The organism is Paenibacillus sp. FW101-FHT12H11 (assembly GCF_058790355.1).
This window is the reverse complement of sequence record NZ_JBYTCO010000004.1, coordinates 640,752-696,720: the sequence shown is the minus strand read 5'-3', so window position 1 is coordinate 696,720 and position 55,969 is coordinate 640,752. Positions and strand designations below refer to the sequence as shown.

Below are 55,969 nucleotides of genomic sequence, written 5' to 3'. Positions count from 1 at the left end.
GCGAGATTATTCATCTCATTTATAGTCGATTGCTCGACTGTGCTTACTCACTCGTTGTTCAGTTTTCAAAGATCAATGTCTTTCCCATTCCGTCCCGCTCTCGCGACCGGAATTACAATATAGCATATTCAACCAATCAGATGCAAGCTTTATTTTTACAATATTCGATAAAGTTTTCAGCTCGTCTTGGCCGGAATGACAATATACCATGGTGATTAAAATAATGCAACCCTATTCTACATTTTTTAGGAATGTCCATGATTGAGCATGTCTTCTACTAGTTCCTGTTCGAAACGCTCTTTTAGAGCATCGTTGCTAGGAGCTATGGATAAGCTGATCTCTTTAAACTGCCGGACGATATTCTGCACGCCTTCCAAGTTACCGCTCTGGGCAAAATGATCGGTTTGATCAATAACGTGATAAGCAATCGCCTGATAAGCGTCAGTGAAGCTCTGCTCCACATTGGCTGCAACTCGATAGTCCGCGTAAAATCTTTTAAATGTCTCCATCAATGTTTCGTTCATATTCATGCCACTCCTTTCAAGATAAAGAACAGTTTCCCACAAGGAATGCAAGTTTATACAGCATAAAAGCACAACAGCCCCCTGCTGTAAGAAGCAAGGAGCTGTTATGAATATTCAACCTTTTTATATCTCTATATGAATGCTCTATTATTTTACATCAATTGTAGTAACAACTTGGTTTTGTCCTTTAAGCTCAACAACATGGGTAGGTGTAAAGTTACCAAGGTTACCAGTCAACGCAACATTAGCTGCAACGTTATAAACCGTAGTTTGGCTTACACCATTGATCGTTTGCGCAATGGAAATGGAAGTGATTTTACCTTGTCCATCTACAGTAGTACTGTTTAATGTACCTACAACATCAAAGCTTTGGTTAGCATCAGCCAACTTAGTAACTTCTACGAAAACTACTTGATTGTTGAAAGAACGAACTTTCACTTCATCGCCAACTTGAATTGCGGAAGCAGCTACTTTCACACCGTTACGCAAAATGAATGCATCCGGGTGAAGAACATAGTTAGTTGTAACTCCCGCTTTCGTTACTGGAAGCACGTTGTTGTATACAGCTGCATTCACAGTTCCAGCAGTGGAGTTTTGGTCATCAGGCATTTGGTTGCCTGTACGATCCAGTAGTGCCGCTAATTGTGCACGAGTCACGCTTTGGTTCGGTTTGAATGTGTTGTCTTCGAAGCCATCAACAAGACCTTTTTCGATAGCTACAGCAACATAGCCTACAGATCCAGCAGGGATTTGTTTAGCATCTTTAAATGTAAGTTGAGTGTTCATTTTTGCTTTCGCTTCGGACTCTAGTTTCAGAGCTTTCACTAACAGCGTTGTTGCCCATAGGCGGTCCGCTTCTTTATTGGGTTGAACGGAGTCATCGCTTTCTGTGAATAAATCGTTTTCAAGCGCTACGGCTACGTATCCAACTGCCCATGCAGGGATTTTGTCCGCATCTTTGAAGTTTAGTTTCGTTGCCATTTCTGTAGCAGACTCGGCTTGCTCACGCAATCCCATCAATCTTACAGCAGCTGTAATCGCTTCAATGCGGGAAACGGATTTATCCGGTTTGAATGTACCATCTTCGTATCCTTCGAATACTTGTTTGGATGCCAAGCTAGCTATGTAACGCATTGCCCATTGAGCGCCTTTGAGGTCGTCAAAGTTAATGCGGATTTGAATGTTGCCGCTAATGTTACCTTTATTGTTGTTTTTACCATTATTAATAGAAGTAGTATAGCTATTGTTATTGTTTCCTTTACCACGATCATCATGGTCATTTCCTTTGGCAAACGCTGCAGAAGCGCCTCCCATTACCATTGTTAAAACAAGTCCTGTTGCTACAGCTTTCTTCATTAGGTTCTTTTTCATATCAAGTTCCCTCTCCCATATTCATATAGTTGGTATAAATAATGTGGAGCCTTCGCGAAGGGTTCCTGGTTATGCTACAACAATTCGCCATTGTAAATTTGTTTAGGGGGGTGGAGAAATAAATCTTTAAAACTAGAAAATTGTCGAGTCTATTAAATCCCCCCTGAAACTGCTAAACTTAACGATATAAAACACTACCGCAAAAGGAGCTCATGTATGCGTTTACGTAATCCCAGAGTTCAGCTCGTTATTGCTCTAGCCGTTATTTTAATTGCGTTATCAGTCTATTCTTATAGCAAAATCGGACTCAAGCAAGCAAATGTGGAACCTGCTGTTGTTACAGTGCCGACCAGCACGCATCAAGATTCTCCTCCTGCTAGTGCAGTCCCGCCAACACCACCCGTAGAAACAAAAAATACGTATCCATCCGAGCAATTTGACATTGTTGTCATCGGCAGCGAATTGGAGGGTCTCTATCTGGCGAGGGCGGCTGCAGACGAAGGTTTGAAAGTAAAAGTGCTCGATCCTCATAAAGCTTTTGGAGGCCAGATCCTTCAGAGTCAAATGTTGTTTTTGGATGAAACACGTGACGATCAAGGCCATTTATTAGTGCAGGGCCGGGCTAAAGAATTGTTCGATGGCTTCCGAAACGCCAAAATCCGTAAACTTTCCGAATTTTCAACGTATATGGATAAACTGGTCAAAAATATTCCTGTCGAATCCGGCGTTATCCTAAATGACATTGAGCAAATCAACACACCAGACAGCATGCACAAAGTCGCTTCTATCGTTTACACAACAGATAAAAATGAAAAGAAGAAGATTACGGCCGGCTACTGGGTCGATAATAGTGATTACGCCGCACTCATCTCTCGACTAGATGCCAAGAGGTTGCCAGGACTGGAGAAGTTTTATGGGCAAAAAGACATCGAATACATGAGCGCCGGTATGATGATGAAGTTCACGCATGTCGATTGGAAAAAGTTCAGCACAACTTTCAACGCGTTAAAACCTGAAGAGAAATCCAAACAATTTGGCGGCGGTTCTGTCAATGACAGCTATGCGATCGGGCTAAGCGGTATGACAAAGGCTTATCATCCTTCCAATGACCGCGTATTTCTAAGAGGTTTAAATGCTGTGAATCAAAGAGACGGGGAAGTGTTGATTAACGCCCTTCTGGTATACACCGTTGACCCATCCAAACCCGAATCCATCCAAGAAGCTGTTACACTGGGCAACAAAGAGACGGCATCTATTCTGGGGCATTTCCGTAAAACCTTACCGGGTTGGGAACATGCCGAACTTGGGGAACTGCCAACTTACCCTTACGTAAGGGAATATAATCACTACGAGATGGATTATGTTTTAAAGCCGTCCGACCTGCTTTCAGGCGCAATGTTCTGGGATAATGTCAGCATTGGCGGCTATCCGCTCGATTTACAGGGCACTAGCGCCAACAAATGGGGCATTGAGATGGGACGTCCCGACAAATACGGGATGCCGCTGCGCAGCTTTTTATTAAAAAATTACGACAATGTTATTGCCGCCGGGAAAAATGTGGGCTCTTCAGCCATCGCATACGGAAGCACAAGAATTCAACCGAATACGAGTTTGGCTGCTGAATCCATTGGCATCATACTGGGGCAGTTACACGGCAAACAAAAGATTAGAGAAATCACGCCTGAGGAGATGGCCAAGCTACAGCAGTACTTAGCTGCTCATTATCAAATCAAGCTAACCGGGGTAACCGGTACCAACAAAATCAGCGGTTGGAACGAAGATGAAATCAGAAAACTGGATAGCGGAGAAATTACTTATCCTAGCTACGTGAAAACTCGCAAAAAAACAGCTGTGAAATAACCAAATCCGTGCATTCGCTCCTTAAGCGAGTGTGCGGTTTTTTTACGAAAATTTAAGAAAAAAAGGGGTTGAAAAACCCAACTTCCAGACATATAATAAGCAATATACTTAAGTTCACTTATAAATACTTAAGCGAAAGGAGTGAGAAACCTTTGTTTCAAGAAGAAAGACTCATATCCATTATTGATTACTTAAAATCAAATAAGCGCATTACGGTTGACCTGATTTGCGAGCTGTATGATGTATCGCGAGATACCGCCCGCCGTGACATGGTAAAACTTGAAGAACAGGGCCGTATTGTGCGAACACGCGGCGGCGCCATCCTCCCTACACTTTCCAAAGAAGTCGGCAATTATGAACAACGCCTCCAATCAGAGTCTTCTTCCAAACTAACCATCGGCAAAACAGCCGCAGGACTCATTCAAGATGGCGACTATATCATGATGGATGCCTCCACGACAGTGCTGCATGCGGCAAGTGCACTATCTTCCAAACAGAACGTTGTGGTGACAAGTTCTATAGAAATTGCTGCTATTTTAACCCGCAAAGATGAAACTACGATCCACATTCTTGGTGGCGTGTTGGATAGCAAGCACCATAGCGTCTACGGCGCGAAAGCCATCGAGATGTTGAACGATTACCACGTCGATAAGCTGCTGATCGGAACCTGCGGAATTACGGAGGAAGGGCTGTCTGCCCCCAATGAAGAGGACAGCTATTTAGTTCGCGCCATGATCCAACATGCTGACCAAGTGATCGTTTTAGCGGATCACTCTAAGTTCGGCAAGCGGCTGTTCCATCGCGTGGTCGGTTTTGAAAGCATCGATATCCTGGTCACAGACCAAGACTTGAGCTCTGAAATGAGAGAGAAATTACTGGCAAGTGAAGTTGAAATCGTTTTGGCAAAAGGAGATGACTTAGATGATTAAGCTTATCGTAAGTGATTTGGACGGTACTTTGCTCGATCACAGCAAGAAAGTTAGTTCAAGAGAGCAAGATGCGCTGAAAAAAGTGAAAGAAGCCGACATCCTGCTTTGCCTGGCCTCAGGAAGAATGAATGTGGAAATGCAGCAGGTTCTAGAGGAAATTGGACATCGTGCTTACTCCGTCTCGCAGAATGGCGCATTTATTCATTTGGAGGATGGCTCGTTTCTGAAATCTCAGCTTTTTGAGCCTGAATTAGCGTATCGAGTGTATCAATTGCTGAAAGATTTTGACGTCGTGAAGATCGTTTGCTCAGGGGAAGCCAATTACATCACGCATTTGACGCCCGCTTCCGACGAGGTTCAGTCACGTACATTCCGGCCTTTTATTATAAAAGAGGACATTGAGCAGTCCCTGCAAGCCGAACTTCCAATTTGTAAGATTTCTACATTCGGGGATATTCAAATCCTTCTGGCACTTAAAGCATTAATAGAAGAAAAGCTGGGCGATCAAGTTGAGCTGTTCATCTCCGATAAAGATTGCTTGGACATCATGCCACGGCAAGTTTCAAAAGGTAACTCCCTCCTCGTCCTCATCGACCAATTGGGTCTAAAACCGGAGGAAATTGCCTGTGTCGGTGATTCCTTCAATGATGTATCCATGTTCGGGATCACGCCGCATAGCTTTGCCATGAAAGGTGCCCATCCGGAGGTCAAACAAAAAGCAAACTATCATGTCGAGTCTGTTGCTGAAGTCGTTGATCATGTATTTGCCTATAACGATAAATACATGCAAGAGCAAAAAGGAAGCACAATGGTATGAGAAGATTATTAATTATGGGGTGCCTGTCCTATCTATTAACAGGATGCACCCATGTTATTTTTGGAGCGGTATTACCCGAGCTGCTCACTCATTATGGACGCAGCTACAGCGACGGCGGCTTGCTAGTGTTCCTTGAATTCGGCGGATTCTTGCTTGGCGTGCTCAGCATGCCGGCGTTCAGCCGCCGATTCAGCCGCCGAAACACGATTACGACGGCTTTCGGGTTGCTTTTCCTGGCCATGATGACGATCGTCATGCTGCCGCCTTGGGCTTTGGCTGTGAGCCTCACCTTCGTAGCCGGCGTGGCTTTCGGACTCGTAGAAGCGAGCATTTCAACCTTCGTGTTAATGGCGGCAAAGGATAAACAAGCATCGGCCTTCAGCACGCTTGAAGTTTTCTTCGGACTTGGCGCACTATTCATGCCGATTGTATCCAGTATTTTGATTGCCAACGGGTTATGGAAATATGGATTTATGCTGTTGGGATTAAGTGCGCTTGCAACTGGACTCATCTGGTCAAAGCTGTCCTTGGGCGAGCATGACGAATTATTGGCTCACAAAGCCGACAAGTCACAGCAAGAGGTAAAACCTCCAGCTCTGACAAGGAGCTCGTTAACCTTCCTTATTCTGTTCATGCTTGTTTTCTTCATCTATGTAGGGATGGAAAATACGATCGTTAACTTCCTGCCTTCGATCTTTATCGATCAAATGCACACTTCAAGCTCTCTGTCCTCTTTGGCGGTAACAGCTTATTGGATTGCCATGGTGGCAGGTCGGCTATTTGCCGGTGTGCTTGCCGAGAAAATGACCTATTTCCGTTATTTGGCCGTCGCTTTTGGCGGCAGCTTGATTACCGTCTTTTTGTGGCTGTTCAGCACGCAGTTATGGAGCAGCTTCGCTATTGTTCTGCTGCTTGGGCTCTTCATGTCAGGGATGTTCGCTGTAGCTCTTATTTATGCCAATCAATTACTCCCTGGACGCACGGAGCAAACAACAAGCACGCTTATCGCTGCAGGTGGCTTGGGCGGATCCGTCATTCCGCTTGGCGTCGGATGGGGAATGGATAAGTTTCAAGTTGGCTTATCGATTTGGTTTGTGTTAGTTGGTATGTGTGTGGTTTTCGGCATTGTTCTCTACTCCCGCAGGTGGAAGGTTCAGGCTTCTAGTTGAAGGTGGCGGGAATGAGTCTGAGGGTTCACTTGGGGAACTAGAGTCCGCTATTTGGAGAAAAATGAGTTGTTTTCGTTCTGAACGGAACTACAGGCTCTTATTATCCCGAATTGTGCGTTTTCAGGTAAAATCGGGAGAATAACAGACCGTAGTTCCCCTCGCCTGTGAACAACACGCCTTTTCTTAGAATTAGTGGACTGTAGTTCCCTAAAAAACCAAAAAAGGACAACCCCTTTCGTCGGGTTGTCCTTTTTGTTGCTGCCGCGCTATTACCGCAGAGCCTTTAATTGAATAAGTACGGCTTTCTCCTCGAACTGTACATCCTTCACTCCTATTAAAAGCGGCAAGTGATCTTCGATCGAGAGCTCGATTGGCTCGAATTGAAGCCATTCCTTTGGAACTTGTATGCCCCTAACCATCGTACTCTGGTGCTGAATGACCACATTCGGAGGATCCCATGCCAAGGTAAAAAGCAATTGGGCACCAACAGGCAACTTGTCCTGCCATCTCACATTAACGTCAGCCACTAGGTTGCTTCCCTGCAAGGTGATCTTAGCTCCTTCGATTCGAATGCCATTGGGCAGATCTGGATGGGCTGACAGCTGTTTTTTGACCAGATTGTTTAAATCTTGCTCTGTGATCTGAACCTCGAGCTTCCGGTTCTTGACAATGTCCGCGATTTTACTGCCAACTGAAATTTCTTGATATTTCAGGTCTAGATCCTCGGTAGGTTGGATGTGCCGGATGAACAACACCGTGGCGGCCGCAAGGATAAGGACGACCACGATGAGAAAAATAAATCGTTTTTGCAGCACGTTTCAACACCCCGCAGAAGACAGATTTGGCAAGCCGTATAAGTCTGGATGTAAATTACGGCTACTCTTTGTTCTGCTGTTTTTCCTTCAGCCAGCGAGGAGCGCCCTTGCTCTTGCGATCTCGCTCGCGTTGGGCTTTGCTCACGGCCTTGCCGCCTGCGGCCGTGTGCTTCGGCGCTGCCGGCTTCGCCGGAGCAGCGCTGGATTCGCGCGCTTCCGTCGCCGGCGCGCTAGTGCGAACCGCGCCCGCAGGCGCGGCAGCATAGTGCGAGCCGGCGGAGCCGCTGCGCACAGGTGCTGCGCCCCGCGGGCGTGCAGCTTCACGGCGGCTGCGCATGGCAGCCGCACTGCGGTCCTGGGCCGGATCAACGAGCCGGCCCTCGTACATCGCCTTCGGCGCGATCGTGATACCGAGCTGCTTCTCGAATTTCTCGAGAATGAATTGCTCCTTCGGTGTCACGATGGAAATGGTCGTGCCCTCGCGGCCCATCCGACCGGTCCGACCTACGCGGTGAAGGTAATACTCCGCGTTGGTGGCAGGATCCAAGTGGAAGACGTGAGTTACGCCTTCAATGTCCAGCCCTCTTGCTGCAACATCCGTGGCCAGCAGCAGCTGGAATTTCCCATCCCGGAAATTCCCCATGACTTTGGCCCTATCCTGTTTGCTTGCTTCACCGTACAAAGCTTCAATAGATAACCCAACATACTGCAGCTTAGCCACAACTTGAGCGATATCGTCCGTGACATTGATAAAGACAATCGCAGACTTTGGTTTAATCAAACGAACCAGTCTCCGAAGCGTATCCACCTTCTCGCGCTCCTGGCAGAGCACATACATGTGCTCCAGCGTTTCCGCTGTGCGCTGGCTCGGGTTGATTTTAATAATAACAGGCTCCTTCAACCATCTACCGGCCGCTTGCTCGGTGCTTTGTGGAATGGTCGCAGACACGAACACCTTTTGACTGGATTTCAGCATGCCTTTTAGTACAGACTCGACATCCTGCATGGAACCAAGCTCGAATACTTGATCCACTTCATCGACTACACCAATTTTCACATGGTGCAGAGTCAATTTCTTGATTTTCATAAGCTCAAGTAAACGCCCAGGGGTCCCCACAACAATATGAGGGTGCAAGCGAAGCTTCTCAACTTGTCGAACCACAGCCGCTCCGCCAATCAAAGATTGCGAACGAATCGGACCGTCAGCCGTTAATTTTTCGATTTCTTGCATAATTTGCATACCCAGCTCCCTGGTAGGAACAACAACTAATACTTGCAGCTGTTTCTGCGTAGGATCAATTTGTTCCAGAGCGGGCAGTAAATAAGCTAACGTTTTGCCTGTGCCTGTTTGGGACTGAATGATCGCATCGCTGCCTTGTTTCAAAACCGGGATGGCTTCTGCCTGAATCGGCGTTGGCTCACCTATACCCAATTCTTTCAATTTATCTAAATAAGTTTGTGCAATTTGCAGCTGTTCAAAGCTTGTACTCAATGGACGTAAACCCCTTTTCTCATTCAACCTGATGATCTTATTATATGTCACGCTGTATATCGATACAAATCGATACTTTGAAAATGCTGCTCATAAACTTAGACGGCCCACTCTCTCCCTATAAGCAGAAATAAGAGTCCATCTGGACTCTTATTTTCCCGTTCCCCATTCTTCCAGCAGTTTCTGCTTGATGACATCTCTGGCCCGGAATAGCCGCTGCCGCACTACACCCTCAGTGACCCCTAATTCAATCGCCATATCTTTGTAAGATAAATTATGTATCCATTTCATTGCAATAATTTGACGGTAGGAGGGGGTTAGCTGATTAATGTAAGAGATGATGGCTTCCCGCATGAGCTTCAGCTCGACTTCTTGATCCAGGGAACCCAAATAATCCGAGGTAGGTGCCGTTTCCTTGATGCACAGCATCAGTTCCGTTTCTAGCTCATCGCGGTTACGTTTGTGCTTGCGAAGATGATTCAGCGTGACATTCCGGGTCAATTTCTTGACCCAACTTTCATATTTATCAATATCCTGAAGCAGCGGCGCCTTCCGCACAGCTCGAAGAAAAGACTCTTGAATAATATCCTCCACGGCCGCATGATCCCTAAGTATAAAATAAATCATCGGATAGACGAGTAGATAAAACTCTTGATATATCTGTTCCTGCACGCTCTTCTCTAAAGTGTAAAAATCACTGCTAAATAACAGTTTGAGAGACTTCGAAATAAACGCCCCCTAGCCAACCAGGTAAAAACATTCTCTGTTTCTTACCCTTATTTTAGGGCAAAGCAAGGGAGTAAACAACAATAAAAAGTTTGTAATATGGTAATAAAACCCACTTAGTGCTTATGTTGGTTTTTTTCGAGCTATGGACATGGGCCGCCCTATTTTGACAGCTGTCACATCATCAGATAAACTAAAAGTGTCTTACTATTTTCCATCCGAAGGGATGAAACTATGAATACAGATTTTGAGAAAGAATTCAACGCACTTGTGTTAAAAACCGCAGAACTCATTACGGGAGATACATCGCCTGAAATGCTTGAGAAAATAAAAGTATGGGCATTTTTTAATCATGTTCATAAATCGCTCCCGGCCCTGACTTCTCATTGGAATCAAACGCATCCCGAAAGCAAAGCGGAAGTGCGTCGAATTTTCGAAGAGATTCGTGATTTGAATCAAGCTCTGCAAGCTAACAAGCCTGAGTCGAAGTAATTCGCTCACCATGAAAAAAAGCGGATTCCCAGTCCATAGACCGGGACCCGCTTATTTTTTATTTAAAATCCCCGATGCCAAACGGTCGAATAGCCGAGGAAATAAGTGAAACAGCTTAATGCCAACGCCCGCTACAAAGGGAAGATTTTTCTCCGGTATTTTCTTCTCAATGGCATGGATCAGTTCTTTCACAACCTTCTCCGGTTTGAGCATAAACCATGCTACATTTTTAACGTAGTTCCCGCTCGGATCTGCTTTATCGAAAAAAGGTGTGGAGATCGGACCCGGATTAATCGCCGTCACAGAAACCCCTGTTCGCATTAACTCCTGGCGCAAGCTGTTCGTGAAACCAAGCACCGCATGTTTCGTTGCCGAGTAGCCCGTAGATTTGGCCGAACCGATTTTCCCCGCCATGGACGCTATGTTAACAATATGACCATTCCCCGCCTTCAACATATGAGGCAATACAGCTTGCGTGCAGCGGACAACCCCCATGTAGTTCACGTTCATCATATCCTCAAAATGTGCCAGGGGCGCACCGGCGAACGGCTCAAATATCCCGTAACCCGCATTATTGATTAAAATATCGATACGTCCGAACTTCGCAATAACCTGACTAACTACGTCCTGTACTTGCTGAGTATTCGTAACGTCAAGCGCGTAAACAGCATGCTGGCCCTGAATGCCTGCAGCTATCGACTCAAGCTTGTCTGTACTGCGGGCTGTCAAAATGGGAATCGCCCCCATCGCCGCAAATTGCTGTGCCATGACAGCGCCGATGCCGCTTGACGCTCCGGTGATCAAGACGATTTTGTTCGAAATGTTCAACGTCATTTCTCCCCATTCCAGTAAATTACAAAAAAAAGAGAACCGCTATTCGCAGTACTCCATTCATTCTAGCTTATGTATACAACATTTCATTCCATATTCATATTACGTAATTAACACTTGAATGTCCAGTTCCCCAATGCTATCCATAATCAAAGGGATCGTCAGCGCTCTCTTCGGCACAAAACCGGCAGCCGTCGCTGATTGAACCAGCTTCGGAGGCGTGATATCTACCCTTACGCCTTGATTAAACAACATGGTGCTTGCATTCCCGCTAATCATATTGCCTAGCTCCGATATAGCGCTCTTGCCCATTTCGTCCATCTCCGTAATTACAAACCCGCCCATCATCGCGGAAACCATCTTCAAAGCGACGTCCTCGGCCAAGCCGAATACAATATCGCCTTCCATTTGTCCGGTCATCCCGATTTGGATCCAAATATACTTTTCCACAAATTTGACGTCTTTGACGCCGAGCTGCCCTGTAGTTGGGCGAATGTTAGCAACCTGCTCGATGACAATTCTAGCCGACTCCAAAAAAGGATTAATGTACTCAGCCTTCATAGCTCCGCTCCGATCTCATTTGTGAATAAGTTCCACCAAAAACGACCTTTTTCAACATTATACCTAAAATACTAGGACAAGTATACTGTATTTTTTCATAAAATAGTTCCTTATACTCACATACAGACACTCTTCCTGCCTTCATACTAAAATTGTCGAATCTGGATTTATGGATCATTATCAGCAGGAAATACAGCAAGTAATCTGGAAGAATATATAAATATGTGTCGAATCCTGATAGGCTTGCAGGGTATTCGTCCTTTTAAAGGAGCGATGAAAGGCAACCATGATGAAACAGAAAACGACAATAAAACATTGCACGTTATATCAACTTACGCTTGTCTATCATATTATCGCTCTGCTGCTAATCGGTACGAACTTTTTCATCGTTCATCAGCTTCCATATGTAGTCGAGCACCGTCCCATTGGGCTGGCTATCGATATTGTCGTACTATGCGCGATGCTCGGAGTGGCCTTATACGGGCTCAGAAGAATCAAAAAAGGAGAAACTTCCATTCTGGAAACCGCTGAGCGGTACCAATCTCTATACGACAATCATCCGGACTCGATTATTTCTTTTAGCCTGGACGGTGAAGTGCTGTCAGCCAATCACGGGCTTGAGAGCCTCCTGGGTCTTGGGCGCGAGAACGCCACGACTTCTTTTATCCCAATGATCAGCCCGCCTGATTTGCTTAAAGCCTTGCATCATTTCCAAGTGGCGTCAGCCGGGATGCCGCAAAATTTCGAGGCTGCTTTTATCCATCAAAACGGGATTCCGATCCCTTCGAATGTAACGTTCGTTCCGACGAAAGTCGACGGTCAGGTGGTAGGGATTTACGCGATTCTCAAGGACCTGACAGAAGTAAAAGAACAGAAAAAAGTTATCGACAAACTCTATAAACAAAATCAGCTCATCCTCAATTCCGTCTCCGAAGGCATCTATGGGATTGATATGAGTGGGCGCACAATCTTCTGGAATCAAGCTGCTGAAACGATAACCGGCTGGAAAGTAGATGAAATGCTCGGCAGGCAAATACATAATCTAATTCGGCCTGAGAAGGCCGACGGCACTCCTTTTTCGCGTGAAGAAAGTCCTGTTTTGAACACGATTCTAAATCGGGATGCTCCTATTATGAAAGAGGACCTGTTCTGGAGAAAGGATGGCACTTCCTTCCCTGTCGAGTTCATGTCGAGTCCCATCCTGGAGGAGAAGGGGCACATTCTCGGTACCGTTATTACATTTAAAGATATTACCGCATTAAAAAAGACCCAGGAGCTGCTGATCAAATCGGATAAGCTATCAGCTGTAGGCCAACTGGCGGCTGGGGTGGCTCACGAAATCCGCAATCCATTAACAGCTTTGAAGGGGTTCCTGCAATTATTGAAAACAAACAGTACAAAAGAGCAATATTACATAGAAATTATGCAAAAAGAGCTGCAGCGCATTGAGTTTATCGTGAATGAGTTCCTGTTCGTCTCAAAACCGCAGGCTACTAATTTTGATACCCGAACCATTGACTCTATTGTGATTAGCACGATCGAGCTGCTGCAACCCCAAGCGATATTGGAAAATATTCAAATCGAAGCCGATATTGAGCCTAATCTGCCCCCTGTTTCTTGCGACGAAAGGCAAATTAAACAGGTTTTCATCAATATTTTGAAAAATGCCTTGGAGTCCATGGAAGAGGGCGGTTTAATGCGTATCGAAGCTGCAGCCGATGCCGCTAAGAAAAACATCACCATCCGTTTCATCGATCAAGGGTGCGGTATTGCACCAGAGCGGCTGCCCAAGCTGGGGGAACCTTTTTATAGCACCAAGGAAAAAGGCACCGGTCTTGGCCTCATGGTATGCTACCGTATTATTGAAGCACACGGGGGCATGATGGAAATTCAAAGTAAGTTGGAAGAAGGAACGACGGTTGAAATTACACTTCCTTCCACACAAGTTAAAATAACCGAAGGAGTGTCTGTAATATGAACGGTTTTCTCATAGATTTGGATGGTACGTTATATCGGGGGCATGAACCGATTCCACATGCAGCTGCTTTCATTCAGTGGCTGCAGCAGCACCAATTGCCCTACTTATTGGTGACGAACAATTCGTCCCGTACACCGGCGCAAGTCGCCGAACATCTGCTGGCATTCGGCATTGAAGTGCCGGCGGCGGCGGTCTATACGTCCTCTCAGGCCGCCGCCAAGTACTTGACTGAGCAGAGCCGGGGCCGCAGCGTGCATATGGTCGGCGAAGCCGGACTGCGGATCGCCCTGGAGGCGTCCGGCTTCGATATGGAGGGGACGACGCCTCCGGATTACGTCGTCCAAGGCATTGACCGCAGCTTCACTTATGCGAAGCTGACCGAAGCGGTCCGCCACCTGAAGGCCGGCGCGACCTATGTGTTAACCAATCCCGACCGCATGCTGCCGTCGGATGGAGGTCTTATGCCAGGGGCTGGCTCCCTGGCCGCTTCGATCACCGCCGCCTCCGGCGTGGAGCCGGTGGTGATCGGGAAACCTTCGCCGATCATCATGGCTTACGCCATCGAGCGGCTCGGTCTACCTGCCGCCGATGTCTGGGTCATCGGCGATAACGTGCATACCGACATTCGCGGAGGCGTGGTGTCGGGGTGCCGCACGGCGCTCGTGCTGACCGGCGTCGCAACGCCGGAGAACGTGCACGAGCAGATGGCGTCGGCGGGCGTGGCGCCGGACCTGGTTTGCGATGACTTGGCACATCTCATCGCGCAGTTTAGTAGGCTTGGCGGGATATAAGCCGCTGAGGTCGAGGGTTTCCACTCTACCATCACATTACACACCATGCCGCTATCTTCCACCTAACTGCCGCCAACAAATTTCAATAACCCTAGCGGGAATACCGCTAGGGTTTTTACTTACAAGAACTACAGGCCTCTATTAGCAGGACAAACACGTTGTTTCCTCTTGGAGCGGAACTACAGGGCTTTATTCGGCCTCTATCATCCGATTTTCAGGGCATTCCTGCAAAATAACGGACCACAGTTCCCCTCATGGGTGGAAAATGCGCCTTTTCTACGGAATAGCATACCGTAGTTCCCTTTGCATCTGGATGGACACTCGCAAAACAGAAAACCTCCAATCCACACTGCGTGTGGAATTGAAGGTTTTCGATTTAGCTGCAATTTGTGGCTAGCTGTATCTTCTGGTTAGCTACGGCTTGTGGCTTGCTATTTCTGCATGTTTCCGATTACGCACGATCAATCCAAATGGTCCCAGTCCACCTCGGGCGGGGAGCCCTTTTCCTGCAAGCGGCCTTCCCTTGCATCCTTTTGCAGCTGCTCCAGCCATTTTAACTCGCTGAACGAACGTTTATAGGTGCCAATCATCATCTGTAAAATAACGCGAGGAACTACGTTCCGATGTTCTTCATACAAGCTTTTCATTCGGTTCATGCTCATTTTCTGAGCCAATATTTTATTTTCCAAGATATCGGCTATTTTGGCTTGATCGCCATGCACGGAAAATGGCAGAGCGACGTAGAGCGGGTGATAGTGTTTGATTTCTTCATGAAACTGCTCGATCAACAGCTCTTGAAATTTAAGCTTCCCAGCCTCTGTAATTTGAAAGACGGTTTTCTCCGGTCGATTCGTATTGCGCACGACTTCAAGTGCTTCCACATGACCGTCTTTACGCAGTTGATCCATCGCATAATAAAGCGAGCCGTCTTGCAGCTTCATATAATTATGCATGCCTCTTTCTTTCATCGTTTGCCGAATTTCATACGTATGCCGGTTGGCTTCCATCAACAGACCAAGTATGACGAGCTTCATCGACATAGCGGTTACCTCCTAGTGACCTGCAGGTGCACTCCCTTTGACAGGAGCTTTCCCCACTTCCAGCTTCGCATTCCCCATGAGTAAGATAAACGCGAGTCCAATGACTGCTAAAACAATCGTTGTTTGAAAAACAACTGCAATGGAATCCGCAAGTGCGGTCAGCAGCTTGTGCAGCACATCGGCAGGAATGTTGGCACGAACCTGAGGCTGCAGCAAGGCGCGCGCATCATGAAACTTCTCAGCCATAGCCGGATCTTGTAGGGTTTGTGTAATGTTATCTCTAAGTGAGTTTACCTGAATACTACCAAATACCGCAACTCCAATGGCGGAACCTACGGAACGGAAGAAGCTAACAAGTGAAGTCACTGTACCTCTGCGCCGGAAGTCTACTTTATGCAAAGCGGACATAGAAGTAATCGGGAAGCATGCTCCGATGCTAAGTCCCATTAGAATCATAAAAGTCGTGATGACCCAACGCTTGGAATCGATCGAAATGCTACCCAAAAGCGATGTCGCCACAATCAACAATGCTACGGATACGAGCATCACGTTACGGTAAGAGAATTTTCCTATGAAACGTCCGCCTAGTGCGGAGCTGACAACAACACCCAGCATCATCGGCGTGAGTGTAGACCCCGCGCTTGTTGCAGAGCCTTCAAATACACCTTGAATAAACAAAGGAATATACGTCCCCCCTGAAATCAAAACAGCCCCGTAAGCGAAGCTGACACCCATGCTTGCGGTGAACAGGCGGTTTTTGAACAGGTCGAGCGGAACGATCGGTTCGGCTGCAAATTTTTCAACCGTCAGGAACACGGCCAACAGTACAGCAAACCCTGCGAAAAGACTAATAATTTGCCAGGAAGCCCATGCATAGTCTTTACCGCCAAGCTCTAGGGCAAACATCAGGGACACAATCGCTGCTGTCAGTAAAATGGTACCGCTCCAGTCGATTTTGGCTTTGCTGTGCTCCACAGACTCATGGTAGGAGAAAATAATAAGCAACAAGGACACAATGCCGAGCGGTAGATTAATGAAGAAAATCCATTCCCACGTGACATAGTCCGTGAAATAAGCGCCGATGATCGGACCGAGCACGCTCGATAAACCGAATACGGCCCCGAAAAGCCCTTGCATTTTACCCCGTTTCTCCGGTGGGAAAATATCAAAAATAATCGCAAAGGTAATCGGCATCAAGGCGCCGCCTCCGATACCTTGAATCGCGCGATACACGATGAGTTGAGTCATCGATGTGGCGGTTCCGCAAAGCGCAGAACCGATCATGAATACGATGATCCCAATGATAAAAAATAACTTACGGCCGTACATATCCGAGAGCTTTCCGAAAATCGGCATGGCTGCCACGTTAGCAATCAAATAAGCTGAGAAAACCCAGACATACTGGTTGAATCCCCCTAGTTTGGACACAATGGTTGGCATCGCTGTAGAAACAATTGTTTGATCCAGCGCAGCCAGCAAAAGTCCTAACATCAACCCGACGACTGTCCAGGTAGGGTTAGACTTGCGTGTTAACGACATGAAATAAATCTCCTTTACCATTCAATTTGATTATATACTAATTATTATAATCAAATTTGAGTATATGGCAATGAAATTCGACAGGCCGTTGTCCGAGTTTTCCGGGAGACATTGCCGACCCCCTCCTTCCTATCATATAATAAGCTTAGAAAAGGTTTTTATGCCCTTTACAATTTCGATAAATTTTATTTGTAATTACAATTTGAATAGCAGGAGGTAATCGCATGAATATGAACCAGTTGGAAACGTTGCTCACGATTTCCAAGACGATGAGCTTCCGCAAAGCTGGCGAAATTCTTAACTTGACCCAACCTGCCGTTTCCGCGCAAATCAAGAGCCTAGAAGACGAATTCGGCACGATTCTCATCGATCGCAACCAGCCTGTCACGTTAACCGATAGCGGAAAGCTATTTCTGGAGCATGCTGAGAAAATGCTGCGGATCGCCAGTGACCTCAAGCAGCGCTTGTCAGATTTACACCAAACACCCCAAGGCCATATCCACATCGGCACGACGACCTCCATTGCCATGCAAATTTTACCGCGGGTGCTTTCTTATTTCCAAGACCAATTCCCTTTGATCAAAACGACCATTCACTCCATGACCTCTTCGCAAATCATGACCTCCGTTGAGAATAGTCAAATCGATATCGGGATTACTTATTTATTTGAGAAAAATCAGGCCTTGGAAACTTCCGTGCTGTATTATGACAATTTCGAGCTCGTTGTATCGACGCAGCATCCACTCAGCCGATTCGCCCATTTATCCATTGAAAAACTGCGCAATATCCCATTCATCATGCTTTCTCCAGAGACCGCTGGGCGCCGCTTTGTCGATCAGGTTTTCAAAAACTATGATGTCGCGCCTCATATTGTCATGGAGTTGTCCAGCAGTGAAGAAGTGAAGCGCATGGTTGAGTTAAACCTCGGCGTCGCCATCATTTCCAAGCTGTCTGTAGCGGATGAACTGCGGCACGGCACTTTGAAAATTGTGAAAGTAAATGAGTTGGATATTACCCATCCTGTAGGTGTAGTATATAAGTCGGGACGTTACTTAAATTCTGCCATGCAGCAGTTCCTTCGAGATTTAAAAGGGATGCCGGAAACGCAATTTCTTGGCTCAGAATAAATAACAAGCTTAGGAGGTATTCTCGTATGAAATTCGACCTACATACCCATCATGACCGTTGCGGGCACGCCCAGGATAAAATTCGTGACTATATCGAAGCCGCTATTGCCGGCGGTTTGAAGGCGATTGGGATCTCTGACCACTCCCCTTATTTCGGAAGTCCGGAAGATCACGCACAACCTTTAATCGCCATGGCCAAAAGTGAATTCCCCCGCTATATCGAGGAAGTGCTTCAGCTGAAAAAAGAATACGAAGGTAAAATTGATGTCCTGTTAGGCGTAGAATCCGATTATTTCCCTGAGCATGTTGATGTCTACCGTCAGGAGTATGCCAAATACCCGTTTGACTACATCATCGGCTCGGTGCATTTGTCCGGCGGCGTCAGTATTTTTAATCGCAACAGATGGAAGGATTTGAATGACGCGCAGAAAATCGAGCAGAAGGAAGAGTACTATCGCCTTATTGCGGAATCCGCCCGCTCCGGCATGTTCAACATCCTTGGGCATATTGATGCTATGAAAGGCTTTTACCCAGCTTTCTCTGACATTCCGACGCCAGCCGTCAACGAAACATTAAAAGTCATCGGCGAATCCGGTGTAGCGATCGAAATCAATACGTCAGGCAAAACCAAAGACGTAGGCGGTTGGTACCCTTCGCACGCGATGCTAGAGCAAGCCCTTCACTACGGCGTCGAGGTAACGTTTGGCTCCGATGCTCATATTCCAAGCCGTGTTGGCGATGATTGGGATGAAGTAAGCAAAACGCTGAAAGAGATCGGCTTCAAACATTGGGTTTATTTCAAAAACAAACAAAAACAAGTTGTTCCTCTATAAAAACGAGGCTGCCCCGCAAGTAGATGATTCTACTCCGGTGCAGCCTCTTTTCATTTAAATAGCATTCATAAAGCTGAGCTTCGGTTTCATACTCATCTGCAAGATAACCTGCGTCTGATCGGCCGACATCGGTTGGAAGAAGTAATAGCCTTGAATTTGGCTGCAGCCATTCGCGACCAAAAATCTGGCCTGCTCTTCCGTTTCAACTCCTTCAGCAATAATTTGCAGTTGGAACGATTTGGCCACCGAAATGATCGCTTTGATCATAGCCCGGTCCTTGTCATCGGTGTGTACGCCGCGAACAAACGACTGGTCCAGCTTGATTTTGGTAACGGGAAACCTTTTTAAATAACTGAGCGAAGAATAATGCGTGCCGAAATCGTCAACGGATATCGCTATGCCCAACTTGCGCAAACGCCCGAGAGCCTCCAGCTGATCATCTCGCATCGCGACATTTTCGGTAATTTCAATTTCCAGATACTTGGCCTCCAGGCCTGTTTCCTCTAAAATTTGAATCACTTTATCGACAAAACGTTCATCATTCAGCTGTTTAACGGAGAGATTAACGGATACTGTCAATGGTTCTTGCAAAATGTTATGCCAAGCCTTCATCTGCATGCAGGCCCCCCGCATCACCCATTCGCCGATAGTGACAATAAAACCCATTTCTTCGGCAATTGGAATAAAATCTGAAGGGGGAATGTAGCCCTTCGTCGTGTGGTTCCAGCGCAGCAAGGCTTCAACACCTATGACTTTACCCAGATGGCAATCGATCTGCGGCTGATAGACAATCTCAAGTTCGTTCCGCTCAATGGCCTGACGAAGGTGGTTCCCCATTTCCAGCTTCGATAGGGAATTCATCGCCATTTGCTTATCGAAGAAGCTATAGGAGCTGCCGCTCTCCTTTTTGGCCATATACATGGCGATATCCGCATTTTTAAGCAGGGATTCCCATGTCAATCCGCCATAAGGATACTGCACGATCCCGATGCTTGCACTGATGAAAAAAGCACGGCTCGATAACAGGCACGACGGCTTCAAAATCTCAATCAGTTGCTCGCAAAAATGCCGGACGTCCTGATCATCTGCACAATCTTCGAGCAAGATCGCGAACTCGTCCCCGCCGAATCTGGCGAAGGTGTGAAAGGGGAGCTCGGATTGCTGAATCCGGTTGACAACCTCACGCAGCATCAGATCGCCCATATGATGGCCATGCGAATCATTGACCATTTTAAAGTTATCCAAGTCAAAAAACAGCACCGCCAGCGAGGTATGGCTGATTTCGTTATAGACGATCTGTTCCTTCAAAACCATTTGAAAATACCTACGATTATGAATCCCTGTCAGTACGTCATGATAGGCCAGATAGGAAAGCATTTGTTCGGACTCCATCAGTCTTTTGGTCGATTCTTGCAGCTCCTGCTGCCCGGCTAGCAGCTCCTCATTCACCGCCGTCAAATCTTCATTGGCGAGCTGCAATTCCTGCGTTCGCTCATTCACTGCTTTACTTAATGTATCCCGCTGTCTAAGCATATAAAGGAAAAAGAGCAGGCCGAGAACCAATATCGTAATGAATGAAGCTCGTGTCACTAAAATCTGCTGCTTGATGCTCTCAACCGCACTGTTCGGAGGAAGCGCACCCAGCTCCCAATGATGATCCGCAAGTTCTATGTTGGCCTTCGTATGCCTCTCTTGAAAGACCGAATCATCCCCGAAAAAGGCAGGTTGACCCGGATCGCGGATCGCAAGCCGATCATTTCTGGGGTCCCCGTTTTTTATGCCCGCTTCCGCAAGCAATTGATCCACATCGACTCCAACGGATACGAATCCCCAGAATTCCCCGTTTTGATAAATCGCTTTGCGCGCAACTAATCCGTCCATCCCTTGCAGCAGCTTAAACGGACCATCCATGGTCATCCTCTTCGTTGTTAGCGCGTTTACAATTTGCTGCTGTACGTTCGGACGAGGGTCGTTCAACAAATCCCAATTCATTATGCTTTCATTGCCCTTAAGCGGAAAAACGGCCTTTACAATCCCTTTGGGGGCGATAAGTAGATTAAGTGTAGAAGCTTGAGCGCCAAGATATAGAGAAGCAATGTAATTCAACACTTCTTGATCATCTTTGTTTTGCAAATAATTTGAATTGACATACGCTTCCAGACTGACCATTAAGTTAAAATTGCGGTCAATGACCGATTGCAATACCAATGCCCTTGAGGATAATTGCGACTGTTCGGTCATTCTAAGCTCATTCAATAAGGAGTTTCTGTACTTATCGAGAACAAACTCGGAAGATGAGACCAATATGACGAAAACTAGAGCTATAATCGTGTATTGCATCGTTTTCATGAGACTCTACTCCCGTCATCCTTAAACTTTAAACGTCATAATTCGACATCTCCTCTCTATTATTTCATCTGCGAACCGCTAGATCAATCTTTTTATATGAAATGGATGACTTCCAAAATCAGGACATAGAAAAGAGTTTACAGTCCGAATAGGTCTTGCACTTTTCACAGATAGTGTGAAACAATAGAGGCAAGTCACACCCTTGTGGGGGGATGTCCATGAAGACGCATCTCGGATCTCTCGGAAATCTGCGTCCTACGGTCAATTTCAGTAATTATTTTCAAGCTCCTGCAGGTACGTTCTGGGGGCCGCGCACCATTCCCGACTGCCAGCTCATCCTCTTGATCGCTGGTTCCGCCAGTTTTGAATTCGCAGGCAAATGCCTGAATTTGCTGCCTGGGAATTGCCTGTTCTATGGCTCAGACACACCGCATCGACTAACCATTTCTTCCGACGGTCCCTCGACGCTGGGGAGCATCCATTTTAGCTGGGACTCCGCCTCGACCGAAGCCATACACCCAGAACCGACAATCATTTTACATACGAGAGAGCATTTAGTAAAACCTGCCAAAACCTATACCGTTCATGTGGAAGGCCACGGGGATGTGGATATGTGGCATTTCTACGAGTTTACGCAGCTGGAAAGCCTGTTTGCGCGGATCGCCAAGGAATTCGTCCATCAGGAGCCTGGTTACGGTTCGATTGCCCGCGGTTACCTCATTCAAATCCTTACCACTTTGTTGCGTTATCAAATGGACAAACGTTTTCGCGCTGCAACCGAACATAGCAAAATTGCAGCATCCATTGAAGCGATTCAGCAGGATGCGTCCCGCAATTGGTCAACGCCCGAGCTTGCTGCTATAAGCGGCTATCATCCCACTTACTTCGCAGAGTTGTTCCGCGAAGCAACCGGCTATGCCCCCAAGCACTATTTGGTTCTGGAAAGAGTGAAGCAAGCGCAGCTGCTTTTGCTGCACGAATCCACCATTGAAGCCGTAGCCATGAAATTAGGGTATTCCAGCATTCATTATTTTTGCAGAAATTTCAAGGCGGTTACCGGATTGACCCCAACGGAGTTTAAACAACGCAATGTCGCGCTTTAGATGAATCTGAACGATTGGAGATATGTTATGGATATTATTGAAATTCCTATCGCATTAATTGATGAAGACTCGGACCAGCCCAGATATCAATTCGATGAAGAAGCCCTTCAAGAACTTATGAAAAGTATTGAGGAAATTGGTTTGCTGTCTCCCATTAAAGTAAGAACAACAGCAAACAATCGCTACAAAATCATCTATGGAAACCGCAGGTATAAAGCTAGTAAAATGCTTGGAAAGCCTACCATGTCCTGCATTGTATCTAATGTGACAGATGAGATGGAAATTTATTTGGAGCAAATTGCGGAGAATTTGACGCGGGAAGGCTTTTCGCCGATTGAGGAAGCCGAGGCTTTCCATAAGCTGATGAACGATGCGAAGTTCAGTTCTTCTATTAAGTACCTCTCTAGCAAACTTGGCAAACCTGAGTCCTATATCAAAAATAAATGTGATCTGTTAAAATTCGGCAACGCCGTCAAAAAGCTGATCGTCAGCGGCACGGAAATTCGCAAGGACAAGCTGACCGAAGATCAACTGCTGCCTATCAAAGATCTCGCCATCGAGCATCGCGACCCGCTTGCCTTGATTATTGCAAGAGACGAAATGCCGGTAAGCGATGTGAAGAAAATCGCAAAAATGTTCAAAGATAAAGAAATTTCGGAGAGTACGAAAGGGAAGCTTTTGTACAAATCGGGGCACGAATTGGTCGAAACGTGGTCTGTTTTTCAAAACAACCGCGCCGAACGGGCTAAGCCTGCTCCGGCAAAGGCACCGGCCAAAGCGCAAAAAGCAGAAAAAGCCAGCACGGGGATCGATACGCCACTGGCGGAGCAAAGCGGGCACTTGCCAAGCAGCCAATCTCAACGTGTTGAGACTGCGGCAATGGAAATGGCAGTGGCCCCTATTCAAATGAAACTGCAGCAGCTTCTCTCGGTTGTACAAGCTCCAACAGAGAGCGATTTGCAGAGCGATGCTTCCAAGCTCGACGCCAGCGAAAAAGACAAGTTTTTAAACGATGTCGATACGTTAGTCGAGCATTTGGAAAAGCAATTAAGCCAGTGGAAAAAAGTCAGAGAATTGGCTTATTCAAAATAACTTTTTCGCATAACAGTGCCTTGGTAAACCACCGTACATCGGGCGGGAGAACTGCAGCGTCAATCCAGCGGACTCTAAATTTTGCCGGCTTATCACATTGTCTGGATGAACGGTCGCATATAAATAGAGCATGTCTTTCTCCCGTGCTCGCTGTTCTCTCCAGGCATGAAAACGCCGCTGCAGTCCTTGTCCTCTCACCGACTCGTGGACAATGGACCCTTCCAGCGAAGCAACTCTTGGCAGCTCTGCCTCCGGCACGCCAAACTCACGTCCGAGATTACCGGCGCTTAGCCCAGGGAATGCAATCACCGTATAAGCAACGAGTGTATGCCCTTGATAAGCGCCGTACATCTCGCCTTTTTGCTCAACATATTCATATAACGCTTCTAAACGATCCGTCGAATAATAAGCACTGGACGGCAGCCGTGAAACCACATCCATCAAAAGGGCTTGCACCTGCGGCACATCCTGCTCCCCTAATCGTTGTATGTCCAAAATCAATGGATCCTCCTTCAACTGAATGCTCTAATGTGCTCTAATCTCCCATGGCCGACTTTTTTTGCAAGGCAACCCACATCGATTTATTACGGTATTCGTCCTCTGAGCCAAGTTCGCGTCCAAACCAAGCTGGCGCTTCAAATTGCTCCGCCGCTTCAATGCTTGGAAACTCGACCTCAACCACTGCCAAATCCACTTGCTTGTATTCATCAATTTCATAATAAAGTCCCGCATGTTCTACCGTAGTACGAATCTTCTCTAACGGAATCAAACCTGTGTGTTCCAAAAGTTGTTTATACACCGTTTCAGAGATGTTGTACTCAATTTCTTCGCGAACCATCCCATGACCGGACTTGAACGTATGCGTAAAATGCGACTCGCCAGAGCTATCGACTAGCTTTCGCACTCGAATTTCCTGATCCTCCGAAAAAGCCAAATACGTTTGATAAATGTACTGCTTGGACACCAGCTTAATATCTTGATTCTCTAATTCACTCGCAGGGAATGCAGGCAATAAAAATTTTTTTTCAATTTCAGCACTCATAGGTAAGCCCCTCTCCCAAACCAATCTTTATTTTAACCACCATTTTACCATAAAAATGCTTGCGCAACCTGATGCCAGTTATTTGTACAAGGCTCTGAAACGAGCTGGGGAAATGTCATTCCATGCCCGAAACATTTTACCAAAATGAAATTCATCGGCAAAGCCGCAAGCGACCGCGATCGCTTTCATGGGTTCCTCTGTCAGCAGCAGCAGTGTTTTGGCTTTCTCATTGCGAATTCGGTTCAAATACTCCTTGGGGGATATGCCCATCTGCTGCATGAACATTTTCCGCAATTGGGAAACGGAGATGTGAAAATTCCGCGCCAGCTCCTCCATTTTGAGAGGACGGTTGTAGCAGGTTTCCATCCAAAACTTTGCTTGTTGAAAAGCTTTCATATACGGGTCCGTCGACTCCTGCGTATCTCTCATATAATGAAGCAATTTGGAGAGCACGTATTGAAACTCCGCTTGTCTCTCATGCGGATCGGTCCCTTGGATCGACCACATTTGCTTAAACTGCTCATGAATCCAAACCGCTTGCTCCGGAGAATATAGTTTGATAAAAGGCAAGTTCAGCGTGTCCAGGTACACAGGCTTTTGCCAAATGGCCTGCTCATAAGGTACATCGAAAGCATCAAATAAAAGCATACGGATGTAAAGCGGTTGGTCTATGGAAGATGACATCGTCAGGGTAAAACCCGGCTTGAGATAGATCAGCGTCCCTGTTCTCACTTGAATGGGTTTCTCATCCGGTGAATGCGAGAATTCCCCCTCCCCGCTCATAATCCAGTAAAGCGAATGAACATCCATCGTATTGCGGATATCCTTCCACCCAGGCACAGGAAGCTTCTCATAGGTCAGACGAAGATGATAAATTCTGTGAGCTTTCGATTCCATATAACCACCACCTGCAAAGCGATTTTGACAAATGATATTACCCTTTATCCATAGATTATCCCCATTCCTCCATGATACGCTTTACGAAACAGACATGAAAGGGGATTTTTCCTTTGATTCGTACTTTTGGACAACACATCCTCCGCAAAACACGCACACTTGATGGACTATGGGATTTTGTCACAGATCCAAGCAATTTAGGCACTACAGAGGAATGGTACAAGAAATTTCCTTCCGATTCCCGTAAGCTCGTTGTTCCTTCCTGTTGGAATAATGAATTAGGCTTATTCGAATACATTGGCGTTGCATGGTACCGTACCTATTTTGATACAACCCAAGACAGCAATATTCGTATGATCTTTGAGGGCATTCTTCATCATGCCGATATTTATGTGGATGGTCAGCATCTTGGTTATCATTTTGGTGGGTATACACAGTTTAGTACGCTGCTTCCGCATTTGGCCCAAGGCCAGCATGAACTTATTATTCGCGTGGACAGCACTTTGGACTGGCAGACACTGCCTACCGATGTGGCGGATTGGTACTCCTACGGCGGTATTATCCGTTCCGTAGAGCTGCAAGAGCTGCCTGACGTCTATATTGATACGATGAAAATCGATTACCATTTGACAGGTGATCAAGCGGATATCAGCTTGCAAGTACAGGTCAACTCGCTAAGCGATACAGACAGTGAAGTCGAGGTTAACGCTTCTACAAGTGGACTCATTTTTCCCGCTGTCACCGTGCAGCTGCTAGCAGGCCAATCCACACAATTAACCCTGCGTGGAACCCTCGCTAACATCCGTCGATGGGATGTAGGCCGCCCCGAACTGTATACGTTCACCGTTCAGGCTGGCGAAGATGACCTTATCGACCGTACAGGATTCCGAACAGTTGCCGTCGACAATGGCCAAATCCTTTTGAACGGGCAAAAGCTCTATCTGCAAGGGGTTAATCGACACGAGGAGCATCCGGAGTGGGGCTTTGCTTTCCCGCCTAAGCTCATGCTGAAAGACCTTGGCATTTTGCAGGATCTAGGCTGTAACATCGTGCGCGGTTCGCATTATCCGCAAAGCCAGTTCTGGATGGATCTGCTGGATGAACACGGCATGCTTCTGTGGAGCGAAATCCCGATGTGGGGCTGTTTCATGAGCACAGATACGCTGGCCAGCCCTCTTTTTGCAGAACGTGGCGTTAAAATGCTGGATGAAATGATTACCCGCGATTATCATCATCCTTCGATTATTTTCTGGGGAGCTCATAATGAAATCGATACACGCACGACTGAGGCGCTTGAGCTAACGAAAAAGTTCGTAGGTAAAATCCGCAGCATGGATGAAAGCCGTCTAGTCACTTATGCCACCATGCACCCTGTGGAAGATATCGTCCTTTCTTACTTCGATGTTATCGGCATCAATAAATATTACGGCTGGTACGAAGGGAACGTAAACGGGTTCCGCGATATGCTGCAAAATTATTACCGCAATGCGGAAGCGCAAGGCGCTGGAGATAAGCCTTTGATCATGAGCGAGTTCGGTGCGGCCGGTATTTTTGGAGACGCCGGCTGGGAGCCGCGCTTGTTCAGCGAAGATTACCAAGCTGACGTTGTGCAGCAGGCGCTGCACATTTTCCGCGACGATCCGCGCATCGTCGGTACGCTGATTTGGCACTTCGCCGACATCCGCGTCGATGTGCGCAGCGACCGCCCTTACTTCCGCGATCGTGCGCGAAGCTTTAATAACAAAGGATTGCTGAATGAATACCGCAAGCCTAAGCTGGCTTATCGGATTGTGAAGGATATCTATCGTTCGAAGCGATAATAGGAAGGGACCCTGCCTTGATGGCTGGGTCCTTTTTTTGCTGCGGGGTTGGCGGGCGGAATTTCGAGTGAAACTGTAGCATCTAACTTCAACAGCTCAAAATGGGCTTGGTAGCTTAAGTGCACCTCCGAGATCTCGCGTACAACCCCAGTACCTCTAGTGCAACCCCGTTTCAATCAGTATGTCAAATGCAACTTCTAAATCTCGCGATCGGCTTCAGCACCTCAAGTTGGGGAACTACAGGGCTCTATTTGAGCGAAATAAGCCGTTATTCTCAGGTGAGCGGAACTACAGAATCTTATTTGTTACCAGATGGCTGTATATCGGCCGAAATCAGCAAATTAGAGGACCGTAGTTCCCTTCGAACTGTGATCTCGCCATTTTCGGACAAATAGCGGACTGTAGTTCCTCTTCATTCAAAAAAACTCATCCATGAGTTGATAATAATGAACTTTTGCTTCATCTATCGTTGGCAGGCCATAAGCATCCAGGAAAGTTTGCACATATGCATGGCCAAAGTTATATCGGATACTTCGAATCGCCAGGGCTATATCCTGATACCGATCTGCCATCCCCGCCCTGCCCCAATCAATAAAACCGTGCACCTTGCCATCCTTGAGGATGATATTGGGTAAGCAGTAGTCGCCGTGCGTAAAAACCAAATCCTCGGTCTCAGGCCTCAGGCGCAGAAGCTCCTGCGCTAAATCCGCAGCTTTTCTTCCTTGTCTCTGCGAATCAAAATCATCTTCATCAACAAGCTGCTGCTCCACCCGTCTTGTAGCTTCAACGATCTTCGACTCCAGCGTTTGATCAAAAGGACAGCCATGAACGGGGACTTCATGAACGCTTCTAAGTCCATTGGCTAATTGCTGCATTAATTGCGGCAGCATGTTTTCATAGGACTTGTCCGAAGCATTGACTCCTTCAATCTCCGTCATTAGCAAGTATTCATTGGCATCGTCTTGTCCATAATATACAAGCTCTGGGACAGGCAGTTTACCTTGTAGCCAAACCAGCCGTTCCTTCTCGTGATGAAGACTTTCTACTGCCGTGCGGGACTGGATTTTTATGTATAAGTTAGATGAGGCACCTGACAAGAAGTACGTTTGAGACTGAGATAAACCAAGGGTAATTTTTTGCCAGTTGTAACCGTTTGTCAATTTCGACAAATCCTCTGGAAGCGCTATAGTTTGCAAACTGAGATCCCCCACTCCGCTTTTGAGTTAGTTGTCTTGAGAGTTCAACAAAACCATCTTTATCGATTTAATCAAAAGAGCATAATCAAAACTGTCAGGAGTCGTTGTGTCCACTTCTATCATTGTACCACCAAGAGTAAGCGGTGTAAGGTCGCCCCGCAAGATTCTTGCTTTATTTTCCTCCTGTTCAATCCATTCCAAATCAGCATGAGCAGCATGGCGCTCTTTTGCCCCCATACGTGTCAGGAACCGCTCCAGAAGCACTTTCCCATCCGTTCTGCACAGAATTTGAATGGGTTCGAATCCGGAAGTACGCTGTAAATTCAAAAATTCGGCGCTTCTTAACTCAGGTCGGCCAAAAAATCCTTCAATGATCATGGATTGGCCCGCTGATAACAAAGTGCCTGCAATGGCATAAAGCATGGTAAAAGAGGCCGGTGCCATCAAAGGGGGGCAACCTTTATTCTGGCAGTCTAACGCATCGTAAAGGGTTTCATATATACCATCTCGCGAGAATAATGGCATACGCAGGTCTTGTTCAAGCCGCTTACCTAAGGTTGTTTTTCCTGTGCCGGGAAGTCCGTTAATGATGATGACGAAAGGTTTTGACATGAGCACGAGCTTCACCTCCAGAGCTAAAAAAGGGACCTAGCCAACGGGGCCAGGTCCAAAGTTTATATTAAAAAAGGGGGTCTTGTTTATTATAATACCCCACATATATTAGAGGACTGTAACAGAAATATTCCAATTGTGTTACAAAAAAATGGTTTTATGACGAACCGCCTTTTGATCATGCCAAATTTGTACATACTACAGAAGAAAATCCAGAGGAGAGGAGTTTGCCAGATAACCATGAAGATGAACGGGAACATCCAAGAAGCCATCGTGGAACAAATCAAACAGCAGGCTGTTCCTCTTAACACGCCAGATGATCTAGATGATCTTATTGAGGCCATCGGAGATAAGAAATATGTGCTGTTGGGCGAGGCAACGCATGGTACATCCGAGTTTTATAAATTGCGAACGGAGTTAACTCGCAAGCTTGTACAAACGAAAGGTTTCTCCTTTATTGCCGTCGAAGGCGACTGGCCTTCCTGTTACGAGGTCAACCGTTATGTCAAGCAGTATAAAGATGCAAAAGCAAACACGCGTGAAGTATTAGAAGGATTTAACCGTTGGCCGACTTGGATGTGGGCCAATGAGGAAGTCGGCCAACTTGTCGATTGGCTCCAGCAGCACAATGAAGATAAACCTATGGATCAGCGCGTAGGCTTCTATGGTCTCGACGTCTATAGCTTGTGGGAGTCCTTCGAAGAAATACAACGTTATTTGCTGGAAAAAGGCACGCCGGAGCAGCTCGCGATCGCACGTTCAGCATTCGCCTGTTTTGACTCCTATGATCAGGAGGGGCAAAACTATGGCGCTTCCGCAGCTTTCTACGGAGAAAGCTGCAAAGACGAGGTCGTGAAGCTACTGCAAGAGCTTCACGTGAAGCGCGTGCGGTACGACGAAGACAGCGAAGCGGCCCTTAGCGCGGAACTCAACGCGCTTGTTGCCGTGAACGCGGAGGACTACTACCGCACCATGGTCCGCCACGACGCGGAATCGTGGAACATCCGCGATCGACACATGACCGAGGCGCTGCGCCGCCTCGTGCAGTACCATGGCCCAGACGCCAAGGTCATCGTCTGGGAGCATAACACGCACATCGGCGATGCGCGTGCAACGGATATGCTGGCCGACGGCATGGTGAACGTCGGCCAGCTCGTGCGCGAAGCGCACGGCGAAGCCGATGTGTTCGCCATCGGCTTCGGCACTTACCGCGGCACGGTTCTAGCCGCGAAAGATTGGGGCGCGCCGGTGGCGGCGATGCACGTGCCCGCTGCCCAACCGGGCAGCTGGGAGGAGCTCATGCACCGCGCCGGCGCGCGCGATCAGATCCTCCTGCTGCGCAGGGAGGATCCGGTTCTCGGGCACGAGGTGCTGGGGCACCGTGCCATCGGGGTCGTGTACCGCCAAGCCTATGAACGCGGGAACTACGTTCCCTCGGTGATGGCGCGGCGGTACGACGCCTTCGTGCATGTGGATGAAAGCCATGCGCTTCATCCGCTTACCATCGAAAAAGTGCTCGTGTGAATTCGCACGAGCACTTTTTCTTGTTTTTCCCACAAAAATCGCCCGATTATTGCCCAGGAAATTCTGATCTCGCCTCTTTGTATGGTAAAATATGTAGTTAATAACGTATTTCAACCTAGGAGTTTTATTATGATTCGTTCATTAGCGGTTACGACTGATTTTACCGTACATCACGATGTTCCTCTTCGCCAGCTCGATGACCCCAAGTTTAAGTGGTATTGGGTCGATTTTCACAATCCCAGTGAAGAAGAAGCGTTGGAGCTCAAAGACCATTTTCATTTTCACCCATTGGCTATTGAAGACTGTTTCTATTTGCTGCAAAGACCGAAAATGGACCATTATGAAAATGTCCATTTCTTTGTCATGCATGCGATGAATGCGAAGACGCTGGATGCAGAAGAAGTGGATATGTTTCTGGGGAGCAACTTTATCGTCACCTTCCATCAGCATGAGTCCAGAGAAATTGAGGATGCCTGGTGCCGTCTGTCCGAGCAAGAAAATCTGCGAAGTGAAGGCCATATTTATGCCGCCTACTTAGTGCTCGACAACTTGGTTGATCAGTATTTTCCCAGTGTTTATCAATTAGAGGATCAGCTGGATGAAATCGAAAACAATGTGCACTCCGAGTCCATTGAAGTGCTCATGAATGATATTTTTGAAATTCGCTCCAAGTTGTTAAAAATACGCCGGACCATCGTGCCTATGCGCGATCTTCTATATAGGGTCATCAATACCGATCGGATTGAACAATTTCGTGAGCACATTGTATTTTTTACGGACATTCACGATCATTTGCTCAAGCTTTCCGAGATGATTGAATCCAACCGCGACATGACAGCCGATATGCGTGACAGCTACATCTCCTTGAATTCCAATCGCATGAATTCGATTATGAAAACATTGACGGTGATAACCACGATCTTCATGCCCTTGACATTCATTGCCGGCATATATGGGATGAATTTTGCTCACATGCCCGAATTAGAATGGCATTGGGGGTATTTTGCCATCCTCCTCATCATGTTCGGCATAGGGCTTGGCATGTTCGCCTGGTTCTGGAAAAAAGGCTGGTTTAAGTAGCTTATCTCATAAAAAGGAGTCGGATGGTAAATGAGCAAAATACTTATTGTTGATGATGATGCGCACATTCGCGAGCTGATGAGCCTCTTTCTACAGAATGAAGGCTTCGATATTATAGAAGCGGAGAACGGAGAGCAGGCAATCTCTATTCTGGAAAATACGGTCGTTGAACTTGTCATTCTTGATATTATGATGCCACTGGTGGATGGTTGGGATTTGTGCAAAGAAATCCGAAAGCGAGAACCTCATATACTCCTTCTAATGGTGACGGCCAAGGGGGAATCGACGCATAAAGTAAAGGGCTTCCAGCTAGGGACAGACGATTATTTGGCGAAGCCGTTCGATCCGGTGGAGCTTGTGCTGCGCATCAAAGCACTGTTGAAGCGATCCCGGATCTCATCCTCCAAGGTCATACAATTGGGTGAGGTACTGCTAAATCTGGGTACCTACAAAGTCGTTCGCGGGAATGAGGAACAAGCCCTTCCTCTAAAAGAGTTCGAGTTACTGTTCAAGCTGGCCAGCTACCCTGGCCAAATTTTCACACGAGAGCAGCTGATCACTCAAATTTGGGGAATGGACTATGAAGGCGATGACAGGACCGTCGATGTGCACATCAAGAGGCTGCGGCAGAGATTCGCCAGCGATATCAAACACTTTTACATTGAAACGGCGCGTGGTCTCGGATACAGACTTGTGGTTGTGGCAGGATGAAAAGCTTATATGTACGCATAGTGCTCACTTTTTTAGCTGCGATTGTAATCGGCTTAATCTCCTCTTTTATTATCGGAATTGCTATATTTCAAAAAGAGTTAAACGAGTTGGGACAAAACGACATGATCAAAGTAAGCGACAACATCGTCGAACTTTATAAACAAACACAGCCTCAAGATCTGGAAGCATTCATGGAAAAAGCATCCCAGTTAACGGTGTACCCGATTCAACTCTTTACTGCCTCAGGCGAAAAGAAACTATATGGCTCAGACAATAAAGAGCAGTTCATTGCGATTGACAAGGAACCCGTCCAACAGGTGCTGGAAGGCACACGATACCGATCGAAGGTTAAATCAGAAGGGGACTTGTATGTCGGGCTTCCGTTTGCGTTTGAAGGTAAGAACTATGCCCTCTTCTTGCAATCTTCCACCAAAAATGAAAAGGCCGTAATCCGGTTGTTGATCACTATTCTGTTTCTTGTGCTTGTTATAGGAAGCTTATGTATTCTGATTGCCGCCCGATTCTTGGTGAGGCCCCTTAAACTATTGACTAAAGCAACCAAAAGGCTCGCTAAGGGCGATTTTGATGTGGAATTGAAGCTTAAGCGAAAAGACGAACTAGGGATTCTTGCCCGAAGTTTCAACGAGACGGCCCGTGAGCTAAAACAGTTGGAGACGATGCGACAGGACTTTGTCTCCAATGTTTCCCATGAGATACAATCGCCGTTAACGTCCATCTCGGGTTTTGCGAAGGCACTAAAGCTCGACCATCTGGTAACAGCGGAGAAACGCGGACGGTATTTGGACATCATTCTGAAGGAAAGCGATAGGCTGTCACGGCTTAGCGATAATCTACTCAAGCTTGCTTCTCTTGAATCCAAGCATCATCCTTTTGTAGCAAAAACATTTAACCTTGATGAGCAAATCCGACAGGTCGTTGTTTCCTGCGAGCCGCTTTGGTCTGTCAAACATATTCGGATCGACCTGAAGCTGCCCATAGGCGCGAAAATTACGGCAGATGCCGATCAACTCAATCAAGTGTGGATTAACCTGCTTGGAAACAGCATCAAATTCACGCCTGACAATGGGACAATTTGCATCGAACTCCTCGCAAACAGCCATTCGTATACCGTTATCATAAAAGATTCAGGGATTGGTATGACGCCTGAGGAATTAAATCAAATCTTCGTACGGTTTTACAAAACGGATAGATCTCGCAACAGTCCGGGAAGTGGTCTAGGTCTCGCAATTGTTAAGCAAATTGTCCTGCATCATCATGGAACCATTGAAGTAGAAAGCACAGTCGGACAAGGGACGAAGTTCACTCTGCATATTCCTAGTACTCCGCCAAACACGCTTTCAACAAAAGCCGGTACCTGATGGTGCCGGTATTTGTGGCGTTCACGCCCCGTTCATATTTCTTTTCTAATCTTGAGAATCAACGCAAGCCTCAGATGAAGGAGCTGGAACATGAGCATGATTGGAGATTTATTGGGTTCATTGAAGTGGTTCACTGCTTATGAACTGCTGTTATTTGCTATCATTTTAACTGTGTTAGTCTGGTATGCCGTGCCTATTCAAACATATGTCAGATGGTTCGATTTTTTGCATGTTGAGCTGATTTATGCGATTCAAGCTATGGAGAACATGAACTAAAGCTATCCGGCGTACCAGTACAGACCGTACTCCGTCATTACAGAGGCATGTCCCATTTGGCGCAGCATCGCTGTAATATTTCCCCGGTGATAGGTGCCGTGATTGACCACTTGAAGAAGCATTTCCGCACGGCTGGTTTCCCGCACCCCTGCATAAGGATTATCCAGCACAATCGTTTCCTCCAAAGATGCTTGCTTATCCAAGTAGGCTTTGAACCTCTCCGATAATTGAACATACATTATTTCAAGCTCCTCCATGCTCTTGGACTCTGCATCAGCCGTCAACTGAACCGAATCCGTCATGGCTTCATTCATGCTTTTACCTTGCATCATGTCTAACCAACCGGCATCCACAACATAGATGTGTGCGATCACCTTCGACACCGTAGGAAAAACACTTTGAATCTCGCGTGTGTACACATCTTTTCCTAACTTTTTCAAGTGGGTCAACATCGTTTGATTCGCCCATACATGGAAATCGTACATGTTCCGTATTTGCTGCGTCATAAGTATCTCTCCTTTGGCTCAAGGCCATTTCTCATTGTTACCATAATCATACAGGAGGATCCCTGACAGCATACTGTCAGTTATTAGTTCAGAAAATTGTTTTATTTTTCCTGTTTTAAATTTTCGTGATAGACTAGAAAGTATCCTGCTTCATGTTTCATATAGTCAGGCTGCGAATAAAAAACATAGGATGAATAAGGGACGGTGATGGCAAATGTCCGGGATTAAACCCAACATGGATACCCGATCAGCAGAAGCTTTCTTGCAGCAGTTTTTGAACAAACCCGTGACCGATGTGCGGCCGATTGAGCAAGGCGAAGTGAGCAAGGTGTTCAGCTACGCTCAGCACGATGAGGAATTTATCATTCATTTTAACAGTGGCCGTGAAGGGTTTGTCAGAGAGCGTTATGTGCATGACATATTTTCACCCCAGGGTCTGCCGGTTCCTTGTGTTCTGGAGATTGGCCGTGCGAACGAAGAGCTATACTTTTCCATTGCCGAAAAGGTACCGGGACGTACCATCATCTCCTATCCGGAAGCCGAAATTAGGATGATTCTTCCTGATCTCCTCCACCATTTTAAAATTATGAATGAAGTTCAGCTTGGTGAAACCAAAGGGTATGGCTGGATTCAACCTTCGGGAGACGGCACTCACGAGAGTTGGCCTGATTTCCTGGCTTCCTTTTTTCGGGAAGAGCAGACGGGCTTTTGGCATAACTGGTATACGTTATTTACGGACACTTTCTTGGAAAAGGATGTTTTTCAACGCTTATATGACATCATGATGGAGTTGTCGACCTATTCACCGCTGCAGCGATATCTCGTGCACGGCGATTTCCATCTGGGGAATATGCTGACGGACGGGCATCGTGTTACGGGCATCGTCGACTGGGAAATGGCCTTCTATGGCGATTTCGTGTTCGACTTGGCGACACAGCATCTCTGGACGCCACAGCTGCAAATTCCAGAAATGGTGCGCAGCGCTTGGGCCCGCGAGGGGCGAGACATTCCGCATTTCGAGGAGCGGTTGAAGTGTGCGCTGCTTTTTAAAGGCGTGGACGGTCTACGTTTTTATGCTAAAAAAGGCGATCGGAACGCGTACGATAGTGTGAAGGCGGAGCTTTTGCGGCTGGTGGATTGAGAGTAGTGGTCGTCGAAAGTGCCTATATGAAAAGATAGCTGCCTGTTTGCGTTAGTAAATCAAGCAGCTATCGAATTCTTCAGGAGGTTTCGTTCTGGCTGAAAAAAGCGCCTCTCGATCTTGGCTTAGAAACTCCAACGTATCCATCGCTTTACGCAAAGTCGGCTCGTTCATCGCTAGCTCCTCCCATCGTTCCTTCTGTACACCCTTTAAGAACAGCAGCCATTTAACCAACTTATTGTTCATAGCCGTTTTTTGTTGCTCTAATTTCGGCAGCTCCAGAAAATGAATCTCGATTAAGTCCGTCAGTACGATACCTGTATGATCTTCTCTCATATGGAACACGTTATGGAATCGATCGTTATCTACGTATGCAAAATTTACAATATTGATGGCTATTGTCTTGCGCAAGTCTTTGTACGGCTTGCCCTCCGTCAACTGCGCTGCAAACATTTTGCTCCAGTAGTAGAGTGTTCGCTTTTCCATATCGTATCGATTGAACAGCTGAATTTCGATATTGACTAGCTTGCCATCCACAGTTTTAGCATGAATATCCAGAATCGACTGCTTATCATCTAGCGCTAGCTTGTCAATGTAAGGATTTAGAATTTCTATGTCAGTCAGCGGCGGTTCACCGCTGTTCATGAAGGTTGCATTGAGGAATGCAATCAAAATATCTTTATTTTCAACACTGCCAAAAATTCGCTTGAACAAAAACAACTACAAACCCACTCTAATAATCGACAACTCTTTCGACTTTACAGTCCCCTGAATAAGGTCATACCCCTCCAGCTGGTCCATCTGCACCAGAAGATCATCCCACAGCTCTGTTACACTCGTAATTCCCAAGCTTGCGCTTTTCAACAAATCCCCACGAATCTCTTCATCGGTATCATTATAAATTGTATAAATAATGCTCGTACCATCATCGGACGGGAAAGCATTGCAGAACAATCCACTCTGTAGTGTCGGATACAACGGAACAGGATTTGAGCTTTGGTAGTTCGCCTTATGCTCCCGCCAGACGTGCTTCCACTTCTTAATGGCTGCCTGCTGAAGTTTGTTATAGGGCAGCCAACTGCCAAAAACATCCTGCCAGACCAGTATGCCAGTACCATTAAAGATAGCCCGTTTGATGAGCAAATCCTTGCGAATGCCTACATGCCAACGCGAAATAATCGGCGAGAAATGCTCGGTCATCACATATCGGAAGATATCGGTTTCCGGCATCGATTCCTTATTTTTGAACTGGTTCCACGAACCCGTAATGATTTCAATTTGATGTTTCTTTTTCGGTCGCCCTTCAGAACAGAACACGAAGTCAGGTTTGATTTCATGAACGGCATCACGGAAACTGTCAGGAACACTGTCCATGGTGTCTAGGAATACACCGTCAATATTCGTTTCTCTTACGATCTCCACGATACTCAGGGTGGACTGTTTCACCGACTCGTCAAAGCCAATATCCCAAGGTTTAAAAGGTAAAAATACTTTTACGCCGCGCTGGTGGAATTGCTCAACCGTTTTTGTCAATCCCGGCATGCCGCCAGGAAACTCCCCGAAAAACTCCCACTGATTTCTACTGTCAACCCCAAGCCGCGGATATTGATGCCATAGCAGCACGGAATCGTACCCTCCGAATGCTTCACCTTGCTGAAGCAAACGTTCCACATCGATCTGATTCTTCTCAAAATCATACACTTCTTTGCTGAATATATACGTAAAATGCTGCAGGAACATATCTTTATACCATTTTAATTCCGGCCGCTCATACTCTTTAAAAGATATCGGCTTACGAGCATTCTGCCTCCAACTTGTGAAGAACTCCACCCACCCGCGTTCGATCGCCGAGAACTTGATTTCCATGACATCCGCTGGCACCGGATCAGGACGAAGCAGCAAACGATGATGTTTAAGCTCTGCAAGAGATGTGATTTGTTTTAAATCCATGTTGCGGTTTTGCACCCAGATAAACCAATGTTCGTTCACATTGGGGAACTCCAAGCTGAAACCGTGCTGCTGGTTGGGGTGAAAAATACCGAGCGGCATCGTAAACTCAACGTGCATCTGCATCATGCTGCTGCCATCTCGCTTCGCTTGCGGGTTAGACGGAAAATAGTAATGATTCGGCTGCTCTTCGTCCCATCTAAGGTTCGCCAGGAATGGCATGTGTAAGTAAACTTCCTTCGGCCCCATTTCATCCCATTTGGCGCCAAGCTGAATCAAGTATGAAATCGATTGATTTTCCAGATGATGCAGGAAAATGACTTTGGCCATTAATTCATCCTGCCCGCATCGAATCGATAGTGAAACAGATACCAGTTCTTCCGTTTGATCACCACCCGACTCCATTCCCGTAATAAGCCACTGGCTGCAAGGAAGCAGGTGCCCGCCTTCAAGCTCCATCGTGAACAGTTCATCTTCTCCAGCCGTCAGGTCAGCCCGCTGCGGGATGGCACTATGAAACACTTGATGCAAAGAGAGATGACCGTCATGCTGGATGGCAAACCCCATCTTCTCATTTTTTATTGTCGTGATGTGAGTGGCTTTATCGCTCAAAATCATCGTGTCACCTCGTAAACACAGCGGAAACCAACGGTTTCACAGCGGTTTAATCCTTCGTTCAGCAGTTGGAATTTCAAATGATAATCTGTCGGATGTGGACCGCCCTCCGCATGCCATGTATGCGGCGCTTTATAGTAGGATCCTCCCCGCAAAAAGGTGAATTTGTGCTGCTCATCGTTTACGGTATCCTCCATCCATTCCCAGGTATTACCGGTCAGATCGACACAACCATAAGGGCTAATGCTTCCGGCGAAAGCATCGACCGGCATCGTATCCGAACCGGAAGAATGGCACTTCTCGGCATGAAAGTGATCGCCCCACGGCCACTTTAATTTCTGGCTGCCTCCTGCCGCGAGCTGCCATTCCGTCTCCTTCGGAAGCCTTCCGCCTTTCCATTTGGCATAAGCTCTCGCATCCTCTTGGCTGACCCAGATGACCGGATGATTCCCTTTGCCCTGAGGGATGCCGTTTTCTTGCCAATGCTTGATGAAGTTGTGACTGTCCTCCGGATAATAACCGCTTTCATCCAGAAACTGTTTGTACTGCTCATTCGTAACAGGGTATTTGTCTATATAGAAAGCCTCTACCGTAACCAGAAAGGGGCCGTGATCACACTGGCAATCCCCTTCCATGATGCGATGTTGAACACGATAAATGTACGACGTTTCCGGAATGAACACCCGATTGTCATCTCCAGTATGAAAATCCATTGCTTTCACCTCTCTATTCATGGGTAAAAAGTGGGGCTTGCGCCCCACTTGCCGTCTGTTGTTTATTTAATCGTTTTGTTTGCGTATTCTGTCATTTCTTTACCGCCTGCTGCGTTCCACTCTTGAACAAACTTATCGAAATCCGCCGCGCTTTTCTTGCCCGTTACGAGATCTGCTGCAAACTCTTTGTACTTGGCAGAGGCAGCATCCCACTTGGCAGCGAGTTCAGCAGGAATCACAAAGCTGTTGTCTTTGGTCGACATGGAAGCGAACATTTGCAGAGATTTACTTGCCGGCTCAGAGAAATATGGTGTTGCGGAATCAAACTCTTTATCCGGTTTGAAGTTCACTGTTGACTCTACAAAGTGCGGGAACCACGCGGCAAATTTGTCCGTTAATTTGATTTTGTTATTGACGATTTGGTATTCGTCGCCTTCAACGCCCAGCTTATCCAGCATCTGACCTTTTTGGCCCGCCATATATTCCAGTACCGCAAAGGCCATTTCTTTGTTCTTGGATGTCTTGGCGATGGCAAAACCGCGACTTTCTTTACTGATATCAACCGGGGTATATCCTTGCGCTTTCCCTTTCGCCGGCGGCAATGTCATGACTTTGGCGGCCGCACCATTTTGACTAATTGATTTGTTATTGTAGATGTCGATTACCTTGCCTTGCGTACCTGCCATGATAGCGGCTTGACCATCATAGAAGGCTTTCTCTTTCGTGTCCCACTTCTTGGTCAGGAACTCAGGATCCAGCAAGCCGTCTTTGTACAATTTTGCGTAAAATAAGAGCTTATCTTTTTCAAACTGTGTTGTTTTACCGTAAGCATATTTACCGTCGTCCCCTTTGATCCATGTGGATGTCAGGCCGAAGGATTGACCGAACATGACATCAAGCTCATCGAGTGTCCCGGCCACCGTGTAGGCGTATTTAGCACCGCTTTTCTCCTTCAAGTCTTTGAAGAAGGCATAATAGTTGTCGCTTGTCGGATTGGCAAGCAGGTCTTTGCCCGATGCGGTTTTATCAAACCAATCCTGGCGAACCACAGGTACAGCGCTATTCGGAGGCGAAAGCCACAGCAGATATGGATAGTTCTTCATTCTTTCTTGGTTATAAACATTCATCGATGCCTTCACGTTCGTCGACTTATCGATAAAAGGCGTCAAATCTTCCAGAATTTTTTGCGTTACAGCAAACTGGTAGTCGCCGCCTTGGAAGTAAATAAGGTCAGGAATATTACCGCTTTGCAGCAGCAGGCCCAGCTTCTCCGAGTAGGTCCCGCTTTGAACAGGAACAATTTTCAGCTTAATGTTTTTGCCTTCCGCTTTCATTCCTTCTTCGATGCCTTTCACCAGCTTCTGAACGCCGGGGTCATCTCCCATTAAATCTTTCGCTGCGATGGAGAGAGTGATCGGTTCTTTACTCGCACTCGCATCCCCTGCGCTTGTTGCTGCCGGAGCGGACGTTGGAGCTGCTGTGTTGCTGGAAGACTTGCCGCCGCCGCTGGAACATGCGGTTGTTACAACCATTAAAGCCGAGACCACCATGAAAAGTGCCTTTTTCATTCTATTTCCTCCCTTTTTTTCTTTCTATTATTCTTTGAAGCCGTCTTCCATACTTCATTCATATCGTAGTCGTGCCTGCCAGTAGAAGAATGGGAACCGGAACGAGAATCATCATTGATTTTCCTTTAGCTTGTAGCGCTTACAATTCAGTTAAAGCGATTACATGAACAAATTTGGGTAATTGGATGATCCAATTAGTAGAGACGGATAACTTTCATCCGTTTTTTGCTATTTCAATTGAATATTTTGTTTGACCTGCTTCAAGTGGTACAGCAATGTTTCTTTGGCTTTAAGCGGATCTCTCTCTTTTATCGCCTGGAAAATGTTAAAATGCTCCCTGTACACTTCATTTCTGCGACCAGGTATCTCAACCGTCTTCGTAGCCGTTCTTTTCAACAAATCCATGTTAAGATCGATGAGATTCACCAGCACCACATTATGTGTAGCCTTAGCTATGGATAGATGGAATGCTTGGTCTGGAGAAACGGGATCATCCGATTCTGTGTCAATAGTACCCCATTTTTCGAGAGCGCTTTCAATTTCTAGAATATCCTGCTCGGATGCTCGCAAGGCTGCCAATTCCACGATACCGGTTTCAAAAATTTCTCTGGCCTCCAGCAACTCAATAATCGTAGCTCTCTCAATATTATCGAGGATTCTCGTTTTATCTTCCGCTTTGCTGAGGTTCTTGTTAAGAAAACGGCCGCCGCCGGGACGAGTTTCAATCAGCCCTTCTCGTTCGAGAATTCGGAACGCTTCACGCAAAGTTCCCCGGCTGATCCCAAATGCTTGGGCAAGCTCTCTTTCCGTAGGCAAAACGTCTCCAGGCGCAAGGTTGCCTTCAAGAATCAGTTTTTCGATCTGCTCGATGACATCCTCATACACTCTGTGGTACTTGATTTTCTTTATTGTCATGATGAGTACCTTCCGTCTGGCAATATGCTGAGAATTGGATCATCCAATTACCCACACTTTTATAGTAGTAAGTAGCTCAGATTGTGTCAACAGTTATTTTGGGGAACTACAGTCCGGTACTACGTCATATTTCCTCGATTTCGGCTAAATTCAAAAAAATAATATAAAATGTCGCCATTATAAATAATTCCATATATTGACATTACCAATAATTAGCAATAATATTATTAATGTATTATATTAATCTAATTTGTGGAAATAGGTGGTGATTAATAGAGTAATATTTTATAAGTCTTGTTTATGAAGAACGCCATTTTTTCAGTTTATCTATTTAAGCCAAAGTTGAGGAGAGTTGCGAATTATGAAATTAAAGAAAAGTGTAATGTTACTCAGTATAGCATCTATGGTTTCGGCATTTAGTTTTAACAGTGCCTTTGCCGCTACAACAAAACAATGTGATAATGATCCCTCTGCAAGCGGTTGTTCGATGACACTGTTCCCTTCTGGTTCTTCTCATTGGTCTTATGGAACTGGTTCTGGATTAAATTCAGATTACCGAATAAATTCAACAAGCAATTCTGGGGAGATATACGGATGGGGAGTGACTGGAGTTACCAAAGGTGGTTCAACAACGGTCAAAGCTTACTTAGCTAACTCAAATTTCACAAACAGAAGCGCAGATTACTATTATGGTTGGGCAAGACTCTCCACCTATATCACACTAACAACTTCATTCGATCAATTTAATGCTTCAAGTGGTTGGAATACTGTTGGTAGTACATCTGTGTCTGGAACTGGAACCTACACGGCTTACGTTGATTTATCTTCAGATGGGACTAGTAGTACGAATACTGGCGCTGATGGAATTCAAATAGTTTCACCATAAAAAAAATAAAACAGGAGTGAAAATATGAAAAAGAAATTTCTTCTAATCGGTGGTCTAGGGGCTATAATGTTGGTTTCTGCAGTAAGTTACGCATTTGCTTCAACAAACTCGGAACACGTAACTGGCACTTTATCAAATACAGAAAATTCCACAAACGAACAAAGTTCCACCTCAGTTTCCACTACTGCCACTGATACTGCTAGTGACTTGGTTATTCCGACTTATGCAAGTATAAAGGATCGAATGCTTAATGCAATTGATAACTATAAACACGTAAAAGGTTCATATCACTCTATTTTGAAACCTATTAATGAAGATCAAATAGTTGAATTCGAAATCTCTGAGGAAAAGAATCCTGGCAGTTATATTAAAATTACCGATAAAAAAGCGGGTAAAGATATTGAAACAAAATTCGAAGGCGAAGGGTTTATTACATTAGATAATAAAAATAAAAATTACGAGGTAGGATACACTGGGGAAATTCTTAATATTAAACCAGAGGGCCCTCGCCATTACAAGGATGAAGAAGGTAACGCAAATTACATTTATCGAAATGACCCTGCTTTTGCACAAAGTAATGACATCACCTTCCCGCAAAAATATGCGTTTTGGTTAAATGATGAAACGCAAAATTATAAAATTGTCGGAGAAGAAACATTATTAGATCGGAAAGTTGTTGTAATTGAAGGAACTTTAGATTCATTCCTTGCAAAGAAGCATCAAGCAACAAACTTCAAGTTTTGGGTCGATTCCGAGACAGGGATACTTTTAAAATTACAAGAAACCAATGAAAAGAAAGAGATTATGAATAGTATTGAGATTTTGGATATTAAAATTAATTCAGGAGTAGATAGAGCGAGGTTTAAAGTTGAAGAACCGATAGGGTACAAAAACATTTCGAAAGATCTGTCTAAGCAAGACAGGGTTCCTGAAAAAAGTCAAAAAAAATAATTACATAGTGAGGAGCCTGGAAAAGATCGTAGGAAATCCTTATACAAATAACTAATTTTGAGTTTTTCATTTCCCCAAAAAATACAAAGAGCCCTACAAGCCATTTTCTTTATCTTGGTCGAATAACCATCCATTCGACGGTAAAGAAAAAATGGCAAAATAGGGCCTCTTTGTATTGTATGGCTCAAACTATAGCAGATCTTGCTAGGTTTTTACATACCAGTTTAAACAAAACGAACCGAGCCAAGAGCCGGCCTACAACCGCTGCTTGCGTCCACCTGCTCAGGAACAAAAGACACGGAGATCTTGTGCACTCTGTCCCAAGACGAGAGCGCCTTGCCGCCGCCTGCACAACCAAACGACTGCCTAGCCAGTCGTACATCTGTCCAGCCGGGCACTCCCTCTACCTCGCTCGCCCAAACGATCTGCCCCGCTTGATCCGGGCGATAGAAAACCGAAATCTCCCACACGCCCGGAACGTCCGTGAACAGCGTGAGCTGCAGCTGCAAATGGTCTTTATCATCTTGCATCATCGGATCGACCGGCTTATGCGTGACCAAGGCAAACCTCATGCCCGGTTCATCCAAGGCAAGCGCCTTGCCGCCCTCCGGATCATCCACAAATACGTAGCGGAAATCAAGATCAAATGGCTCCGTCCGCTGCTCCGGACAATGCCATCCATCCAGCCCGCGAGTGAAATCAGCCAACTCCAGTGTTAAAGGTAAGCCGGATGTAGCAGCTCCAAGAAAGATAGGAGAGAATCGCAGAGGGAAACTGCTCGTTTTTACGCCATCCGCATAAACGGCATCCACATAGACGAAACCGCTTATTGCAGGATCAATAACCGGTATTTCCACGCTAAAGCTGCTGTCTGGCGAACAGTCGATTTCTTTCACATGCCAGTATCTGCCCGGCGGAAGCACTTCGCTCCAATCATACCAGGACCAGCAAAAGCGGAGCTTCTGAGGGAGCACGGATAGCTTGTCAGCGCCAAATTCGGCGGTCACCAGCAAGGCTCCCTCGTGAACCGAAACCACAGCCGCCGGGGCTTGCGGCCAATGCCCGTCACCCTTGACCAAGGCATCCATCCAGCAATCCAATGTAGCGCCTGCCCAACCATCCAGATGATGGTTCTGATTGGCTGCGAAAAATAACCCGCGCTTCGCCTTCGGAAGGTGCGCAGCTCCTTCGCAGATCGCGTCCATCCAGCCCCAATAGTCATTCGTAGCTGACATGATCAGCATTGGCGACTGTTCCCGCTCGGCTAGCCTCAAACCGCTAAGCAGCCGCTCCCATACGTAGGTATCTTCCAACGTGTGCGGCCTGCGAACATTGCGGTTCAACCGTCCCGGCGACATATGCTTGCCACAGCCATAAATAGGAGCCGCCGCCTGCAAACGGCTATCCCAGGCGTTAAGCAGTCTCGTTACCGTGCCTCCTCGGGAAATACCGAAAGCCCCCATTCGATCCGCGTCCACCTCCGGCAGCTGAGCCAACCACGTGACCATTTTCATCGCATGAATGAGGCGCGTGAACATGACCGATTGCAGCGGGTCAAACTCTTCTTCCATGTCTTTCGTAGGCATGTCAGCCAAATCGGAGTAATGCGCCTGTCCGGAGAGTTCCTCTTTCCAATCGTAACTAAGCGCCACGTACCCTTTGCTCGTCCAATGCCGAACATGCTCCAAATTCGCCGTCTGCGAACCTCCCCCGTGGATGTGCAGCATAGCAGGAAAAGGCGTTTCCCCATAAGGAACGCCTATCCAGAAATACGTTTTCACCCACTCGCCAGGGATGAGCTCGGTCTCCAAATACATAGCCGCATACTCACCATGCCCATCTGACCTCCGCTCCACCGTACGAATACGGTATTCACCCAAGTGCTCGGCAGTTTTTAACAACTCACGAAAACGGATCTCCCCTGATCTCATCATAGACCTGCAAGCTCCGATAAATACGGGATCGAATGCTGTGCGCCCCTCCGGGTAACTGAAATGGAAGACGCATGCTGCGCAATGTTTACCGCTTCATCGAGGGATTTACCCGAAGTAATCATAGCTGCAAGAGTTCCGGAGAACGTATCTCCGGCAGCTGTTGTATCTATCGCCTTCACTTTACGGCCTTCCATGTACACATTCTCAGTGCCGTTGTAGTACACAATGCCCTTTTCGCCAAGTGTAATCAACGGGAAGCGAATGCCTTTGCCGCGTAAAATATCCAGCGCCGCAAAAGCATCCTCCGTTGTTTTCACTTCCACATTCGTGTACAACCGGCACTCGATCTCATTCGGTGTGAAATAATCCACACCATCCAAAATCTCATCATCGAGTGGAACGGCAGGCGCCGGATTTAAGAAAATCGGCACCTTGCCTTTCACAAGTCGAATGGCTTCATAGACGGTTTCCAGTGGAATTTCCAGCTGCAGCATGACCGCTGAAGCTGCGAGCAACTGATCTTTGTAGCTTTCAATATAGTCAGGTTTAACCAGGTTATTGGCGCCGCCGTCAAGAATGATCGCATTATTCCCATCGCAAACCGTAATCGCGGCTACACCTGTTGTCACTTCAGGTTCAATTCCTACATAATCAGTTTTCACACCGAACCCTTTGAGGCTGCCGATCAACGATTGCCCAAAAATATCGTCGCCAACTTTCGCCATAAACCAGGTATCAGCGCCCATTTTTGCGCAAGCAACTGCCTGATTGGCCCCTTTGCCTCCGGCGGATAGCATAAATCCATCGCCCCGCATTGTTTCGCCCATTTCTGGAATACGGCTAGTCTGCATGACCATATCCATATTTGCACTGCCAATTACGATTATTTTCATAACGTTCCCCGATCCACCCACAAATTCAAATTTCCGTAAATCTAATATGTTTAAAATAAGTTCTCGCTGCAGTTCTTGTGCTTACACCAAACATACCGTAATCGAATGTATCGTCAGTGTGCTTCAAAACTTCTTGCCCGTCAATAGCGAAATTAATGGAATTACCTTGCACCGTCACTTTGAAGTCGTAGTCTTTGCCAAGCTGCCACGGGAACTCCACACTCGCTAACTTCGTGAAACCGAAGTTATTGAGATATAGAGAAACTTGATTCGCTCCATCAAATCCTACATGATAACCTCTCATTGCGCCTTGTGCACGTACTGCCACTAAGTGCGAATGTCCGCTTTGAGGGTTCAGCTGGGCAGAGACGGAGTAATCTTTGGCAAAATAGTTACCTGTATACGCTTCGCTCGGCTCCGCCGTCATGAGATACATCGCGCCATTCTCCAAGCTCCAAGCCCCGTTGTTGTGCGCAAATGGCGTGATGCAGCCGAAGTTGCTCAATTGCTTGTTGAAATCGATCGTGTAATCAGCGTTGCCGTAGATCCGGAATTCATCGATGAAAATGCGTCCCAAGCTTTTCGGTTTGCGAGTCGAATAAGCTTCCAACACGATTCCGACCTCATCAATCAGTTCGCCTTCGGAATCCGGGATGACAAATTCAATATGCACCCACTCTTGATCAACGAGCTTCACATAACCTTGTACAAGCTCTTTTTTGCTTTTGGACAGGCGCACATAAGGTGCGATGCCCATTGTTTCGTTGCCGCCCCACTGATCCAAGAAGATTTGCATGGATACTTTTTGACCGGAGGATGCTTTAGGCGCAAACGTCGGTGAATATCTTTCGTCACTGAAATCATCGCGTGTATAAAATGGTTTGTAGAATACTTTTGATTTTTCCCCGCGAACCATACGGTCAAAGACGACTTCCAGAGAACCTGTTCCTTTGAAGGATTTCTCAGTGGAATGCTTCGCCTGACAGAAGAACGGGTCCGAGATACGGATATTATGAGTGGAGCCCGGCAGTTCGAAGTCAAAATAAATATCGTGCTCCGTGAAGCTTTCCACAAGGCCTTCCGGGCAAGGAACATTCGCCAAACGATGTCCGAGAATCGCCAATTCTTTCGCATAGGTCGGAATATCAAGAATGTTCATGAAACCTGAAATCCCTGACATAACGATGGAATCGTTGATTGGTTTGCGGTACTTATCCGCAATACCTTCCAAGCCGCAAGCTACACCAAGCACAGTACCGACGTTACCAGCATTGCAATCCGTGTCCCAACCGCACATTGTTGCAATCTCAACGGTTCTGTTGAAATCACCTTGGCCGTAAATCATGGACAGTACGCAGACGCCTGCATTAGGAATGATGTGGCATACACCGGTATATTTGTCGTAACCCCAGTCTCTTTCCAGCATATCTCGGCATGCTCTGAAATCATTCGGATGCTGCGCGTGGAACGCAAGAACCGCTCTGGACACTTTGGCATAGATCGAGTCAGCTGGAATTTGAGCCAAACCGGCTTCAATAATTTCATTGATATCGCTTGTTTCGAACGCTTTGGAAATAGCTGCGCAGAAGAATCTCGCGCCTAGCACGCCTTCGCCATCATGAGAAACGCGAGCTGCCGCTTCACCGAAGTCAGCCGCTTTTTTCGGATTGCAAGGATTGACGAGACCCCAGGTGTCGATGAAAATTTGACCGCCGATTTGTTCGGCGATAATCAGTCCATTTTGCTCAATCGAACCGGACTGTGGAGCTTCAATGCCTTTTTTCAAATTGATGTAGGCTGTATGCTCTGTACTTACGCCATAACCGCCCCACCAGAACATCCCGACTCCCTCACGGGCATAGTTCAACCAAGCGCGAGCGACATCGTTAGGGGTAATATCGCGGTCTTTCGCATCGTCATACAGCGCGCGCAAGAAGTAGAAAGGACCATTCGCATCGTCGTCCGCCGCAAAGTTTTTAAATTCTTTGACATAGTCGGTAATATCACCATATGTGCTTTGTATTCTTTCATAAGTCCAAATCGTCGGTTCTACCGGAGCGCCCAGTCTTATGCCAATGTTCATACCTAAGTAACCTGAATAAAGTTTTTCCAAATAATTAGAAGGAATCAACGATTACACCACCTTTAAATAATAGAACGAATTTGTTGTTGTCTACGGTTGCTGAGTGCAAGATCCTGCTCAATAATATATGAGGCTGCTTCAATAAATTCATTGCAGTGTTTCTCGATTTCTTGCTTATTAATCTGTTCAATAATCGCAATTTCATCTTGCGGAATAGCCGCAACGCCATGCATAGCTCCGAGAATGGCACCGGCCATTACACCAATAGAATCCGTGTCGCGTCCCGAGCTTACCCCGTCTTTAACAGCCTCCAATAAATCCCCGTCATGTAAAATAATGTAAGCTAATGCCAATGGAAGTTCCTCGATCGAGAATAATCGACTTGGGGTATAGTGGTTAGAAGGAATGCCTACTTTATGAATGCTTCGATTGACATCATCGCCCATTGGCGAGTATTTGGCCATTGCCGCATGCAGCTGCGCAACAACTTCAGCCCGATTATTCTTGATTGGCTTGAGCGAACGAGCGGTGTCACACAGGTCTTTAATCGCTTGCTTCGTACCATCTTTTGCATAGGTTAAGGCTGTTTGAATGATATCTTCTACCGTCACACCGGGTTCAAAAGCTTTCGCAACACAGGCAGCCAATACGCCCGCCGCTTCCAAGCCATAACTGACTTGATGACCGGATGCAAAAAGAATCGCTTCATCATACGCTGCCTTCGGATTGCAGGCATTCACCATGCCGATCGGAGAGATATACATGGCAGCACCGCAGTTAACCATATTGCCATAGCCGCCTTCACGAGGCTCGCAATTGGCAAGCACATGACGGTTGAAGATATGCTTCTCCGGATAAAACAAACGGTCCATCACCATCGCGACTTTCCCCAACTCGGGAATGTATTTGGGACGGAACGAGATTTCTTTGACAAACTCATTAGCCAGATCGTAAGCGTCTAGATGGCGGCGTTCAATGCCGTATACATTCATAAGCGCTAGCGTCATGAGCGTATCATCAGTAACAATGCCCTCGCCTCTCATTCTGCCGAGTCTCTTGTCTTCCGACCAATCCGCTTTCCACCATTTAGTCATCGTCGTTTCAACCCGACCATACTTTTCATAAATTTCATTAAACGTCATTTTCTCAACGACAGCGCCCATTGCATCGCCATACGCCGTACCAAAAACAACGCCTTTCACTCTATCAGCAAAAGTAACCATTTGACTTACTCCCTTCTACAGGGAGTGCAGGGCTGTTACGCCCCACACTTTGCAGTTCATTTATTGGCATCAAAGCCCGATTTACTTAATTGTTTTATTCGCGTAATCCGTTACATCTTTACCGCCTGCAGCGTTCCAGGCTTGAACGAATTTATCGAAATCAGCGCCTGTTTTCTTACCCGTTACGATATCAGCCGCGAATTCTTTGTAAACCGCTGTAGCTGCATCCCATTTCGCTGCTAAATCAGCAGGCATAATGAAAATATTGTCTTTGGTTGAATTGCTCTCGAACATTTTAAGCGATTTCGCTGCCGGTTCCGAGAAGTAAGGTGTCGTCGGATCGAACTCTTTGTCCGGCGTGAAGCTGATCACGGACTCAACAAAGTGCGGGTACCATGCGGCAAACTTGTCTGTCAATTTGATTTTGTTATCCACGATTTGGTACTCGGAGCCTTCAAAACCAAGCTTATCCATCATTTGACCTTTTGGACTAGCCATGTATTCCAATACGGCAAAAGCCATATCTTTGTTTTTGGACGTTTTGGAAATCGCGAAACCACGGCTTTCTTTGCTTGTATCTACCGGCGTGTAGCCTTGTGCCTTGCCTTTTGCCGGCGGCAGAGGAACGACTTTCGCTCCTGCGCCATTTTGTGCCGTAGATTTGGAGTTATACAAGTCGATTACTTTCCCTTGCGTACCCGCCATGATCGCCGCTTGACCATCATAGAATGCTTTTTCCTTCGTATCCCATTTCTTCGTCAGGAACTCAGGATCAAGCAAGCCCTCTTTGTACATCTTCGCGTAGAATTCCAGTTTTTCTTTTTCAAACTGCGTTGTTTTGCCGAATTCGAATTTACCGTCTGTACCCTTGATCCAAGTTGTTGTCAATCCAAAGGCTTGCCCGAACATAGCATCCAACTCATCAAGATTGCCCGCTGTTGTGTAGGCATATTTCGCGCCGCTTTTTTCCTTCAACTCTTTGAAGAACGTGTAGTAGTTATCGATTGTCGGGTTTTCCAAAGCTGCTTTACCGGAAGCTGTTTTGTCCATCAAGTCTTGGCGCACGACAGGAATAGCACTATTAACCGGTGATAACCAGAGCAAGTAAGGGTAGTTCTTCATTCTTTCGATGTTATAAGGATTCATAGAAGCCTTAACATATTTGGATTTATCGATATATGGAGTCAAATCCTCCAAAATTTTCTGTGTCGTTGCGAATTGATAATCTCCGCCTTGGAAATAGATCAGATCAGGGATATTGCCGCTTTGTAAGAGCAAGCCCATTTTCTCGGAATACGTTCCGCTTTGAACCGGCGTAATTTGCAGCTTTACATTTTTACCTTCTGCTTTCATGCCATCTTCGATGCCTTTAATCAACTTCTGAACGTTAGGATCATCTGGTGCAAAATCTTTAGCTAAAATGGAAACCGTCGTAACCGCCTGGCCATTTTGCGTTGCGGATGGTGCAGATGTGTTTGTTGAATTGTTCCCCCCGGAACTGCATGCTGTTGTGACCAGAACGACTGCTGCCATTGCAAAAAGCGCTTTTTTCATGTGGATTGCCTCCCAAGATAATGTTTGAATACTATTCTTTTACGCCGCCTTCCATTACTCCTTTGGTGTAATGCTTCAGAATAATGGGGTACAGCATTAGAATCGGAACCATAGCAATGACAATCGTAGCCGCTTTCAAGGACGAGAAGTCCAATTGTGCGATATGGTTGTTTTTCATCAAATCTGCCGCACCGACCAAGGTCGTCGTATCTCCTTCAACAACGAACTGCCTGAGCAGTACTTGCAGTACGGTGTTGCTTCGGCTTGATAAGAAAATGCTCGATTTGAAAAACTCATTCCATCTAGCCACCGCATAGAACATACCGATGGTCAAAAGCGGAATGCGGGACAGCGGTAAGATAATCCGCATGAACACGGTCATGTGCCCGGCGCCATCGATTTTCGCAGCCTCAACCAGGGAATCCGGTATCTCTTCAATAAACCGCATCATAATGATCAAATAAAAGACGTTAATCGTGCGGTAGAGAACCATGGCCCAAAGATTATCCAGCAAGTGCAGGTCTTTGATGACCATATATTCTTGGACAATCCCCGGTTCAAAAATCATGATAATGATAAGGAAAATCATAATCGGCGTTTTACCGACCAGATTTTTACGCGTTAATACGTAAGCTGTAATGGTGGTGAAGAAAATGCTGAAAGCCGTTCCGACAATCGTAATAAATAAAGAGTTCATTAACGCTTTCCCGACGATTGGATTGCTGAGCACAACCTGGAAATTGATGAACGAGAAACCTTTGGGCAAAATGTCATAGCCGTGCAGCATATGAACTTTGTTAGGGTTCGAGAAAGCTTTGGCGATCAAGTTCATGATCGGTACAAACATCGTCAGCGATATGAGGATGAGTATGGCACCGAGCACTAATTTGGTGAACGAAAATTTTTGGACACTCATGCTAGCTCCTCCTTACCATGCGCCTTTCGAGGTCAGTTTCTTGGAAATGAAATGCGTGGAAAGCACCAGCACGACCCCAATCATACTTTTGAACAAATTAGCCGCTGTTGCGAATGAATATTGACCGTTGACCAAACCAACGCGGTACACATAAGTATCAATAATATCAATCCGGCTATTGACGGAATCATTCGTGAAGTTCAACACTTGATCCAGCCCTGCATTCATAATAAATCCGACATTCAGAATGAAGATGGTCACCATCGGAATATACAGATGAGGCAATACAATTCGCGTAACAATGTGCCAGCGGTTGGCTCCATCCACATGCGCCGCTTCATACAAACTTTGATTTACTCCCATGATGGCTGCAAGGAAAATGATCGAATCCCATCCGATATTCCGCCATGCTTCACTGGCCACAAGCACCCATCTGATTGCAGATTTATCAGTCAGAAAGTCGTGCGGTTGAAACCCGAAAACCTGAATGATCTCGTTGACTACACCGTTTGATTTGGATAAAAAGTCGAACCATACCCCGGCAATAACGACCCAGGACAGAAAGTGCGGCAAATAAGAAATGACTTGAATCGATTTCCGGAACTTTCCGTTAATGAATTCATTAAGGATTAGCGCGAAGATGATCGGAATTGGGAAAATAAGAAACATTTTCATCGCACTGATGATGAGCGTATTTTTTAATACTTGCTCAAAGATCGGAGTGCTGAAGAGCTCTCGAAAATATTTCAATCCAACAAAAACGTTATCTCCAAGAATCTGATAATCATAGAAAGCTAACTTCATGCCGATAATCGGCCAGATGTGAAAAATGATAAAATAAGCGATTCCCGGCAAAAGCATCAAGTAGAGCACTTTGTCGCTCCACATTTGTTTAACTTTGGAATGCGTTCTGATTTGAATCGACTCCTTTCCTATCATACGTCGACTTCCAATTCCATCAGTGGGGCATGCTGTTGAGCTCCGTATACGTCACGATCCAAAAACGTGCCTGAAGAAACTTTCCGCGCGAACGTAATTTTGAAGCCGAGCGCTTGATCGAAAAAGACGATATGCATGATCTTATCTTGCTCAATGTTGTAAAGCTTCGATACCAAATCTTTGTTAATGACGCCTGAACTCTTGATTTTGTAATAAATCTCCGGATCTGTAAAAAGGGCATCCACCGTAATTTCAAACGGTCCGCTGTTTTTGCTTCTCAGTACTTTCGCTGCATCTACTAGCTTCATAATTACACCTCGATATACTCGTTACGGAACATCTCGACCCCATCCGCAACTTGCATCAAATGATAAACAGAGAATTCATACACAGCGCCGAAAGGGATATCACTTGGGGCAAAAGGGAACGCCAGATTACCCGCTGTTGATTTCCTGCCCTCGTAGCCGTAGTGCAAGAAGGTAGATCTGACGGAGCTGCAAATCGTGTTCGCTAGCTCTTGTGTCTTTGCAATAACTTCGAAGACGACGCCTAATTCGTGAGCGGCTGTTTTTTGCGGTTCCAATTCACCCAACACGCCGTTAAGGCCGTAATTAATGAAATTGATTTCATAATCCTCTTGCGGTATCTCACTGTAATACTCCCAAACCTGCTGTTTGACCAAGTCCTCAACTTCTTCAATCCGTTCGATCAAAAGTGGATCGCGGATGCCTGCGACGACGAGCGTACGGTGAGCCACCTTCATTGCCCCTTCGAGCTTGATTTTATATTCAGGGGTTGGCATGATCCGGCTGCCGCGCACTTCAACGCTATCGTCTCCCAATTCCTTAAACTCACAATGTTCAAGATCCAGAACAAGTCCAGGACCATGAAGCAGATAAGGATGATCTTTCTCATAAAACGTGTGCGCAGCTACGGAAACTGCCGTGCATTTACGTTTGTCGTTCAGCGGCTTGACGATAAAAGAATCTTTGGTCAGAATGCCCAGCATGCAATCTTTCGTTGTCCCCGGTTCTGCACAAAGCGCTGAGCATTCAAGAATTTTACCCAAATGATAAGCAAGCGCTGTATCAAAACCATGATGCATGGCTACCGCGGCAAACGGCGAAGGGTCGTAAGCGCGACCACAGATGATAATGTTAGCGCCTTCTTGAAGCGCTGCGATAATGGGTTCATGTCCCATTTGGGCGACAACACCGTTCGTAGCTTCCAATCTTTCCTTCGTAAGCGTCTTCACTGCAAGGCCAAGAGGTTCGCACTCGCCTGCTGCTAATTTGACTTCCACGACCTCTTTCGGAATATCCGCCCAGATTGTCGCAACTTTCAGCCCGGTAATGTTGTTTTCTTCAAGAATTTCCATAATAATCGCCCGTGTCCATTCAACATGGACCTTTGCGCCGCTGCCTCCGGCAGATCCGATAATGACCGGAATCTTGGCCTCAGCGCCCGCTACAATCATTAGTTCCAGATCTTTTTTGCAGGCTTGTTTGCTGACAATCGCCGTACCCGCTCCTAATTTGTGAGGACCGGCATCCGTTGATCCTGCATCCACGACGATCGCATCCGGTTTATGTTCCATCCCTCTTATAAACGATGACTTCGGAAATCCGTAACCTAACATCCCGCAGGGCGCCAAAATTTTGAATTGTTCCATTGCTTTACAACCTCCACTGTCCATCATCCGATTCGATGGTTCATTCTTTTCTTTTTCTTCTCGTTGATTCGCGAGGAATAAGTTTGACATCGAATAGATGCGTTTGATGTTCGCTGTTGTCACCCTCGATTTTCTTAATAAGAAGCCGTGTTGACAGCATCCCCATATCATAAATCGATTGTGCGACCGTCGTAATTTCCGGCTCTACGATGACCGTAAGGTCGATTCCGTCAAAACCGCACAACGCAACTTGATCAGGGACGCGCACGCCCATTCGCTGCAATTTCTTAAGTGCTCCAACCGCCATCGTATCGTTGCCTGCAAAAATGCCATCGATATCCGGATGGCGTTTCATCAGGTTTTCAACCGCTTCCATTCCGCCGTCGACGCGGAAATAACCCGGTTCGACGAGGCTTGGCGAATACCAAGGAAAATGTTTCACAGATTGCTCGTATCCCATGAATCGCTCTCTTCCGGTTACCGTATCCTGCGGGCCGTAGATATGAGCTATTTTCGTGCAGCCCTCATCGAGCAGATGCTGTACGGCTTGCTGCGCCCCTTCCAAATGCTTGGAGCTGACGACCGTGCAAGAAGTCTCTCGCGGCGCTCTATCCAGCATAATGAAAGGAATTTTCTCATTATTCAAAGCATCAACGTCGTCAGAGCGAAGGCTGTAGGAAGCAAACAAAATGCCGTCTACATACCGCTGCTTCAGCACCCTGATGTAGGTCTGCTCCTTATCCGCCTGATTATCCGAATTACATAGGATCACTGTATACCCATACATGCGCGCAACATCTTCAACAGCTCTGGCCAACTCCGCAAAGAATGGGTTCGTGATATCCGGGAATATTAAGGCGATCGTTCCTGTCTTTCTACCTGCAAGCCCTCTAGCCATCGCGTTCGGTTCGTACTGAAGTGTTTTGATCGCTTGCTCTACTCGCAATTTTGTTTCTTCATTGACATATCCGTTTTTGTTCAAGTATCGGGAAATGGTCGCTACGGAAACGCCTGCCAACTTTGCTACATCTCTGATTGTTGCCACTGGTTACGACTCACTCCTACTAAAAAGCAAACCCGTACTCTTAGCAAAGAAATCCTTGCGTAGGGTACCGGTTACATGCTCCCGAAATTTTCCTTTATCTCGATAAATACTATTATTTACACATTGCATATTAATTATTTATGTTGCCTTGATGAACGATGTGTAACCGGTTACCTATTTCATGTTTCTTATTATATGCCTCCTCTTTAAAAGCTGTCAAGTCCAAACTCCGTTTTACCGACAAAAATCGACTTTTTCCTCGGGGTGGTATTTGCACCCTGCATGCCCGAATATCACAGTTGGACGGGGGTACGTTTGCATTGGGTTTATCAACTTACTACAGTGTGCAAGTGCGTGTGTAGGCTCGTGTTTGAGTGAGTGTTTGTGTAAGTGTTTGTGTAAGTGTTTGAGTGAGTGTTTGAGTGAGTGTTTGAGTGAGTGTTTGAGTGAGTGTTTGAGTGAGTGTTTGAGTGAGTGTTTGAGTGAGTGTTT

At 46.4% G+C, this 55,969-nt stretch carries 50 protein-coding genes and 1 pseudogene; 20 read left to right on the top strand and 31 right to left on the bottom strand.

Features of this window, described 5'->3' with window-relative positions; translation table 11 throughout:
• Positions 1-245: 245 nt before the first annotated feature.
• Together AC3WTJ_RS16640 and AC3WTJ_RS16635 are read right to left on the bottom strand one after the other, a co-directional pair.
• Positions 246-524, bottom strand: a complete 279-nt coding sequence (locus AC3WTJ_RS16640) for a hypothetical protein (protein ID WP_492522694.1) — start codon at positions 522-524, stop codon at positions 246-248.
• A 147-nt stretch (positions 525-671) separates the two neighbouring features.
• On the bottom strand, positions 672-1,895 hold the full coding sequence (locus tag AC3WTJ_RS16635) for an S-layer homology domain-containing protein (RefSeq protein WP_492522693.1): 1,224 nt from the start codon (positions 1,893-1,895) through the stop codon (positions 672-674).
• A gap of 216 nt (positions 1,896-2,111) precedes the next feature.
• On the opposite strand from AC3WTJ_RS16635, the gene AC3WTJ_RS16630 reads away from it, so the two are divergent.
• The 4 genes from AC3WTJ_RS16630 (at position 2,112) to AC3WTJ_RS16615 (ending at position 6,670) form a co-directional block, all read left to right on the top strand.
• Positions 2,112-3,755, top strand: a complete 1,644-nt coding sequence (locus AC3WTJ_RS16630) for an FAD-dependent oxidoreductase (protein WP_492522692.1) — start codon at positions 2,112-2,114, stop codon at positions 3,753-3,755.
• A gap of 152 nt (positions 3,756-3,907) precedes the next feature.
• Complete coding sequence (locus AC3WTJ_RS16625) at positions 3,908-4,684, top strand: DeoR/GlpR family DNA-binding transcription regulator (protein WP_407869307.1); 777 nt, start codon at positions 3,908-3,910, stop codon at positions 4,682-4,684.
• A complete protein-coding gene (locus AC3WTJ_RS16620; protein WP_492522691.1) occupies positions 4,677-5,501 on the top strand; it encodes a Cof-type HAD-IIB family hydrolase in 825 nt (274 codons plus the stop codon). Before AC3WTJ_RS16625 ends, AC3WTJ_RS16620 begins: the two co-directional genes overlap by 8 nt.
• Positions 5,498-6,670 (top strand): MFS transporter, encoded by a 1,173-nt coding sequence (locus AC3WTJ_RS16615; protein ID WP_127458725.1) that lies wholly within the window; start codon positions 5,498-5,500, stop codon positions 6,668-6,670. The genes AC3WTJ_RS16620 and AC3WTJ_RS16615 overlap by 4 nt, the downstream gene beginning before the upstream one ends.
• 269 nt (positions 6,671-6,939) lie before the next feature.
• Here AC3WTJ_RS16615 and AC3WTJ_RS16610 read toward each other — a convergent pair whose 3' ends face one another.
• The 3 genes from AC3WTJ_RS16610 to AC3WTJ_RS16600 form a co-directional block, all read right to left on the bottom strand.
• Complete coding sequence (locus AC3WTJ_RS16610) at positions 6,940-7,485, bottom strand: hypothetical protein (RefSeq protein WP_492522690.1); 546 nt, start codon at positions 7,483-7,485, stop codon at positions 6,940-6,942.
• A 61-nt stretch (positions 7,486-7,546) separates the two neighbouring features.
• Positions 7,547-8,977 (bottom strand): DEAD/DEAH box helicase, encoded by a 1,431-nt coding sequence (locus tag AC3WTJ_RS16605; protein ID WP_492522689.1) that lies wholly within the window; start codon positions 8,975-8,977, stop codon positions 7,547-7,549.
• Positions 8,978-9,127: 150 nt separating this feature from the next.
• Positions 9,128-9,649, bottom strand: coding sequence for an RNA polymerase sigma factor (locus tag AC3WTJ_RS16600; RefSeq protein ID WP_246069395.1), 522 nt, complete (start codon positions 9,647-9,649; stop codon positions 9,128-9,130).
• Positions 9,650-9,937: 288 nt separating this feature from the next.
• Here AC3WTJ_RS16600 and AC3WTJ_RS16595 point away from each other — a divergent pair, with 288 nt between their 5' ends.
• The gene (locus AC3WTJ_RS16595) at positions 9,938-10,195 is read left to right on the top strand and encodes a DUF2573 family protein (RefSeq protein ID WP_157326726.1); all 258 of its coding nucleotides are present in this window, start codon (positions 9,938-9,940) and stop codon (positions 10,193-10,195) included.
• A 51-nt stretch (positions 10,196-10,246) separates the two neighbouring features.
• Here AC3WTJ_RS16595 and AC3WTJ_RS16590 read toward each other — a convergent pair whose 3' ends face one another.
• Complete coding sequence (locus tag AC3WTJ_RS16590) at positions 10,247-11,029, bottom strand: SDR family NAD(P)-dependent oxidoreductase (protein ID WP_492522688.1); 783 nt, start codon at positions 11,027-11,029, stop codon at positions 10,247-10,249.
• 99 nt (positions 11,030-11,128) lie between these two features.
• Positions 11,129-11,587, bottom strand: coding sequence for a chemotaxis protein CheX (locus tag AC3WTJ_RS16585; RefSeq protein ID WP_127458539.1), 459 nt, complete (start codon positions 11,585-11,587; stop codon positions 11,129-11,131).
• A 286-nt stretch (positions 11,588-11,873) separates the two neighbouring features.
• On the opposite strand from AC3WTJ_RS16585, the gene AC3WTJ_RS16580 reads away from it, so the two are divergent.
• Together AC3WTJ_RS16580 and AC3WTJ_RS16575 are read left to right on the top strand one after the other, a co-directional pair.
• Positions 11,874-13,565, top strand: coding sequence for a PAS domain-containing sensor histidine kinase (locus AC3WTJ_RS16580; RefSeq protein WP_492522687.1), 1,692 nt, complete (start codon positions 11,874-11,876; stop codon positions 13,563-13,565).
• The gene (locus AC3WTJ_RS16575) at positions 13,562-14,356 is read left to right on the top strand and encodes a TIGR01457 family HAD-type hydrolase (RefSeq protein ID WP_492522686.1); all 795 of its coding nucleotides are present in this window, start codon (positions 13,562-13,564) and stop codon (positions 14,354-14,356) included. The genes AC3WTJ_RS16580 and AC3WTJ_RS16575 overlap by 4 nt, the downstream gene beginning before the upstream one ends.
• A gap of 461 nt (positions 14,357-14,817) precedes the next feature.
• Here AC3WTJ_RS16575 and AC3WTJ_RS16570 read toward each other — a convergent pair whose 3' ends face one another.
• Together AC3WTJ_RS16570 and AC3WTJ_RS16565 are read right to left on the bottom strand one after the other, a co-directional pair.
• Positions 14,818-15,396 carry a PadR family transcriptional regulator gene (locus AC3WTJ_RS16570; protein WP_407869313.1) on the bottom strand — a complete coding sequence of 193 codons (579 nt, stop codon included), beginning with the start codon at positions 15,394-15,396 and terminating at the stop codon, positions 14,818-14,820.
• A 12-nt stretch (positions 15,397-15,408) separates the two neighbouring features.
• Positions 15,409-16,935, bottom strand: a complete 1,527-nt coding sequence (locus AC3WTJ_RS16565; RefSeq protein WP_492522685.1) for an MDR family MFS transporter — start codon at positions 16,933-16,935, stop codon at positions 15,409-15,411.
• A 224-nt stretch (positions 16,936-17,159) separates the two neighbouring features.
• On the opposite strand from AC3WTJ_RS16565, the gene AC3WTJ_RS16560 reads away from it, so the two are divergent.
• Entirely contained in the window at positions 17,160-18,062 is a 903-nt protein-coding gene (locus tag AC3WTJ_RS16560) for a LysR family transcriptional regulator (protein ID WP_315953999.1), read from the top strand.
• 26 nt (positions 18,063-18,088) lie between these two features.
• Complete coding sequence (locus AC3WTJ_RS16555) at positions 18,089-18,895, top strand: histidinol-phosphatase (RefSeq protein ID WP_492522684.1); 807 nt, start codon at positions 18,089-18,091, stop codon at positions 18,893-18,895.
• 54 nt (positions 18,896-18,949) lie between these two features.
• Here the strand turns inward: AC3WTJ_RS16555 and AC3WTJ_RS16550 are convergent, their stop codons facing one another.
• The gene (locus AC3WTJ_RS16550) at positions 18,950-21,244 is read right to left on the bottom strand and encodes a bifunctional diguanylate cyclase/phosphodiesterase (protein ID WP_492522683.1); all 2,295 of its coding nucleotides are present in this window, start codon (positions 21,242-21,244) and stop codon (positions 18,950-18,952) included.
• Between the two features lie 218 nt (positions 21,245-21,462).
• On the opposite strand from AC3WTJ_RS16550, the gene AC3WTJ_RS16545 reads away from it, so the two are divergent.
• Both AC3WTJ_RS16545 and AC3WTJ_RS16540 read left to right on the top strand, forming a co-directional pair.
• On the top strand, positions 21,463-22,347 hold the full coding sequence (locus AC3WTJ_RS16545) for a helix-turn-helix domain-containing protein (protein ID WP_492522682.1): 885 nt from the start codon (positions 21,463-21,465) through the stop codon (positions 22,345-22,347).
• A 27-nt stretch (positions 22,348-22,374) separates the two neighbouring features.
• On the top strand, positions 22,375-23,439 hold the full coding sequence (locus tag AC3WTJ_RS16540) for a ParB/RepB/Spo0J family partition protein (RefSeq protein WP_492522681.1): 1,065 nt from the start codon (positions 22,375-22,377) through the stop codon (positions 23,437-23,439).
• Here the strand turns inward: AC3WTJ_RS16540 and AC3WTJ_RS16535 are convergent.
• From AC3WTJ_RS16535 to AC3WTJ_RS16525, 3 genes are all read right to left on the bottom strand, one after another.
• Positions 23,431-23,934 (bottom strand): GNAT family N-acetyltransferase, encoded by a 504-nt coding sequence (locus AC3WTJ_RS16535; RefSeq protein WP_492522680.1) that lies wholly within the window; start codon positions 23,932-23,934, stop codon positions 23,431-23,433. The genes AC3WTJ_RS16540 and AC3WTJ_RS16535 overlap by 9 nt on opposite strands.
• 40 nt (positions 23,935-23,974) lie before the next feature.
• Positions 23,975-24,481 (bottom strand): CYTH domain-containing protein, encoded by a 507-nt coding sequence (locus tag AC3WTJ_RS16530; protein WP_492522679.1) that lies wholly within the window; start codon positions 24,479-24,481, stop codon positions 23,975-23,977.
• Positions 24,482-24,559: 78 nt separating this feature from the next.
• Positions 24,560-25,378, bottom strand: coding sequence for an AraC family transcriptional regulator (locus AC3WTJ_RS16525; protein ID WP_492522678.1), 819 nt, complete (start codon positions 25,376-25,378; stop codon positions 24,560-24,562).
• A 113-nt stretch (positions 25,379-25,491) separates the two neighbouring features.
• Between AC3WTJ_RS16525 and AC3WTJ_RS16520 the strand changes: the two genes are divergently transcribed.
• On the top strand, positions 25,492-27,198 hold the full coding sequence (locus AC3WTJ_RS16520; protein ID WP_492522677.1) for a glycoside hydrolase family 2 protein: 1,707 nt from the start codon (positions 25,492-25,494) through the stop codon (positions 27,196-27,198).
• A gap of 416 nt (positions 27,199-27,614) precedes the next feature.
• Here AC3WTJ_RS16520 and AC3WTJ_RS16515 read toward each other — a convergent pair whose 3' ends face one another.
• Positions 27,615-28,394, bottom strand: a complete 780-nt coding sequence (locus AC3WTJ_RS16515; RefSeq protein ID WP_492522676.1) for an APH(3') family aminoglycoside O-phosphotransferase — start codon at positions 28,392-28,394, stop codon at positions 27,615-27,617.
• A 27-nt stretch (positions 28,395-28,421) separates the two neighbouring features.
• Positions 28,422-29,006 carry a P-loop nucleotide/nucleoside kinase family protein gene (locus AC3WTJ_RS16510; RefSeq protein ID WP_492522675.1) on the bottom strand — a complete coding sequence of 195 codons (585 nt, stop codon included), beginning with the start codon at positions 29,004-29,006 and terminating at the stop codon, positions 28,422-28,424.
• 240 nt (positions 29,007-29,246) lie between these two features.
• Here AC3WTJ_RS16510 and AC3WTJ_RS16505 point away from each other — a divergent pair, with 240 nt between their 5' ends.
• The 5 genes from AC3WTJ_RS16505 (at position 29,247) to AC3WTJ_RS16485 (ending at position 33,976) form a co-directional block, all read left to right on the top strand.
• On the top strand, positions 29,247-30,530 hold the full coding sequence (locus AC3WTJ_RS16505; protein WP_492522674.1) for an erythromycin esterase family protein: 1,284 nt from the start codon (positions 29,247-29,249) through the stop codon (positions 30,528-30,530).
• A gap of 129 nt (positions 30,531-30,659) precedes the next feature.
• A complete protein-coding gene (gene corA, locus AC3WTJ_RS16500; RefSeq protein WP_492522673.1) occupies positions 30,660-31,610 on the top strand; it encodes a magnesium/cobalt transporter CorA in 951 nt (316 codons plus the stop codon).
• A 30-nt stretch (positions 31,611-31,640) separates the two neighbouring features.
• Entirely contained in the window at positions 31,641-32,321 is a 681-nt protein-coding gene (locus AC3WTJ_RS16495) for a response regulator transcription factor (RefSeq protein WP_492522672.1), read from the top strand.
• Positions 32,318-33,700 (top strand): sensor histidine kinase, encoded by a 1,383-nt coding sequence (locus tag AC3WTJ_RS16490; protein ID WP_492522671.1) that lies wholly within the window; start codon positions 32,318-32,320, stop codon positions 33,698-33,700. Before AC3WTJ_RS16495 ends, AC3WTJ_RS16490 begins: the two co-directional genes overlap by 4 nt.
• 90 nt (positions 33,701-33,790) lie before the next feature.
• The gene (locus AC3WTJ_RS16485) at positions 33,791-33,976 is read left to right on the top strand and encodes a hypothetical protein (protein ID WP_492522670.1); all 186 of its coding nucleotides are present in this window, start codon (positions 33,791-33,793) and stop codon (positions 33,974-33,976) included.
• A gap of 2 nt (positions 33,977-33,978) precedes the next feature.
• Here AC3WTJ_RS16485 and AC3WTJ_RS16480 read toward each other — a convergent pair whose 3' ends face one another.
• Entirely contained in the window at positions 33,979-34,482 is a 504-nt protein-coding gene (locus AC3WTJ_RS16480) for a DinB family protein (protein WP_492522669.1), read from the bottom strand.
• A gap of 235 nt (positions 34,483-34,717) precedes the next feature.
• Here AC3WTJ_RS16480 and AC3WTJ_RS16475 point away from each other — a divergent pair, with 235 nt between their 5' ends.
• Entirely contained in the window at positions 34,718-35,623 is a 906-nt protein-coding gene (locus AC3WTJ_RS16475) for a phosphotransferase family protein (protein ID WP_492522668.1), read from the top strand.
• 87 nt (positions 35,624-35,710) lie between these two features.
• Here AC3WTJ_RS16475 and AC3WTJ_RS16470 read toward each other — a convergent pair.
• From AC3WTJ_RS16470 to AC3WTJ_RS16450, 5 genes and pseudogenes are all read right to left on the bottom strand, one after another.
• Positions 35,711-36,343: pseudogene (locus tag AC3WTJ_RS16470) on the bottom strand (Rpn family recombination-promoting nuclease/putative transposase); the annotation flags it as partial.
• The gene (locus tag AC3WTJ_RS16465) at positions 36,344-38,188 is read right to left on the bottom strand and encodes a hypothetical protein (RefSeq protein WP_492522667.1); all 1,845 of its coding nucleotides are present in this window, start codon (positions 38,186-38,188) and stop codon (positions 36,344-36,346) included.
• Positions 38,185-38,898, bottom strand: a complete 714-nt coding sequence (locus AC3WTJ_RS16460; RefSeq protein ID WP_492522666.1) for a formylglycine-generating enzyme family protein — start codon at positions 38,896-38,898, stop codon at positions 38,185-38,187. The genes AC3WTJ_RS16465 and AC3WTJ_RS16460 overlap by 4 nt, the downstream gene beginning before the upstream one ends.
• Positions 38,899-38,960: 62 nt before the next feature.
• Positions 38,961-40,466 (bottom strand): extracellular solute-binding protein, encoded by a 1,506-nt coding sequence (locus tag AC3WTJ_RS16455; protein ID WP_492522665.1) that lies wholly within the window; start codon positions 40,464-40,466, stop codon positions 38,961-38,963.
• A 228-nt stretch (positions 40,467-40,694) separates the two neighbouring features.
• Complete coding sequence (locus AC3WTJ_RS16450; RefSeq protein WP_492522664.1) at positions 40,695-41,381, bottom strand: FadR/GntR family transcriptional regulator; 687 nt, start codon at positions 41,379-41,381, stop codon at positions 40,695-40,697.
• Between the two features lie 361 nt (positions 41,382-41,742).
• On the opposite strand from AC3WTJ_RS16450, the gene AC3WTJ_RS16445 reads away from it, so the two are divergent.
• The gene (locus tag AC3WTJ_RS16445) at positions 41,743-42,267 is read left to right on the top strand and encodes a hypothetical protein (protein WP_492522663.1); all 525 of its coding nucleotides are present in this window, start codon (positions 41,743-41,745) and stop codon (positions 42,265-42,267) included.
• 24 nt (positions 42,268-42,291) lie between these two features.
• Entirely contained in the window at positions 42,292-43,218 is a 927-nt protein-coding gene (locus AC3WTJ_RS16440; protein WP_492522662.1) for a hypothetical protein, read from the top strand.
• A gap of 224 nt (positions 43,219-43,442) precedes the next feature.
• Here the strand turns inward: AC3WTJ_RS16440 and AC3WTJ_RS16435 are convergent, their stop codons facing one another.
• The 10 genes from AC3WTJ_RS16435 to AC3WTJ_RS16390 all read right to left on the bottom strand — a co-directional run bounded on the left by AC3WTJ_RS16435 (position 43,443) and on the right by AC3WTJ_RS16390 (position 55,477).
• Positions 43,443-45,152 (bottom strand): dienelactone hydrolase family protein, encoded by a 1,710-nt coding sequence (locus AC3WTJ_RS16435; RefSeq protein WP_492522661.1) that lies wholly within the window; start codon positions 45,150-45,152, stop codon positions 43,443-43,445.
• Positions 45,149-46,045 carry a ribokinase gene (gene rbsK, locus AC3WTJ_RS16430; protein ID WP_407869338.1) on the bottom strand — a complete coding sequence of 299 codons (897 nt, stop codon included), beginning with the start codon at positions 46,043-46,045 and terminating at the stop codon, positions 45,149-45,151. The genes AC3WTJ_RS16435 and rbsK overlap by 4 nt, the downstream gene beginning before the upstream one ends.
• 25 nt (positions 46,046-46,070) lie before the next feature.
• Complete coding sequence (locus AC3WTJ_RS16425) at positions 46,071-48,176, bottom strand: ADP-ribosylglycohydrolase family protein (protein WP_492522660.1); 2,106 nt, start codon at positions 48,174-48,176, stop codon at positions 46,071-46,073.
• Between the two features lie 14 nt (positions 48,177-48,190).
• Positions 48,191-49,351, bottom strand: coding sequence for an ADP-ribosylglycohydrolase family protein (locus AC3WTJ_RS16420; RefSeq protein ID WP_492522659.1), 1,161 nt, complete (start codon positions 49,349-49,351; stop codon positions 48,191-48,193).
• 81 nt (positions 49,352-49,432) lie between these two features.
• Entirely contained in the window at positions 49,433-50,905 is a 1,473-nt protein-coding gene (locus AC3WTJ_RS16415; protein ID WP_492522658.1) for an extracellular solute-binding protein, read from the bottom strand.
• A 31-nt stretch (positions 50,906-50,936) separates the two neighbouring features.
• Positions 50,937-51,821 (bottom strand): carbohydrate ABC transporter permease, encoded by an 885-nt coding sequence (locus AC3WTJ_RS16410; protein ID WP_127458487.1) that lies wholly within the window; start codon positions 51,819-51,821, stop codon positions 50,937-50,939.
• 12 nt (positions 51,822-51,833) lie between these two features.
• A complete protein-coding gene (locus AC3WTJ_RS16405; protein WP_492522657.1) occupies positions 51,834-52,760 on the bottom strand; it encodes an ABC transporter permease in 927 nt (308 codons plus the stop codon).
• Positions 52,757-53,068, bottom strand: a complete 312-nt coding sequence (locus AC3WTJ_RS16400) for a DUF4387 domain-containing protein (RefSeq protein ID WP_315953971.1) — start codon at positions 53,066-53,068, stop codon at positions 52,757-52,759. The genes AC3WTJ_RS16405 and AC3WTJ_RS16400 overlap by 4 nt, the downstream gene beginning before the upstream one ends.
• A 2-nt stretch (positions 53,069-53,070) precedes the next feature.
• Positions 53,071-54,432 carry an acyclic terpene utilization AtuA family protein gene (locus AC3WTJ_RS16395; protein WP_492522656.1) on the bottom strand — a complete coding sequence of 454 codons (1,362 nt, stop codon included), beginning with the start codon at positions 54,430-54,432 and terminating at the stop codon, positions 53,071-53,073.
• A gap of 40 nt (positions 54,433-54,472) precedes the next feature.
• Positions 54,473-55,477, bottom strand: coding sequence for a LacI family DNA-binding transcriptional regulator (locus tag AC3WTJ_RS16390; RefSeq protein WP_407869343.1), 1,005 nt, complete (start codon positions 55,475-55,477; stop codon positions 54,473-54,475).
• Positions 55,478-55,969: the final 492 nt, after the last annotated feature.

Bases quoted from the DNA above. Each gene is read 5' to 3' on its own strand.
- AC3WTJ_RS16580 (WP_492522687.1), top strand. From the start codon at position 11,874: ATGATGAAACAGAAAACGACAATAAAACATTGCACGTTATATCAACTT.
- AC3WTJ_RS16490 (WP_492522671.1), top strand. From the start codon at position 32,318: ATGAAAAGCTTATATGTACGCATAGTGCTCACTTTTTTAGCTGCGATT.
- AC3WTJ_RS16550 (WP_492522683.1), bottom strand. From the start codon at position 21,244: ATGAAAACGATGCAATACACGATTATAGCTCTAGTTTTCGTCATATTG.
- AC3WTJ_RS16405 (WP_492522657.1), bottom strand. From the start codon at position 52,760: ATGATAGGAAAGGAGTCGATTCAAATCAGAACGCATTCCAAAGTTAAA.
- AC3WTJ_RS16480 (WP_492522669.1), bottom strand. From the start codon at position 34,482: ATGACGCAGCAAATACGGAACATGTACGATTTCCATGTATGGGCGAAT.
- AC3WTJ_RS16590 (WP_492522688.1), bottom strand. From the start codon at position 11,029: ATGACGTTGAACATTTCGAACAAAATCGTCTTGATCACCGGAGCGTCA.
- AC3WTJ_RS16440 (WP_492522662.1), top strand. From the start codon at position 42,292: ATGAAAAAGAAATTTCTTCTAATCGGTGGTCTAGGGGCTATAATGTTG.
- AC3WTJ_RS16420 (WP_492522659.1), bottom strand. From the start codon at position 49,351: ATGGTTACTTTTGCTGATAGAGTGAAAGGCGTTGTTTTTGGTACGGCG.
- AC3WTJ_RS16530 (WP_492522679.1), bottom strand. From the start codon at position 24,481: ATGAGTGCTGAAATTGAAAAAAAATTTTTATTGCCTGCATTCCCTGCG.
- AC3WTJ_RS16640 (WP_492522694.1), bottom strand. From the start codon at position 524: ATGAACGAAACATTGATGGAGACATTTAAAAGATTTTACGCGGACTAT.
- AC3WTJ_RS16460 (WP_492522666.1), bottom strand. From the start codon at position 38,898: ATGGATTTTCATACTGGAGATGACAATCGGGTGTTCATTCCGGAAACG.
- AC3WTJ_RS16435 (WP_492522661.1), bottom strand. From the start codon at position 45,152: ATGATGAGATCAGGGGAGATCCGTTTTCGTGAGTTGTTAAAAACTGCC.
- AC3WTJ_RS16455 (WP_492522665.1), bottom strand. From the start codon at position 40,466: ATGAAAAAGGCACTTTTCATGGTGGTCTCGGCTTTAATGGTTGTAACA.
- AC3WTJ_RS16620 (WP_492522691.1), top strand. From the start codon at position 4,677: ATGATTAAGCTTATCGTAAGTGATTTGGACGGTACTTTGCTCGATCAC.
- AC3WTJ_RS16595 (WP_157326726.1), top strand. From the start codon at position 9,938: ATGAATACAGATTTTGAGAAAGAATTCAACGCACTTGTGTTAAAAACC.
- rbsK (WP_407869338.1), bottom strand. From the start codon at position 46,045: ATGAAAATAATCGTAATTGGCAGTGCAAATATGGATATGGTCATGCAG.
- AC3WTJ_RS16485 (WP_492522670.1), top strand. From the start codon at position 33,791: ATGAGCATGATTGGAGATTTATTGGGTTCATTGAAGTGGTTCACTGCT.
- AC3WTJ_RS16545 (WP_492522682.1), top strand. From the start codon at position 21,463: ATGAAGACGCATCTCGGATCTCTCGGAAATCTGCGTCCTACGGTCAAT.
- AC3WTJ_RS16540 (WP_492522681.1), top strand. From the start codon at position 22,375: ATGGATATTATTGAAATTCCTATCGCATTAATTGATGAAGACTCGGAC.
- AC3WTJ_RS16505 (WP_492522674.1), top strand. From the start codon at position 29,247: ATGAAGATGAACGGGAACATCCAAGAAGCCATCGTGGAACAAATCAAA.
- AC3WTJ_RS16450 (WP_492522664.1), bottom strand. From the start codon at position 41,381: ATGACAATAAAGAAAATCAAGTACCACAGAGTGTATGAGGATGTCATC.
- AC3WTJ_RS16615 (WP_127458725.1), top strand. From the start codon at position 5,498: ATGAGAAGATTATTAATTATGGGGTGCCTGTCCTATCTATTAACAGGA.
- AC3WTJ_RS16415 (WP_492522658.1), bottom strand. From the start codon at position 50,905: ATGAAAAAAGCGCTTTTTGCAATGGCAGCAGTCGTTCTGGTCACAACA.
- AC3WTJ_RS16475 (WP_492522668.1), top strand. From the start codon at position 34,718: ATGGATACCCGATCAGCAGAAGCTTTCTTGCAGCAGTTTTTGAACAAA.
- AC3WTJ_RS16635 (WP_492522693.1), bottom strand. From the start codon at position 1,895: ATGAAAAAGAACCTAATGAAGAAAGCTGTAGCAACAGGACTTGTTTTA.
- AC3WTJ_RS16555 (WP_492522684.1), top strand. From the start codon at position 18,089: ATGAAATTCGACCTACATACCCATCATGACCGTTGCGGGCACGCCCAG.
- AC3WTJ_RS16585 (WP_127458539.1), bottom strand. From the start codon at position 11,587: ATGAAGGCTGAGTACATTAATCCTTTTTTGGAGTCGGCTAGAATTGTC.
- AC3WTJ_RS16565 (WP_492522685.1), bottom strand. From the start codon at position 16,935: ATGTCGTTAACACGCAAGTCTAACCCTACCTGGACAGTCGTCGGGTTG.
- AC3WTJ_RS16445 (WP_492522663.1), top strand. From the start codon at position 41,743: ATGAAATTAAAGAAAAGTGTAATGTTACTCAGTATAGCATCTATGGTT.
- AC3WTJ_RS16495 (WP_492522672.1), top strand. From the start codon at position 31,641: ATGAGCAAAATACTTATTGTTGATGATGATGCGCACATTCGCGAGCTG.
- AC3WTJ_RS16465 (WP_492522667.1), bottom strand. From the start codon at position 38,188: ATGATTTTGAGCGATAAAGCCACTCACATCACGACAATAAAAAATGAG.
- corA (WP_492522673.1), top strand. From the start codon at position 30,660: ATGATTCGTTCATTAGCGGTTACGACTGATTTTACCGTACATCACGAT.
- AC3WTJ_RS16400 (WP_315953971.1), bottom strand. From the start codon at position 53,068: ATGAAGCTAGTAGATGCAGCGAAAGTACTGAGAAGCAAAAACAGCGGA.
- AC3WTJ_RS16630 (WP_492522692.1), top strand. From the start codon at position 2,112: ATGCGTTTACGTAATCCCAGAGTTCAGCTCGTTATTGCTCTAGCCGTT.
- AC3WTJ_RS16510 (WP_492522675.1), bottom strand. From the start codon at position 29,006: ATGTCAAAACCTTTCGTCATCATCATTAACGGACTTCCCGGCACAGGA.
- AC3WTJ_RS16410 (WP_127458487.1), bottom strand. From the start codon at position 51,821: ATGAGTGTCCAAAAATTTTCGTTCACCAAATTAGTGCTCGGTGCCATA.
- AC3WTJ_RS16525 (WP_492522678.1), bottom strand. From the start codon at position 25,378: ATGGAATCGAAAGCTCACAGAATTTATCATCTTCGTCTGACCTATGAG.
- AC3WTJ_RS16560 (WP_315953999.1), top strand. From the start codon at position 17,160: ATGAATATGAACCAGTTGGAAACGTTGCTCACGATTTCCAAGACGATG.
- AC3WTJ_RS16570 (WP_407869313.1), bottom strand. From the start codon at position 15,396: ATGTCGATGAAGCTCGTCATACTTGGTCTGTTGATGGAAGCCAACCGG.
- AC3WTJ_RS16395 (WP_492522656.1), bottom strand. From the start codon at position 54,432: ATGGAACAATTCAAAATTTTGGCGCCCTGCGGGATGTTAGGTTACGGA.
- AC3WTJ_RS16575 (WP_492522686.1), top strand. From the start codon at position 13,562: ATGAACGGTTTTCTCATAGATTTGGATGGTACGTTATATCGGGGGCAT.